The 57,671-nt window shown below is 40.0% G+C and carries 61 protein-coding genes and 1 pseudogene (2 of these 62 only partly in view); 3 read left to right on the forward strand and 59 right to left on the reverse strand.

Annotation, left to right across the window (positions count from 1 at the left end; translation table 11 throughout):
• From V6C17_RS05090 to V6C17_RS05310, 45 genes and pseudogenes are all read right to left on the reverse strand, one after another.
• Positions 1-660, reverse strand: partial view of a YitT family protein gene (locus V6C17_RS05090; RefSeq protein ID WP_333521465.1) — the 5' portion only. It extends 180 nt beyond the left edge of the window; the window shows 660 of its 840 coding nt (coding positions 1-660); its start codon is at positions 658-660; the stop codon falls past the left edge of the window.
• Between the two features lie 29 nt (positions 661-689).
• Positions 690-1,541 carry a YitT family protein gene (locus tag V6C17_RS05095; protein ID WP_333521466.1) on the reverse strand — a complete coding sequence of 284 codons (852 nt, stop codon included), beginning with the start codon at positions 1,539-1,541 and terminating at the stop codon, positions 690-692.
• Positions 1,542-1,545: 4 nt separating this feature from the next.
• Positions 1,546-2,652 carry a polysaccharide pyruvyl transferase CsaB gene (csaB, locus tag V6C17_RS05100; RefSeq protein WP_333521467.1) on the reverse strand — a complete coding sequence of 369 codons (1,107 nt, stop codon included), beginning with the start codon at positions 2,650-2,652 and terminating at the stop codon, positions 1,546-1,548.
• Positions 2,645-4,699 carry a DUF5693 family protein gene (locus V6C17_RS05105; protein WP_333521468.1) on the reverse strand — a complete coding sequence of 685 codons (2,055 nt, stop codon included), beginning with the start codon at positions 4,697-4,699 and terminating at the stop codon, positions 2,645-2,647. The genes csaB and V6C17_RS05105 overlap by 8 nt, the downstream gene beginning before the upstream one ends.
• 323 nt (positions 4,700-5,022) lie before the next feature.
• Complete coding sequence (locus V6C17_RS05110) at positions 5,023-5,712, reverse strand: LmeA family phospholipid-binding protein (RefSeq protein WP_333521469.1); 690 nt, start codon at positions 5,710-5,712, stop codon at positions 5,023-5,025.
• Between the two features lie 31 nt (positions 5,713-5,743).
• A protein-coding gene (gene prfB, locus V6C17_RS05115; RefSeq protein ID WP_333521470.1) for a peptide chain release factor 2 occupies positions 5,744-6,845 on the reverse strand; the annotation gives its coding sequence in 2 pieces (ribosomal slippage) (positions 5,744-6,772 and positions 6,774-6,845; 1,101 coding nt in all).
• Positions 6,846-7,011: 166 nt separating this feature from the next.
• On the reverse strand, positions 7,012-9,522 hold the full coding sequence (secA, locus tag V6C17_RS05120; protein ID WP_333521471.1) for a preprotein translocase subunit SecA: 2,511 nt from the start codon (positions 9,520-9,522) through the stop codon (positions 7,012-7,014).
• 324 nt (positions 9,523-9,846) lie between these two features.
• On the reverse strand, positions 9,847-10,548 hold the full coding sequence (locus V6C17_RS05125; RefSeq protein WP_333521472.1) for a cytochrome b/b6 domain-containing protein: 702 nt from the start codon (positions 10,546-10,548) through the stop codon (positions 9,847-9,849).
• A 33-nt stretch (positions 10,549-10,581) separates the two neighbouring features.
• The gene (locus V6C17_RS05130) at positions 10,582-10,893 is read right to left on the reverse strand and encodes an iron hydrogenase small subunit (RefSeq protein WP_333521473.1); all 312 of its coding nucleotides are present in this window, start codon (positions 10,891-10,893) and stop codon (positions 10,582-10,584) included.
• A gap of 13 nt (positions 10,894-10,906) precedes the next feature.
• Positions 10,907-12,166, reverse strand: a complete 1,260-nt coding sequence (locus V6C17_RS05135; RefSeq protein WP_333521474.1) for a [FeFe] hydrogenase, group A — start codon at positions 12,164-12,166, stop codon at positions 10,907-10,909.
• Positions 12,167-12,475: 309 nt separating this feature from the next.
• Positions 12,476-12,727 (reverse strand): annotated as a pseudogene (gene hpf, locus V6C17_RS05140) (ribosome hibernation-promoting factor, HPF/YfiA family); the annotation flags it as partial.
• Positions 12,728-12,958: 231 nt separating this feature from the next.
• The gene (locus tag V6C17_RS05145; protein ID WP_333521475.1) at positions 12,959-13,156 is read right to left on the reverse strand and encodes a cold shock domain-containing protein; all 198 of its coding nucleotides are present in this window, start codon (positions 13,154-13,156) and stop codon (positions 12,959-12,961) included.
• Positions 13,157-13,254: 98 nt separating this feature from the next.
• On the reverse strand, positions 13,255-13,974 hold the full coding sequence (locus V6C17_RS05150) for an amino acid ABC transporter ATP-binding protein (RefSeq protein WP_333521963.1): 720 nt from the start codon (positions 13,972-13,974) through the stop codon (positions 13,255-13,257).
• Positions 13,961-14,626, reverse strand: coding sequence for an amino acid ABC transporter permease (locus V6C17_RS05155; protein ID WP_333521476.1), 666 nt, complete (start codon positions 14,624-14,626; stop codon positions 13,961-13,963). Before V6C17_RS05155 ends, V6C17_RS05150 begins: the two co-directional genes overlap by 14 nt.
• Positions 14,627-15,121: 495 nt before the next feature.
• Entirely contained in the window at positions 15,122-15,895 is a 774-nt protein-coding gene (locus tag V6C17_RS05160) for a basic amino acid ABC transporter substrate-binding protein (RefSeq protein WP_333521477.1), read from the reverse strand.
• A 350-nt stretch (positions 15,896-16,245) separates the two neighbouring features.
• Positions 16,246-17,025, reverse strand: coding sequence for a basic amino acid ABC transporter substrate-binding protein (locus V6C17_RS05165; protein ID WP_333521478.1), 780 nt, complete (start codon positions 17,023-17,025; stop codon positions 16,246-16,248).
• Between the two features lie 296 nt (positions 17,026-17,321).
• Positions 17,322-17,609 (reverse strand): zinc-ribbon domain containing protein, encoded by a 288-nt coding sequence (locus V6C17_RS05170; protein WP_333521479.1) that lies wholly within the window; start codon positions 17,607-17,609, stop codon positions 17,322-17,324.
• A gap of 332 nt (positions 17,610-17,941) precedes the next feature.
• Positions 17,942-18,292 carry a hypothetical protein gene (locus V6C17_RS05175; protein ID WP_333521480.1) on the reverse strand — a complete coding sequence of 117 codons (351 nt, stop codon included), beginning with the start codon at positions 18,290-18,292 and terminating at the stop codon, positions 17,942-17,944.
• 406 nt (positions 18,293-18,698) lie between these two features.
• On the reverse strand, positions 18,699-18,830 hold the full coding sequence (locus tag V6C17_RS05180; RefSeq protein WP_333521481.1) for a hypothetical protein: 132 nt from the start codon (positions 18,828-18,830) through the stop codon (positions 18,699-18,701).
• A 246-nt stretch (positions 18,831-19,076) separates the two neighbouring features.
• Positions 19,077-22,031: a flagellin N-terminal helical domain-containing protein gene (locus V6C17_RS05185; protein WP_333521482.1), complete on the reverse strand. Its 2,955-nt coding sequence runs from the start codon at positions 22,029-22,031 to the stop codon at positions 19,077-19,079.
• A 172-nt stretch (positions 22,032-22,203) separates the two neighbouring features.
• The gene (locus V6C17_RS05190) at positions 22,204-23,856 is read right to left on the reverse strand and encodes a flagellinolysin (protein ID WP_333521483.1); all 1,653 of its coding nucleotides are present in this window, start codon (positions 23,854-23,856) and stop codon (positions 22,204-22,206) included.
• 30 nt (positions 23,857-23,886) lie between these two features.
• Entirely contained in the window at positions 23,887-24,936 is a 1,050-nt protein-coding gene (gene pseI / locus V6C17_RS05195) for a pseudaminic acid synthase (protein WP_333521484.1), read from the reverse strand.
• The gene (pseH, locus tag V6C17_RS05200) at positions 24,929-25,498 is read right to left on the reverse strand and encodes a UDP-4-amino-4,6-dideoxy-N-acetyl-beta-L-altrosamine N-acetyltransferase (RefSeq protein WP_333521485.1); all 570 of its coding nucleotides are present in this window, start codon (positions 25,496-25,498) and stop codon (positions 24,929-24,931) included. Before pseH ends, pseI begins: the two co-directional genes overlap by 8 nt.
• 3 nt (positions 25,499-25,501) lie before the next feature.
• Entirely contained in the window at positions 25,502-26,569 is a 1,068-nt protein-coding gene (pseG, locus tag V6C17_RS05205; RefSeq protein ID WP_333521486.1) for a UDP-2,4-diacetamido-2,4,6-trideoxy-beta-L-altropyranose hydrolase, read from the reverse strand.
• The gene (locus tag V6C17_RS05210) at positions 26,566-27,573 is read right to left on the reverse strand and encodes a class I SAM-dependent methyltransferase (protein ID WP_333521487.1); all 1,008 of its coding nucleotides are present in this window, start codon (positions 27,571-27,573) and stop codon (positions 26,566-26,568) included. The genes pseG and V6C17_RS05210 overlap by 4 nt, the downstream gene beginning before the upstream one ends.
• 20 nt (positions 27,574-27,593) lie before the next feature.
• Positions 27,594-28,775, reverse strand: coding sequence for an N-acetyl sugar amidotransferase (locus tag V6C17_RS05215; RefSeq protein ID WP_333521488.1), 1,182 nt, complete (start codon positions 28,773-28,775; stop codon positions 27,594-27,596).
• A gap of 25 nt (positions 28,776-28,800) precedes the next feature.
• Complete coding sequence (gene hisF, locus V6C17_RS05220) at positions 28,801-29,592, reverse strand: imidazole glycerol phosphate synthase subunit HisF (protein ID WP_333521489.1); 792 nt, start codon at positions 29,590-29,592, stop codon at positions 28,801-28,803.
• Between the two features lie 10 nt (positions 29,593-29,602).
• Positions 29,603-30,226, reverse strand: a complete 624-nt coding sequence (gene hisH, locus V6C17_RS05225) for an imidazole glycerol phosphate synthase subunit HisH (protein WP_333521490.1) — start codon at positions 30,224-30,226, stop codon at positions 29,603-29,605.
• 60 nt (positions 30,227-30,286) lie between these two features.
• The gene (locus V6C17_RS05230; RefSeq protein ID WP_333521491.1) at positions 30,287-31,024 is read right to left on the reverse strand and encodes a glycosyltransferase family protein; all 738 of its coding nucleotides are present in this window, start codon (positions 31,022-31,024) and stop codon (positions 30,287-30,289) included.
• On the reverse strand, positions 31,021-32,184 hold the full coding sequence (gene pseC, locus V6C17_RS05235; RefSeq protein WP_333521492.1) for a UDP-4-amino-4,6-dideoxy-N-acetyl-beta-L-altrosamine transaminase: 1,164 nt from the start codon (positions 32,182-32,184) through the stop codon (positions 31,021-31,023). Before pseC ends, V6C17_RS05230 begins: the two co-directional genes overlap by 4 nt.
• Before the next feature lies 1 nt (position 32,185).
• The gene (pseB, locus tag V6C17_RS05240) at positions 32,186-33,169 is read right to left on the reverse strand and encodes a UDP-N-acetylglucosamine 4,6-dehydratase (inverting) (protein WP_333521493.1); all 984 of its coding nucleotides are present in this window, start codon (positions 33,167-33,169) and stop codon (positions 32,186-32,188) included.
• Between the two features lie 3 nt (positions 33,170-33,172).
• Positions 33,173-35,002 carry a motility associated factor glycosyltransferase family protein gene (locus V6C17_RS05245; protein WP_333521494.1) on the reverse strand — a complete coding sequence of 610 codons (1,830 nt, stop codon included), beginning with the start codon at positions 35,000-35,002 and terminating at the stop codon, positions 33,173-33,175.
• A 115-nt stretch (positions 35,003-35,117) separates the two neighbouring features.
• A complete protein-coding gene (locus V6C17_RS05250; protein WP_333521495.1) occupies positions 35,118-36,278 on the reverse strand; it encodes a flagellin N-terminal helical domain-containing protein in 1,161 nt (386 codons plus the stop codon).
• 181 nt (positions 36,279-36,459) lie between these two features.
• Positions 36,460-36,795: a hypothetical protein gene (locus tag V6C17_RS05255; RefSeq protein ID WP_333521496.1), complete on the reverse strand. Its 336-nt coding sequence runs from the start codon at positions 36,793-36,795 to the stop codon at positions 36,460-36,462.
• A gap of 1 nt (position 36,796) precedes the next feature.
• Positions 36,797-37,189, reverse strand: a complete 393-nt coding sequence (gene fliS, locus V6C17_RS05260) for a flagellar export chaperone FliS (RefSeq protein ID WP_333521497.1) — start codon at positions 37,187-37,189, stop codon at positions 36,797-36,799.
• 36 nt (positions 37,190-37,225) lie between these two features.
• Positions 37,226-38,767 carry a flagellar filament capping protein FliD gene (gene fliD / locus V6C17_RS05265; RefSeq protein WP_333521498.1) on the reverse strand — a complete coding sequence of 514 codons (1,542 nt, stop codon included), beginning with the start codon at positions 38,765-38,767 and terminating at the stop codon, positions 37,226-37,228.
• Positions 38,768-38,794: 27 nt separating this feature from the next.
• A complete protein-coding gene (locus V6C17_RS05270) occupies positions 38,795-39,157 on the reverse strand; it encodes a flagellar protein FlaG (protein WP_333521499.1) in 363 nt (120 codons plus the stop codon).
• A 107-nt stretch (positions 39,158-39,264) separates the two neighbouring features.
• Positions 39,265-39,495 (reverse strand): carbon storage regulator CsrA, encoded by a 231-nt coding sequence (gene csrA, locus V6C17_RS05275; RefSeq protein ID WP_333521500.1) that lies wholly within the window; start codon positions 39,493-39,495, stop codon positions 39,265-39,267.
• 1 nt (position 39,496) lies between these two features.
• On the reverse strand, positions 39,497-39,955 hold the full coding sequence (gene fliW, locus V6C17_RS05280) for a flagellar assembly protein FliW (protein ID WP_333521502.1): 459 nt from the start codon (positions 39,953-39,955) through the stop codon (positions 39,497-39,499).
• A gap of 16 nt (positions 39,956-39,971) precedes the next feature.
• Entirely contained in the window at positions 39,972-40,532 is a 561-nt protein-coding gene (locus tag V6C17_RS05285) for a DUF6470 family protein (protein WP_333521503.1), read from the reverse strand.
• Between the two features lie 26 nt (positions 40,533-40,558).
• Positions 40,559-41,470: a flagellar hook-associated protein FlgL gene (gene flgL, locus V6C17_RS05290; RefSeq protein WP_333521504.1), complete on the reverse strand. Its 912-nt coding sequence runs from the start codon at positions 41,468-41,470 to the stop codon at positions 40,559-40,561.
• Between the two features lie 9 nt (positions 41,471-41,479).
• Entirely contained in the window at positions 41,480-43,276 is a 1,797-nt protein-coding gene (flgK, locus tag V6C17_RS05295; protein WP_333521505.1) for a flagellar hook-associated protein FlgK, read from the reverse strand.
• A 25-nt stretch (positions 43,277-43,301) separates the two neighbouring features.
• Complete coding sequence (locus tag V6C17_RS05300; protein WP_333521506.1) at positions 43,302-43,790, reverse strand: flagellar protein FlgN; 489 nt, start codon at positions 43,788-43,790, stop codon at positions 43,302-43,304.
• A 15-nt stretch (positions 43,791-43,805) separates the two neighbouring features.
• Positions 43,806-44,102, reverse strand: coding sequence for a flagellar biosynthesis anti-sigma factor FlgM (gene flgM, locus V6C17_RS05305; RefSeq protein WP_333521507.1), 297 nt, complete (start codon positions 44,100-44,102; stop codon positions 43,806-43,808).
• Between the two features lie 159 nt (positions 44,103-44,261).
• Positions 44,262-44,645 (reverse strand): flagellar protein, encoded by a 384-nt coding sequence (locus V6C17_RS05310; protein ID WP_333521508.1) that lies wholly within the window; start codon positions 44,643-44,645, stop codon positions 44,262-44,264.
• Between the two features lie 202 nt (positions 44,646-44,847).
• Between V6C17_RS05310 and V6C17_RS05315 the strand changes: the two genes are divergently transcribed.
• Positions 44,848-45,450 (forward strand): HD-GYP domain-containing protein, encoded by a 603-nt coding sequence (locus V6C17_RS05315; RefSeq protein ID WP_442891453.1) that lies wholly within the window; start codon positions 44,848-44,850, stop codon positions 45,448-45,450.
• A gap of 164 nt (positions 45,451-45,614) precedes the next feature.
• Here the strand turns inward: V6C17_RS05315 and V6C17_RS05320 are convergent, their stop codons facing one another.
• From V6C17_RS05320 to recD2, 3 genes are all read right to left on the reverse strand, one after another.
• On the reverse strand, positions 45,615-45,995 hold the full coding sequence (locus V6C17_RS05320) for a DUF2730 family protein (protein WP_333521510.1): 381 nt from the start codon (positions 45,993-45,995) through the stop codon (positions 45,615-45,617).
• 77 nt (positions 45,996-46,072) lie between these two features.
• Positions 46,073-46,738, reverse strand: coding sequence for a ComF family protein (locus V6C17_RS05325; protein WP_333521511.1), 666 nt, complete (start codon positions 46,736-46,738; stop codon positions 46,073-46,075).
• Positions 46,739-46,757: 19 nt separating this feature from the next.
• The gene (gene recD2 / locus V6C17_RS05330) at positions 46,758-48,914 is read right to left on the reverse strand and encodes an SF1B family DNA helicase RecD2 (RefSeq protein ID WP_333521512.1); all 2,157 of its coding nucleotides are present in this window, start codon (positions 48,912-48,914) and stop codon (positions 46,758-46,760) included.
• Positions 48,915-49,157: 243 nt separating this feature from the next.
• On the opposite strand from recD2, the gene V6C17_RS05335 reads away from it, so the two are divergent.
• Positions 49,158-49,400 carry a TIGR03905 family TSCPD domain-containing protein gene (locus V6C17_RS05335; protein WP_333521513.1) on the forward strand — a complete coding sequence of 81 codons (243 nt, stop codon included), beginning with the start codon at positions 49,158-49,160 and terminating at the stop codon, positions 49,398-49,400.
• 177 nt (positions 49,401-49,577) lie between these two features.
• On the opposite strand, the gene V6C17_RS05340 is transcribed toward V6C17_RS05335, so the two are convergent.
• The 8 genes from V6C17_RS05340 to V6C17_RS05375 all read right to left on the reverse strand — a co-directional run bounded on the left by V6C17_RS05340 (position 49,578) and on the right by V6C17_RS05375 (position 54,786).
• The gene (locus V6C17_RS05340; RefSeq protein ID WP_333521514.1) at positions 49,578-49,721 is read right to left on the reverse strand and encodes a YvrJ family protein; all 144 of its coding nucleotides are present in this window, start codon (positions 49,719-49,721) and stop codon (positions 49,578-49,580) included.
• 19 nt (positions 49,722-49,740) lie between these two features.
• Positions 49,741-49,953 carry a DUF2922 domain-containing protein gene (locus V6C17_RS05345; protein WP_333521515.1) on the reverse strand — a complete coding sequence of 71 codons (213 nt, stop codon included), beginning with the start codon at positions 49,951-49,953 and terminating at the stop codon, positions 49,741-49,743.
• A gap of 25 nt (positions 49,954-49,978) precedes the next feature.
• Positions 49,979-50,203: a DUF1659 domain-containing protein gene (locus V6C17_RS05350; protein ID WP_333521516.1), complete on the reverse strand. Its 225-nt coding sequence runs from the start codon at positions 50,201-50,203 to the stop codon at positions 49,979-49,981.
• A gap of 20 nt (positions 50,204-50,223) precedes the next feature.
• Complete coding sequence (locus V6C17_RS05355) at positions 50,224-50,793, reverse strand: RNA polymerase sigma factor (RefSeq protein WP_333521517.1); 570 nt, start codon at positions 50,791-50,793, stop codon at positions 50,224-50,226.
• A gap of 276 nt (positions 50,794-51,069) precedes the next feature.
• Positions 51,070-52,947, reverse strand: a complete 1,878-nt coding sequence (locus V6C17_RS05360; protein WP_333521518.1) for an ABC-F family ATP-binding cassette domain-containing protein — start codon at positions 52,945-52,947, stop codon at positions 51,070-51,072.
• Positions 52,948-53,005: 58 nt separating this feature from the next.
• Positions 53,006-53,416, reverse strand: coding sequence for a GxxExxY protein (locus tag V6C17_RS05365; RefSeq protein ID WP_333521519.1), 411 nt, complete (start codon positions 53,414-53,416; stop codon positions 53,006-53,008).
• Between the two features lie 134 nt (positions 53,417-53,550).
• Positions 53,551-54,387: a family 1 encapsulin nanocompartment shell protein gene (locus V6C17_RS05370; RefSeq protein WP_333521520.1), complete on the reverse strand. Its 837-nt coding sequence runs from the start codon at positions 54,385-54,387 to the stop codon at positions 53,551-53,553.
• Positions 54,388-54,438: 51 nt separating this feature from the next.
• On the reverse strand, positions 54,439-54,786 hold the full coding sequence (locus tag V6C17_RS05375) for a ferritin family protein (RefSeq protein WP_333521521.1): 348 nt from the start codon (positions 54,784-54,786) through the stop codon (positions 54,439-54,441).
• A 212-nt stretch (positions 54,787-54,998) separates the two neighbouring features.
• Here V6C17_RS05375 and V6C17_RS05380 point away from each other — a divergent pair, with 212 nt between their 5' ends.
• Positions 54,999-55,571, forward strand: coding sequence for a hypothetical protein (locus tag V6C17_RS05380; protein ID WP_333521522.1), 573 nt, complete (start codon positions 54,999-55,001; stop codon positions 55,569-55,571).
• Here V6C17_RS05380 and V6C17_RS05385 read toward each other — a convergent pair.
• The 3 genes from V6C17_RS05385 to V6C17_RS05395 form a co-directional block, all read right to left on the reverse strand.
• Positions 55,568-56,044, reverse strand: coding sequence for a hypothetical protein (locus tag V6C17_RS05385; protein WP_333521523.1), 477 nt, complete (start codon positions 56,042-56,044; stop codon positions 55,568-55,570). The two genes, V6C17_RS05380 and V6C17_RS05385, sit on opposite strands and share 4 nt — an antisense overlap.
• 67 nt (positions 56,045-56,111) lie before the next feature.
• Positions 56,112-56,780, reverse strand: a complete 669-nt coding sequence (locus V6C17_RS05390; protein ID WP_333521524.1) for a response regulator transcription factor — start codon at positions 56,778-56,780, stop codon at positions 56,112-56,114.
• A gap of 18 nt (positions 56,781-56,798) precedes the next feature.
• Positions 56,799-57,671 carry the 3' portion of a secretin N-terminal domain-containing protein gene (locus V6C17_RS05395; protein ID WP_333521525.1) on the reverse strand. It continues 441 nt past the right edge of the window, so 873 of the gene's 1,314 nt are visible here — the last part of the coding sequence; the start codon falls outside the window, past its right edge — the gene reads right to left on this strand; the stop codon is at positions 56,799-56,801.

The raw sequence follows: 57,671 nt of genomic DNA on the forward strand, positions 1-57,671 counted from the left end.
GGCACCTCGCTCCATTTCTTTTAGAATGGCTTGAGCAACATTGTCCGGGGAATTTGTCATAATAATAAAAGCTTTAGCTGAACTAGGACCCTCTTGAATAAGATCAATAATATGAGTAGTTACAAATAGTGATATCAGAGCGTAAAGCGACAGCTCAGCACTTTCAAACAAAATACCGGCAAGTGCAATTACAAAAAAATCTACCATTAATAAAGATTGACCAATACTTATACCAAAAATTTTGTTAATAATAGCTGCAGCTAAATCAGTGCCAGCCGTTGTTCCCCTAAATCTAAAAACCAACCCCAAACCTATTCCGCATAGTACTCCACCATATAGCGAACTGAGCAATAAATCCTTAGTAAGAACAGGTGTAAATGGCGCAGTACTGTCGATAGCTATAGATAAAATAGCTGCACCATAAAGGGTATTAATACCAAACCTTGTCCCTAGCACCTTTAAACTTAGTAAAAATAGCGGAATGTTTAGAGCAAGCATGGTTAATCCGACAGGTGATCCAAAAACGTAGTGAAGGACAGTAGCCAGACCGCTTACTCCGCCTGCAGCTACCTTGTTAGGGATTAGGAACATATTAAGACCGACTGCAGTAACAACCGAACCCAGGGTTATTCCTAAATACTGGCGCAGCCATTTTGGCATGCTTCCACCTCCGCGCTAAGTTCTAAACTCTAACGCTGTGAAGATTTCACCGGTGTAAATCCTTCCCCTAGAACTTCATGGGCATCTGCCACAATAACAAAAGCTTTTTGATCTTTTTGATATATTAATTCTTTAAGCTGAGTTACTTCACTCGTACTAACAACACATAGCAGCAATTCACGATCCTGTCCAGTATAACCGCCTTTACCTTGCAGAAAGGTAACGCCGCGGTCGATTTCATAGAGAATACCATCAGCTACTTGCTGGGGTTTATCCGTCATAATTAAGAATGCCTTAGACGTACTTGGTCCTTCCTGAACCAAGTCGATAATCTGCGCTGTTACAAAAATAGAAATTGTTGCATACAAGGCGAGCTCTGGGCTTTTAAAAACAACCCCGGCGAAGGCAACAACTAGAAAATCTGCAGCTAACAGTGCCTGCCCTACACTAATACCATATAGTTTGTTTAAAATAGCAGCAGCCATGGCTGTTCCGGCAGTGTTGCCTTTGAATCGAAAAACCAACCCCATCCCAATACCACTTAAAACGCCGCCGTATAAAGAACTAAGCAGCAAATCGTGGGTTAATACGGGAGTATATGGTGCAAGTAAATCAATACTGATCGATAAGGCAGCTGCTCCATATAATGTGTTTAAGCCATAGCGAGTTCCTAATATCTTTATACCTACAAAGAACAGAGGTATGTTAAAAGCCAGCATTATTAAACCAACAGACCAGCCTGATAAATAATGCAGTACCGTTGCTAGGCCGCTGACACCGCCGGCAGCAATTTTATTAGGAATTAAAAACATATTTAAAGCAGCAGCAGTTAGTACTATGCCAACGGTCATACCCGCATATTGGCGCAGCCATTTGTTCATCCAATCACCTCCGCGCTTTGCTGGCAGCGATAAGTTCTATTGCCAGTTCGGCATTACGGAAGGCTTTATCCCGTAATGAATTTATTCTATCATCCTGAGGCCTGTTATCTGCGTTGATTTGCGGCCATATTTGTCGTACCTTATTAAGCAATCCATCAACTGTTACACTTTTCAGTGTACCAACATGCTTATCACCGATAGATTCGAGAAATCTGTCAATTTTGGGGTCATATGAAATACCAATTGCCGGAACATGCATAACACCAGCAAAAATCAGCGCATGCAATCTTATGCTGATAAGCATATCTAAATTACCCACAAGTGATAATAATTCACTGGTAGTATATTCATCGTTAAGCAACACAGAAGGATATTTAGCCCTGCCAGCTATTTTTTGTGCTACTTCGACATCCTCAGGAAACTGCATGGGCAGATAAACAATTTTGGCACCAAATTCTTCAACAATTTTGTCAGCTGTTTGTGCTAATACGTTCTTATAATGTCCCCAGTCTTTCCATTCACGAACAGCTATACCTACTAAGGGACTTGCGCCTCCCACGCCGTATTTACGCAGAATAGCACGACCAATCTGCTTGTCGACCTGATGAATAGCGAGTACCGGGTCTGCCGTAACGTAAACATTGGGCTTTGTCACTTTCAGCCGTTTAAGCTCGTCGCGTGAACCTTCGTCACGCACAGTTATTAAGTCTACCATATTGCCGATATAGCTCATAGCTCCCCGAGCAAGTGAGCCACACACCGGACCAATTCCTTGGGCATACAACATAACTGGCTTTCCAAGCTTTTTGGCCAGCATCATAATACTTAGATAATAGTACAAGCTGCGATCACTTGTGACATCCTGCAATAGACTTCCGCCGCCGCTTATTAGCAAATCACTTTTAGCTAGAGCGCGAACAATCTCAGGATAATTAAGTCTATATACAGCGGCAACACCATGACGCTTTCTGGTATCTTCAGGATTTCCTGATATAACAGTAATTTTAACATTTGGGTCCAAATCGGTTAAAACTTCAATCATTGCAGCCAGCATTGCTTCATCGCCGGCATTAGCAAAACCATAATAACCGGAAACTACTATTTCACTCATGCTTAGCCGGTCCCCTTCCTAAAGCGAAGGATATATAATATAGAATATGCGCACCAATCGCTGCTATTATTCCGACAATTATCCCCATAGCCAAACCATCTAAAGCGCGTATAAACGACATAAAGACAGGTGTTCTCAGGTGGGCAAAAGTCTCGACAAGTGAGCCTTGTGCAATCGTCGCAACTACCACTAGTACGTAAAATAATGCTATTGGCCACTTGCGATATACAGCCATTACTGCTAAAAAGAATGCAGGATGGCCAATCATAAATTCTTTTCCTCTCGGCCTTGCATACATTACCTGTTCAAAGAAGGCTCTCATTTTAAGTTCGAATGCTGGAACAGGTACACCAGCTGTATGACCTGACCGACCTATAAATACCCAAGCAGCAACAGCAGTTACTGCCAAAATCAGCAAGCTTTTGAGCTGAACAGGGTAATTTAATATTTTGACAGCCTGATCCCATATGCTATGAGATCCACCGTCCTCACTCTTGAACATATCATAACGTACCAAAAAGGTAAGCGTAATTAAAATAAGTGGTCCAACAAAGGTAAGCTTTACACCACGGAAAATTTCCATCTCCAAGAAATAACGGACATCCCCTAGCGTTGCAGCTACATAAAAACCGCCAACAAGTGATAAAAATACGGCAATAGTCAAACTAGTTATAGCTGCACCGATAATCCTCATCAGTGATACACTTTTATATGGAACAATTGAGCGCCAACGATCCAGCATCCAGGTCATAGTCAAGACCGGGAAGATAATAGCACTAACTAATGCAACCGCCTGCCGTACAAGCATACCGCTGCCTTTTAGCAAAGGAACTGCTAGTAAAACAGATATTACAGCAACGATTATATACTGATATTTTGCGCTAAACGGTTTTAAAAGAGTCAAATACAGCACACCAGCTGCCGTTGCACCAATGCAAATTATTGCTAAAAGTAATGGGCTTGGGAAATATGGCTGATATGTTCCCGCTCTTCCTATGGTAAATCCTTTAGCAATTAACTCGTTATTTACACTAGATATATAATCGATATTAGTCTCGATTAGGGTTTTACCAGGCTCAGGCTTATCGTATTTGCGCATAAGATTCATGCGAATATTACGTTCCTGGTCGGTAAGTACCCAACGCTGCACAGCCTCGTCAGTTTTCAGCTTTGGCTGCTCATCTTTTGGTATCACGTAAACCCTTGCTGCTTGATAATTGATCGCCGCAGCTAATTGTGTTAAACCTTCTTGTTTTAGAAACTGAAGCTGGAGCGGATGTTCAATCATTGCCAATGTAAGCTTTTGCTGCTTAAACTTTTCTGCAGTAATCGCTAAGTTGTCAGGATAACCTAATACTTCTTCCCCAACAAACATAACAGATGATACGTTTTCTGTAACAGCTAAGCGATCAAATACTGCTTGTACGTCTTGTGCCGTTACTTTTGTATAGTTAGTTGGCCGTGCAACTATGTAGAAACCATTTGCGGCTACTTCCTTCATCTCGTCTGTTGGTAAACCCAGGTTCCATTTAACAACCTTTTCGAAATTAGCCTTAATATCGAGCACTTGACGGCCGCCGATATTTAAGACGCTGACACGGTCAGCTGAAAGCCGGCGCTCAAGATCATTTTTAACTTCACTGAACACGCTGGCGTCTTGACCGGTTATATAAATATCTTCAGATTTAATACTCCCTGCTTCAGCTAAAGCGCGCCATGACGGATCAGATAACGTTCCAGTTCGATACTGATGCAGGATTTGCGCTCCCTGAACAGAAGTAATTTTACCGCTTTTATTTAATTTTTCTAAGGTAGTTTCATAGACAGCCAGCGAGGTAATTCCTGCTGATTTCAATTGAGCAAGTACACTTTGTACTGGCACACCTTCGATCTGCGCTAATTCAACCGCATCCTCATAGTCCATTATTAACTCAACTGTTGTATTATTCTCTTCAACCTTATGTCTTTGCCAGCCAATAGTAAGAGCTGCCATCAAGCCAAGAATTATCAAGGCTACTAAAACCCGGTTATATTTGAAGTGCGTCAACAATCTCTCCACCTTATGTAAAAAATCACAAACTCCCACTATTATCTTATCTAGTTTTACCTATTAAGCTAATCCTTTATGCAAAATTAACTTATTCTGCCACAGAATGGCAATATCCTGCCCTGAAGCAAAAAGTTTTAACGAAAAAAAACGGTTTAAACCGCAGAGTACGCGGAGTACGCGGAGTGGTTACAGAGAGAAAAAAGCGCGATAAGTATCGCACAAAAACACACCCTTTGCGGTCCCTCTGCGCCCTCCGCGTACTCTGCGGTTCAATAAGGAAGCCTCTATAGTTGTGCTATAGAGGCAGTTACTAATATATGTTACGGTCTGTTATCCGTATAAATAACTACTCTTCCCTGTTCGAGGACTATATTGCGGACTTTTACATCAAACGGAAGCTTTTTTAAGTCAAAGATCGGGACTTCAGTCAGCATGTTGCCGCCGATACTGCCGACCAAGTTGTTATTGAGCAGAATTCTGTCTGTAACAAATTTAATCTTTTGTCCGTCGCCCACAATCTTACCTTCGAGCGTAATTGCGACAGTGGCAAAACCGCCTATTGAAAAGTTGCTGCCTACTTGGATCTTATCTGGAGTAATTGCAACAGTGGCATTTTTAATACCTTTAACAGACTGATTCAAAAACCGGGCCAGTTCCTCCTGTGAAAAAGCAACTTTTAGATCGACCTCACCAACGGATTGAATAGCAACCAACCTGCGGCTGATAAGAGTACCCATATCAAGCTGAACATCTTTGAGTACAGCATTAAGTTCACTGAAGGTGATCCTATCAGTTTTAGCATTTTGCGCATTTAAGGTAATCTTATCGAACTTCCCGCCCAGCATAAGAAGTGCGGGACGTTTTTCTACGTCAGCTTTCACATTCTCACTGCCAGTAAGACTTACCATACCTTGAGACATGATGTCTGATATGGCAATAGGCAGCAGCAGCTGGCTGCCAAGCAGCAATACACAGATTATACCAAGCCCAATAATTAATCTTCTTGTCACAGGCCCTCGCCTCCATGAGAGATGTGGTATCCTATTGCATCCCGCTTTTTAAGTAAGCCTCTACGAATAAATCAATATCGCCGTCCATAACAGCTTGGGTGTTTCCAGTTTCCGCACTGGTCCGATGATCTTTAACCATGTGATATGGATGGAATACATATGAACGAATCTGACTACCCCATTCAATAGCTTGATATTCCCCAGCTATTTCGGCTTTAGCCTCAGCCTGTTTTTGACGTTCCAATTCAAACAGTTTAGCCCTTAATAATTTCATACATTGTTCACGATTCTGAATCTGAGAACGCTCACTTTGACACTGAACAACCACTCCGGTTGGTATATGAGTCATCCGAACAGCTGAATCGGTTTTGTTAATATGCTGTCCGCCAGCACCACCTGCTCGGAAAGTATCAACTCTTAGATCAACTGGATTTATATTAATATCAACATTATCATCGATTTCTGGCATTACATCAACTGCAGCAAATGATGTGTGTCTACGACCGCTGGCATCGAATGGAGAAATTCTTACAAGACGATGAACACCTTTCTCCGATTTTAAATAGCCATAGGCGTTGCGACCGGAGATAAGAATTGTGGCACTTTTTACACCAGCTTCATCACCAGCCAAAAAGTCCATTGTTTCTACTTTGAAATCATTTTTTTCAGCCCATCGCACATACATTCGAAGCAGCATCTGAGCCCAGTCTTGAGCTTCTGTACCGCCAGCACCTGCGTGCAGCGTCAGTATTGCATTATTAGCGTCATATTCACCGGAAAGCATCAGCATTAGCTCGAGATGCTCAATATCTTTGGCAATTGACTTGATTGCATAAGTTACATCAGGATAGACACTCTCATCCTTTTCATCCATTCCCAGCTGCCAAAGAATTGCCATATCAGCGTGACGTTCATACAAATTATTGTATTGTGCGACAGCGTCTTTTATGCCTGTCAGTTCCTGCATAACCTTTTGAGCCTGTTCAGGCTGATCCCAAAAACCCGGCTCACTAATCTTATATTCTAACTCAGCAATTTTCTCCTCTTTGCCAGCTACGTCAAAGAGAAACCCTCATTTCGCCAAGCTTCTTTTCCATATCAACAATTTGCACCCGCAAATCTTCTAAAAGCATTGTCTCAACTCCCTTAAAAAGCCGTAAAATTTAACCGCAGAGTACGCAGAGATCGCAGAGGGCTACTATGCGATAATTATCGCACAGTAAATTTATATAGCTCTGCGTTCCCTCTGCGTACTCCGCGTACTCTGCGGTTCATCGTCATTCTTTATCCTTAAAAAACTTATTTCGTAGCGCAGCAGTGTTTATATTTTTTGCCGGAACCGCATGGACAAGTGTCATTGCGGCCGATTTGTTCTTTATTTACATGGGGCTGTTTTGGTTTTTCTGTTTCTTCGTCTTCCCCATGGCTAGCTTTAGCCTGTTGAAGATGATCTTCAGGCTGGGTAACAATATTAACCCTAAAGATATATTTGACTATATCTTCTTGGATATTTTCTATCATCTGCTGGAACATATCATATGCTTCAATTTTATATTCAATAAGCGGATCACGCTGACCGTACGCTCTGAGGCCGATACCTTCACGCAGCATATCCATATGGTCCAGATGTTCCATCCACTTGCCGTCTACTACCTTGAGCATTACGACCTTTTCAAGCTCCCGCATATTGTCTTCCCCAAATAAGAGTTCGCGAGAGTCATAGGCCTCGTTAGCAACCTTCATTAATTCTTCTTGCAGTTCCTCACGGCTTAATTTCTCAAGATCGCTTTGTACTAGTCGTCCTTCAGGTGCAAAGAAGCCGTTGCAGTATTCAATAAGACCGCTGTAATCCCAATCTTCAGGGAACAGTTTTTCATTAGCGTATATTTCCATAGCCTTATCAACAATCTTGGAAATCATATGGAAAATATTCTCACGCATGTTTTCGCCCATAAGGATTTTACGGCGCTGACCATAAATAACCTCACGCTGCTGGTTCATAACATCATCATATTCAAGGACGTGTTTACGAATATCGAAGTTACGTGCTTCAACTTTCTTTTGAGCTGTCTCAATTGAACGAGTAATCAGGGTGTGTTCAATTGGTTCATCTTCTTCCATGCCAAGTTTATCCATAATGTTGGCGATATTATCTGAGCCAAACAATCTCATCAGTTCATCTTCTAAGGATAAATAAAAACGTGATGACCCCGGATCGCCCTGACGTCCAGCACGACCGCGAAGCTGGTTGTCGATCCGGCGGCTCTCATGCCGTTCGGTACCAATAATATGCAGTCCGCCTACTTCAGAAACACCTTCGCCTAAAACAATGTCCGTACCACGTCCAGCCATATTTGTAGCAATAGTTATTGCCCCAGGCTGACCAGCACCGGCGATTATTTGTGCTTCCATCTCATGGTACTTAGCATTAAGTACATTATGAGGGATATTGCGCTTTTTAAGCATTTCGCTCAAGTCTTCAGACTGAGCAATTGAAGTGGTGCCGACAAGCACAGGCTGACCTTTGGCAAAACGCTCAACAAGCTCGTTAATAACCGCTTTATATTTAGCTTTTTTAGTTTTATAGATAACATCTGGAAGATCCTGACGCTGAACTGCTTTATTAGTCGGGATTACAATAACATCTAAGTTATAAATTTTGCGGAATTCAGGCTCCTCGGTTTTAGCAGTTCCTGTCATGCCGGAAAGCTTTTTATACATCCGAAAATAGTTCTGGAAGGTAATCGCAGCCAAAGTTTGGCTTTCGCGTTCAATCTTAACGCCTTCCTTAGCTTCGATGGCCTGATGCAAACCATCTGAGTAACGGCGGCCAAACATAAGACGACCGGTGAATTCATCAACAATAACAACTTCGCCTTCGCGTACTACATAATCGCGATCACGTTTCATTATAGCCTTAGCGCGAAGTGCCTGATTGAAGTGATGGGACATTTCAATATTTGAATTATCATATAGATTGGTAATACCCAGGATTTTTTCTATTTTTGCAATACCGCCCTCAGTTGGCAGCACAGCTTTAGCCTTTTCGTCAACAGTATAGTCTTCGTTTTCCTTAAGCTTGACAACAGCTTTTGATAAAACATAATACAAATCGGTTGATTTTTCGCCAGGGCCGGAAATAATGAGCGGAGTTCTGGCTTCATCAACTAAAATACTATCAACCTCATCAATAATTGCATAGTTGAGCTCTCGTTGAACCATCTGCTCTGGATAGATTACCATGTTATCACGAAGATAATCAAAACCGTATTCATTATTTGTACCAAAGGTAATGTCACAAGCATAGGCAGCTTTCCGATCAGGGAAATCTAAGCCGTGTCTAATCAGACCAACAGATAATCCAAGATAGCGGTAAACACGCCCCATCCACTCACTGTCACGCTTAGCCAAATAATCATTAACAGTAATTACATGAACGCCTTTACCTGTAAGAGCATTTAAATATGTAGGAAGCGTACCAACTAATGTTTTACCTTCACCAGTTCGCATTTCAGCAATACGTCCTTCATGAAGAGCAATACCCCCCAGCATCTGAACATCAAAGTGACGCATGCCCAGAACACGGCGGGAAGCTTCCCTAACAACAGCATAAGCTTCCGGCAGCAGATCATCCAGAGTTTCGCCAGTTTCCAAACGGCGTTTAAATTCGCCTGTCTTGCCGGCTAATGACCCGTCGCTCATTTTTTGCAGCTCTGGCTCATACTCATTAATTTTCTCAACATATTTCATCATTCGCTTTATTTCTTTTTCATTATCATCGCCAAATAGTTTCTTAATAAAACTAAACAACAAGATCACTCCCTGAAGTTGGCACATTTTTGACAATATGCATTATTATCCCTATTTTAGAATTTTAACAGACAAAGACCAATAAGTCAAAAAACTCCGTTAGCTATGTACATGAATTTAGTATATGCGCAGTTAACGAATAATATATTAACCGCAGAGTACGCAGAGTACGCAGAGAAAAAAATGAATTTAAATTGAAATTATGCGCGATACTATCGCGCCGCTTCCCTTGGTAACCACTCTGCGCCCTCCGCGTACTCTGTGGTTAAACAAATCGTCCCCCACAACAAAAAACCAGCCCTAAAGGGCTGGTCATATACTGCACTAACTGCCGTGGCTGACGACATTTGTCTTATCAGCAGTTTCATTTTTAACTGGTTCAATTTTCTTTTCAACCCAGACCGGATTGTGGTGCTGGGCCTCAGAAAGTGGCTGAGTGCCGTCACCGAACATTGCCTTGAATTCACCCCAGTTATAAATACCTAGGAAGATATGGACAAACATAAACAGTCCTAAGAAAATACCAAATACCAAGTGAATCTTATCGGCCCAGTAAATAAATACTTTTGGAGCTACCGGAATAAAGGCATATAACAGCCAACCTGTAACGATTAGTAATATTCCACCAAGCAGAAGACATATACCAAAGATTTTCTGTCCTGAATTCATCTTATCCATTGGCGGAACAGTAATTTCTTTACCTAGCAGCATTTTTTGCGGATATCCACCGCCAACAAGCATCCAGCCGACATCACGATCATCCCAATTAAAAATAAGTCTTATGAAAGCAATAATACGATCAAGCGAGAAAAAAGTATAAAGCAAAGCGGATATAGTTAAGATAACGGCCCCAACAATATGGATTTTCATTGATATATTAACGAAATCTTCGCTGCCTGTCTTTAACCATAAGATAAACCCAGTAATAGCGGCAGGCATAAAGCCAAGGATTAATCCCCAATGAAACAGCCGTGATCTATGTGGATGTTTAAGCACGCGCGGTCCTTGTGCATCATGATGACCCATACTAACAATCACCTCCTAGACAGATAATCTCTATTAACCTAATTTTGTTCTATCGATATAACGGGTATGAAATAATTCCTCAGACAAATGACTGAGAGGCTTACCGGCAAACTTACTGTACATTTGCTGTAGTCCAGGATTATTATGACTTTGCCTTACTTTAGCCTTAACATCATCTTTGTAGATACCCTGAGCTCTCATCTTTATATACTTGCTGCGGTCCTGCACAAGATCTGTTGCTGCATACGCACCAGTCCACAGTACAGCGCCAGCTACGCCCATTATTCCTAAAAATTCGCGACGCGATACCGTAACTGCTTTTTCTACATAATCATAACGTGCCATAAGTCATCCCTCCTTACGACCATGGTAATATGGCTTTCCAGTTGCCAAGCCAGGAAGTTCCCATTGGGTTTATTGGCTGTCCGCCGCCGTTTACACAGCCGCCAGGACAATTCATTACTTCAATAAAATGATAAGGTGATGTGCCAGCTAAAACCGCTTCTACGACAGGCTTAAGATTTTCTTTTGCCCCATGAACAACTGCCACTTTGAGCGTGATATCTTTTCCCGTTTTAGCATCCTTCATAGTAACGCTCGCTTCTTTCAGACCCTTCAAACCACGCACCGGTGTATATTCCAATACCTCAAGCTCTTTACCGGTAATTACATAGTATGCAGTTCTAAGCGCAGCTTCCATAACACCGCCAGTGTTACCGAAAATAGTACCTGCTCCACTATACTGTGCTAATGGATTATCAGCGTCAGTGAAAGGCTCTACATTATTAAAGTCGATATTAAGCTTTTTAAATAATCGAGCCAAGTCGCGTGTAGTCAGAACAGTATCAACGTCAGGGTAGTGTCCAGTACGGCCATGATGTTTCCAATACTCAGAGGCACTCGCAAACTCAGGACGCGAAGCTTCGAATTTTTTGCCTGTACATGGCATTACAGCAACTACATACATATCTTCTGGGTTAACATGCCAAATCTCTTTAGCCCCATAAGTCTTCGCAAGAGGTCCCGCCATCATCATAGGTGACTTGGCAGAAGACAAATTAGGCAGAATACCTGGATAGTATAGCTCGGCGTAGCGAACCCAGCCTGGACAGCAGGATGTAAACTGTGGAAGCGCACCAAGATGGTGTTCCGTAGGTTCACCTAAGATGTAGTGTCTTATCTTTGCAATTAATTCACTGCCCTCTTCCATAATTGTATGGTCAGCTGCGAAATTAGTATCAAGGATTTTAAAACCAACTTTTTTTAGCGCCCCGTATAACTTTTCGGTAACCAACGTCCCAGGTTCCATACCGAATTCTTCACCTATAGCAACCCTTACTGCCGGAGCAATTGTAGCCACAACGGTCATTTGCTTATTTTTTAACTTTTCAATAACTGTATCTACGGTATCTACAGTATCTTTAATTGCACCGAATGGACAGTTAACTAAACATTGGCCGCAAAAGATACATTTTTCGCTATCAACTCTATGCACCGCCCCATATTTGCCGCTAATAGCATCAGTTGGACAGAATGCTTTACAAGAATCGCAGCCCTTACATTTTTTTCGATCAATTTCTATGATATTATTTAGTTCTTGTGCTTGAAATCCCTTCATAACAACCCTCCTTACCTCCTCAAATTTGAAAATAACTCAATAGCTTATTGTTTACACATAAAGCTAATTAGAGCAATTAGGAAGTGTTTTAAATAACAAAAGTATTTTTAGGGGAGACAAAAGTATTGTACTCTAAAATTGCAATTGTACATCTTACTTTAATGTAACAAAGCCGTACTTGTCAATACAGATGGCCTTTATCGTAATTTTCAGTAAATACTTGCGATAATTTAGCAGAATTTTGCAAATGCTATTCTATTAATATTAGTGATGTATTTTTATTATTCATATTGGATATAATTTCTAATATTTTTCTAATTTTTCAATAACAAGATCAATGGACGTATACATGTCGCTCGTTGATTCTTCGCCACGAAGCAGCATACCGTTAAGTGGTACTGTCACCTCAACAATATGACGTCCTTTTTCTACAATCAGGATTACAGAAATTTCACCAACGGTGTCAAAGAACCTTGTAACTTTGCCCACCCGTTTTTCTACATACTCTTTTAATGCTGGTGTAATTTCAATGTTCTTCCCTCTTACTGTGAATGTTGCCATGGTAATCCAACCCCTTTCCTGTATCCTATAATACTATTATTCTCCATAAATAAAAAAAATCCTATCTAAAGTTTACAAATATTTAGACAAATTTGTGGAATTGACGATTTTACCGCAAAGGCGCGAAGTACGCAAAGGAATTTTAGCGCCTTTGCGGTTCAGCAACGGCCATTCCCCATAAAATAAAAACCCGACTTATAAATAAGTCGGGTTGATTATTGTTTTATTTAATTAAGCTTTTGCAACGTTTGCAGCTTGAGGACCGCGAGCGCCTTCAACAATGTCAAACTCTACGCTTTGACCTTCAGTCAAAGTTTTGAAACCTTGATCTTGGATAGCGGAGAAATGTACGAATACATCGCCACCGTCTTCTCTTTCAATAAAACCATAACCTTTTTCTGCGCTAAACCATTTAACTTTACCAATCATTCTGAAACTCCTCCTAGAAAAAATAAACTGGCGCACCAACTACTGGGCCACAAATAAGAGTATAGCAGTTGTGGTTATAATTGTCAATGAATACCAGCTTATAATATTTTAGAGAGGAATGACTTGGTGCGCTCTTCCTGAGCATGGGCAAATATAACATCAGGCGTGCCTTCTTCAACAATTCGCCCTTCATCCATGAAGATAACACGATCGCCAACTTCACGGGCAAAGCCCATTTCATGGGTTACTACGACCATTGTCATACCTTCACGGGCTAGTGTCTTCATTACTTCAAGCACTTCGTTTACCATTTCAGGATCAAGCGCAGAAGTTGGCTCATCAAATAACATAATTTTAGGTCGCATCGCGAGCGCTCGTGCGATAGCAACCCTCTGCTGCTGACCACCCGATAACTGGTCAGGATAAGCATGTGTTTTATCAGCTAGTCCGACCTTTATAAGGAGGTCTTTAGCAATCTTCTCGGCCTCATTCTTAGGCATCTTACGCACCTTGATGGGGGCCAAAGTTATGTTTTCAATGACAGACATATGCGGGAATAAGTTGAACCTTTGGAATACCATTCCTACTTCTTCGCGAACTTTGTTTATATTTGATTGATTTGTAAGAGGAATTCCATCAACTACTATTTCACCATCAGTCGGCTCTTCTAGGTAGTTTATACAGCGAAGCAGTGTACTTTTACCTGAACCGCTTGGTCCTATTACAACTACCACTTCTTTTTCCTTTACAGACGCATCGATCCCCTTTAGAACATGGAGATTGCCGAACTTTTTATGGATATTCTTAATGCTTATCATCAATCTTGTACCTCCGCTCCAGGTAATCAACTAAGCGGGAAATTGTAAGTGTCATTACCAAATAAATGAATGCAACAGTAAGCCAAATTTCAAACGAACCATACGTACGGGCAATAATTAATTGACCGCGGCGGGTTAGTTCTTCAAAACCGATAACCGAAACAAGTGATGAATCCTTTAGCATTGCAATGAATTCATTACCTAGTGGCGGAATGACGCGCTTAAAGGCCTGGGGTAAAATTATATAACGCATAGTTTGCGCCCAAGTCATACCGAGTGAGCGTCCTGCTTCCATCTGCCCTTTATCAATTGACTGGATACCTGCACGGAAGATTTCTGCAACGTATGCACCGCTGTTAACACTGCAGGCAGTAATTGCTGCGATAAATGGGTCAATTCGCGTACCTAATATCATTGGCAAAGCAAAGTATATAATGAATATCTGAACCAATAGCGGGGTTCCCCGGATAAAATCTACATAAATACCCGCAAGAAACTTAACAGGCCAAATCTTAGATAAGCGAGCAATACCAACAAACATACCGATTAGCAGACCAAAGCTCACACTAAGTGCGGTGATCTGAACCGTTACGCCTGCTCCTGCTAAGAGAAGCGGAAAGGAACGGATAACTAAATCAAAATCAAAATTCATTCACTTTCACCCTTAATTAATAATTAATAACTTTTGTTGAATATTAATGCACATAATGATTATATGCACATGATATGGACATGTCAACCCTTTATTCACGCCAGTTGTACTATCACCAACCCACTAACTTGCCTGTTAAGGCACAAAAATAAGAAGCTCATTACATGCCGTACCACGCTAAGCTTCTTTGCCTAAATTAATATATATATAAAATTATATACTATGTTTTCACATATTAACATCCATATATTTGTCAAAATTTATAAATATACTGTATTCTTTATGCAAGCGACGAATTAATATTAACCGCAGAGGGCGCAGAGTACACAAAGGGTTACGAAGAGTGGTTGATATTTTTAATTTGATGCGAAATTATTATTGCGCTCGCTTATCATTAACCACTCTGCGACCTCTGCGACCTCTGCGTACTCTGCGGTTAATAAATGTCACCCTAAAACAAAACGAGCGCAATCGTACTCGCGCTCGTTAAATATATTACTCAGGCTTTTTACCGAACCATTTAATGTAGATTTTTTCGTACTCACCGTTTTTCTTAAGTTCGTCTAAAGCTTTATTAACTTTTTCGTTAAGCTCAGTGTTTTTCTTAGCAGTAGCTAAACCGTAGTATTCAGAATTTGCAACTTCACTTACAAGCTTAGCATCCTTGTCACCGCTTTTGGTCAGATAGTACGCATTCACAGGTAAGTCATTTACTACAGCATCTACACCGTTGTTTTTAAGCTCGATATAAGCTTCAGAGCTGCTGTTGAACTCTCGAACTTGTGCGTTTTTAATCTTATGAGCAGCTTCAGCCCCAGTTGTACCAATTTGGACAGCTATGCGCTTTCCTTCAAGATCCTTAAAACCATTAATTACAGCATTGCTGCTCTTAACTACAATCGATAATCCGGATTTGTAGTAAGGCTGAGAAAAGTTAACTTTCTTAGCTCGTTCATCGGTAATTGTCATAGCTGAAGCAGCCATGTCAATAGTACCTGCATCAAGAGCAGGAATTAAGCCGTCAAAGCCGATGTTTTGAATTTGAACTTCGTACCCCATTTGCTTACCAATAGCTCTAGCCAAGTCCATATCAAAACCAGTATATTCCTTGCTTGTTTCATCCTGAAATTCAAACGGTGGAAACGTGGTCTCAGCACCAACTCGTAATACTTTCGCTGTAGAAGAGTTTGTTTGCTTACCGCAGCCAACCAATCCCAATGACAAGATAAACACTGCCAACAATAAATACGTCGCAATTTTCTTAGACACTATATGTACCCCCTAAATGTATCTCTTTATTAAGTATACTATTTTTTTAATACATATCAAACGCAACCCCGTCACGTATAAGCCTGTGAAGCTAGATTAATCGAATTGGCAGCCTATTTCCTCTCATTACCTGCTAAATGCGATTAAATAGTAGTGATGGGATACGATTTAACCGCAGAGTACGCAGAGGTCGCAGAGGGAACGATAGAGGGATTGATTTTATAATCATGCGCAATAATATTGCGCTGTATTTCCCTCCGTCACCCTCTGCGTACTCTGCTTACTCCGCGGTTAAAAAACGTCCACAAAAACAAAAACTGGCGCGATATTCTCGCGCCAGCTAGTTTCCATTATTGAGGTTTTTTGCCGAACCATTTAACGTAGATTTTTTCATACTCGCCGTTTTTCTTGAGTTCGTCAATAGCTTTATTGATTTTTTCATTCAACTCAGCATTTTTCTTGGAAGTTGCTATACCATAGTCTTCGGAAGTTAGACGGTCGCCAACTGTTTTAGCGTCCTTGTTGCCGCCTTGAGCTAGGTAGTACTCGTTAACAGGCATATCGTTGATTACTGCATCTACGCCGCCAGCTTTAAGTTCCATGATTGCTTCTGGAGCAGTATTAAACTCACGGACCTTAGCATTTTTAATTTTCTTAGCTTCATCAGCACCAGTTGTGCCAATCTGAACAGCAATATTTTTGCCTTCAAGATCCTTAAAGGACTTAATAGTATCATTGCTGTTTTTAACAACCATAGTTAAGCCGGATTTATAGTAAGGGCTGGAGAAGTTAACCTTTTGTTTACGCTCATCAGTAATTGTCATTGCAGAAATAACTGCATCAATATTGCCAGCTTCTAAGGCAGGGATAAGTCCATCAAAGTTTAAGCTTTGAATTTGTACTTCGTAACCCATCTGCTTACCAATTGCTTTGATTAAATCCATGTCAAAGCCAACATATTCCTTTGATTTTTCATCTTGGAACTCAAACGGAGCAAAAGCTGTATCAGAACCCACTCTTAAAACTTTAGCTTGCGCAGCTGGCTGCTTTGTTTGTCCGCCACAACCTGCTAAACCAAGAGCTAGCACGAACATGCCTAATACAATCAGAGCTATTACCTTTTTAGACACTATAAGAACCCCCTCAAATTATGTATTACAACTACATACATAATTATACACAAATCATGTATTAATAATCAAGACTTTTTTACGTTAAAGTACTAAGAAAATAAACATTAGAGTGTAACTCTGTAACTTTAACATTAGTTCACTTAATTTAATATTACAATAAAAAATACGTCTTGCACCGAGCCTTAATAGACGGTGCAAGACGATACTCACTTTTATGTATGTAAGAACGTTTATACTTTTATAGAATAATAAAAGCCCGGATATTCCGGGCGTTATTAGATACTTTATTATGCTTATCTATTTGAGCTAAAGCAATCGCGGCAATAGATAGGACGATCGTTGCGAGGCTTGAATGGTACTTGAGTAGTAACGCCGCATTGCGCACATACAACTTGATGCATTTCGCGCTGTGGACGAGCATCACCGCCATCACGACTGCGTTTTCTTGAATCGCGGCATACACGGCAACGTGCTGGTTCGTTTTCAAAGCCTTTTTCTACGTAAAACTCTTGCTCACCTGCTGTGAAAACGAAATCTGATCCACAGTCCTTGCATTTAAGAGTTCTGTCCTGGAAAGCCATTAAAGATATCCCCTCACCTTATGATTTTTAAGGACCACTGCTTAGCCGACCTGGTCTTTGACCCCACACCCGCCTGCTGGAAGTTTCGCTACTAGGAACTATCCCCTCACTACTTCTACTCTCGGGTAATTATTTTATGTACAAGATTCCCGGCAGGTCTTACCTCTAAGCCGCACCATGATCAGAGCCGCTTTTGGACTCCTTACGTGGATCGTTTCGCCTGCGACTGGCATCGACTTTCAACCACAGACCTAAGCAATAGGTTCTTAAAGTAAATTATAATTTTTATGGCAATAAATTGCAAGGGAAAATTAAGGAAGATATTTCGGTGGCTAGACGAGCAAGTTCATCAACCAGCCGATGTTATGCTCCCTGGATTTATTTACAGTAGTAACGATTGCGTCTACAGGAATTTTGATAATAGCCTTACCTGAGTCTTGATCAGTTATATATATTTGCGACAACCCTCGATCGTCCAACTCAGAGGATATTTTAACGTTTTTATTTGCAAAAAGTTTATCTAGATATTCCAATGCATCTTTCTTAGCTTCTTCAGAAACGCCTTTATCAGCTTCAATTTGCAAATTGTTATTAATCATCACCTTCGACTCGGCCGGCAAAGGTTTTACCGAAACGTCCAATGAAACCTGACTATTAGTAAGCGGAGCCAAAGATAATACCATAAAAAACACTCCCCGTAAATAATCCATATATTAGTAAATTTATCCAATATATATACCTTATTTTACAAATAATTTGATACTAGTCAAGTCTTTTTTATGGAGACTAGCGCAACACTATATTCCCTCAAGTAATTCATATTTAATTATTCTTCTATGGTAGGTATGATCTAATAAAACCGATACGGAGGGAAAGATATGTCCACTTAAGTAGGCGACATGAAAATAGGTCAAAATACGTAATTTAATAGATATCGCCTGAACATCCCAAAAGAAATTTGGATATTCAGGCGATAAGTGCAATATTTTAAAATTCCAACCTGACACAACTCCGCTTTCTAGTTAACGATATCTACAAAGCCTCCTATTTCATAATAAGGGCTATACTTCCCCTTGCATGTATAAGTACCTATTTGACTGTTAAACCATAACCCTTTGCTAATCCGCACCGATAGTTTGGCGGATTTACACAACTGTACCTGCTGTTGTCGACAAAACCAGACATATGAGGGTGACGATTGGTCGCCGCAATAACGCTCATGCTTTAACCTCTGTGCATTGGCAATAATCCTAATTGCATTAACCCGTTTGTTATTTATAGAGAAATAATCCAAGTAACCAATAATGTTACCACTGTACTTAGAAATAATCATAGTCTACCCGCATATAACATAATTTTTATATTATATGAGGGTATTAATAATTTATTCCTTAAATGGATAGATATTGCGCAATTTCTTATGCTGCATTTATAGGATTATTAGACTATTTCAGTTGTATATTTTCATTATCTCAACAGTTGAAGAATATTTTCTGGCCGTTGCTTAGCGTAAGCCAACATGGCATTAGCCGCCTGAAGAAGAATATTTGTTTTTACATATTCCATCATTTCCTGTGCGACATTAGAATCCCGTATCCGTGATTCAGCGTTTGTAGTGTTTTCCTCCATAACAGTAACATTTCTATAGAGCGTTTCTAGCGCATTTCTTTGGGCACCTACAGTAGCACGCGTGCCACTAACCATACTCATTGCATTGTCAACCGCACTAATAGCCTGTGATGCTCCAGCTCTAGTAGCCATGTTTACACCGTCTAAACCAATAATCTCATTATTCATTAGTATTTGGACGCCTGCGTTAAAGGATACTCCACTATTACTACCTACCTGAAAATTTAGAACTTCGCCGCCTGAGTATTTTATATCATATGGCCCTGGATAAAAGACTGTGTAAGCGGCGCTGCCACCAACTCCATCTATAGCAAATGAGCCGTTAATGCCAGGAGAGTATGTTAGATTTAACATAGGTCTTAACCCCTGCGGAGTATTAACATCCTTTATTGCCGCCTTAACTAAGTGGTTGCCAGTACTTAGTTTATCATTCAACATGGTTATAAACGACTCAGCTGAATATACGCCTTCAGCTAAAGTAACAGATTTTCGATCAATGGTACCTAAGTCATAGTTGTGTAGGTCAAATTCTAACACATCATTTATGCCAGAACTAATTACAATTTCATCCTGCAAGCTCATTCTTCCATCTATATAAGTATCTGTAGAATTTGGCGCGCTATAAGTAGTCGTATATATCGTGGTTGTGACATTGCGGAATAAATCATTAACTGCCGAGCCTGTTACGGAATTTAATTGAATTGCTGTTCCGGGTGTTTTTGATTCCACTCTGAGACGAGTTCCTGATGGTACAGCTTGAATATCTGCACCAATCCCCTCAGTATTCATAAGATCATTTAAATGAGTTATCAATTGGGCTAAAGTATAAGTTCCTGAACTGAGGGTAATATTATGATCCGCCCCGTTGACCCTTATTGTAAGTCCATCGTTAACTCCTGATGCTATTGTTATGTTTGAAATTGAATTTTGGCCGTATATATAGCTGGCATATGGGGCACTTCCATAGGATAAACCGGTTGAAATTAATGTGCCCATTAACGTGTTTAATGCACTGCCGCCGAAATTATGTAATGAATAAGGAAAGAGTGGATGCCCGCCGCCGGCAAGATCATGAGTGAATACCAAACGTTCATATGAATCATAGCTTGCCGTCACGTTTTTTCCCGCTAGCTTGGAATTAATCTCAGTTAAAAGGCTGGCCTTGCTGTACCACCCAGCTGACAACGTAATGGAGTCGCTTACCCCATCTTTGTTAAAAGTTAATACATCATTATAGCCAGTAACAATTTGAGCACCATTTGCTAGATTAGTCTGGCCGGTGACTTTTGCATGAGATCCAGCCTGTGGTGTAGAATTGCCCTCAATCATTACAAAAGTACCGGGAGTTACAGTTGGTGTATAGCCGGATAAGCCGAATAAGGTATAGGCAGCCGCTCCTGATACTGTCCCCACTGTATGTGATCCTGGGGAATTATGTTTGAATTGAAGGTTGTTTGAACCGTTATACTGAGCTGTTACATTAATTGAGTTAGCCGTAAATATATTATTTAGATGTGTAGCGAGCGCAGCTTGATTGTACGTCCCTGCATTCAAAGTAATACTATAATTAGTTCCGTCCACACTAAACCTTAGAGTATCGTTTTTTCCACTTTCAATAACTACGGAAGTTATAGCATTATAACCACTAAATGCAGCGGTACTACCGTTGGAGCCACTAATTACATATTCATTCACAGTTGTTGAAACAACCCTATCTAAAATCGCTGCCTTGGCAGTTCCTCCAAGATTAGATAGAGTATAATCTGCCCCACAAATATCGTGCCTTATAGTAAGTGCATTATAAGCATCGGTGGTGGCAGTAACTGATATATTGTTAGAATCAAAATAACTATTTAATGTATCTAGTAAATCCTGCTTGGTGTATGTCTGCTCGGCTAATGTTATATTGACATCAGTAAAAACACCATTATTACCAACTCTGAATGTAAGAGTTTTATTGCTGGAATTAATAGTGACATCGCTTGAAAGATCTTGTTTGCCAACATAGGCAGCTCCATATATATATCCATGTTTACTGTTATCATAGATAACTGAGGTGTATGCTGAAGGTGAGTTAATCTCAATCATCGAGCCGCCGAAACTGTCAAAACGTTTAGTTGGTGAGTGATATACCAGGCTTTCGCCCACAAAGGCAACAGATACATCTGTACCTGCGTCCGCAAATTGCGTGTTGAGCGCTTGTACTAATTGGTCGGCATTATAATAACCAGCATTTAAAATTATCTGTTTTTGTTGGTCGTCCAATCTAAAAGTCAAAACATCATTTTTGCCAGCTACGACTTGTAATCCATACTCTTTAATCAGAGTATCTCCCGATAACATCCCTGGAATAGCGTTCTTTGCCTTTTTAATATCCTGCACAAAAATATTTTTGGTATTAAAGTGGTCATTTCGGAAAACTCGCGCTATTTCAGCCTTTATTTGGTTAACCTCTTCCTGGATCATCTTGCGATCAATATCAGTTGATGTATCATTTGCCGCTTGAATAGCTAGTTCACGCATACGCTGCAAAGGCGGATCCTGAATACTAGCGAGCGCGCCATCGGCAACATCTAGTAAACTAATTCCGTCCTGAATATTTCTTGCCGCTTGGGAAAAGCCTCTAATTTGCGCTCTCATCCGTTCACTTATGGCTAGACCTGCCGCGTCATCAGCGGCTTCTTTAATCCTTAGGCCAGAAAAAATCTTTTCGCTTTTACTTGAAATTATTTTTTGCTTTTTTGTTAGATTGTTTAATATTCGCTTAGCCTCGACATTTTGGGAAATTATCAAAATTCGCACTCCTTGTGAAACCAGCTTTTAATTATAAAGCTTTTAAACTCGCTCGCACATTATGTAATGTACTTATTGTAGCAGACTATATTTGAAATATTTGTCGAACAAAATAAAAAAATATACAGCAGGGATTCCCCTAATGTATATTTTTTGAACTAATATTTATTTTTTAGCCCGCTCTCAATAGTTGTAATATCCCTTGTGGCTGCTGGTTTGCTTGAGCTAGCATTGACGTTGCCGCTTGAGTAAGAATGTTTTCTTTGCTAAATAACATAATTTCTTTAGCCATATTTACATCACGAATTCGCGACTCACTGGCAGTGATATTTTCTTCAGTATTTAAGGTAACGGACATAGTATGTTCCAGTCTATTTTGCATTGCTCCGATTCGAGAACGTTCACTTGAAACGTAGCCAATTGCCGAATCAAATTGAGTAATTGCATCCGATGCTTGATTCACCAAATCTACATTTGTAAGAGCCATAGCTGCAGTTGTTACATTTGTTAAGGCAATATTCATGTTACCACCGCTATTTGCACCAACTTGAATTTTTAGCGGATCAGCTCCAGAAGTAATTGTTGGCCATAGCTCCGCGAAATTCGTAAGTGGATTATCGGTAAGGGCATGAGTTGTATCATCGACAACAGTGGTCGCACTACCGCCACCAATAGCACCCGTGTCAGCATCTGCCAAGTTCAGGGTTTGTATGAAGGCCGAACCATTGCTTGCGCCTGCACCGTTAAAATCAGCAATAAAAGCAGCAATGTTAGCATACGTACCTTCAGCAGCTAGTGCCTGATCTAGCGTATCTGTAGAATTGGTTTTTAAATATGTCATTAAACCTAATATACCGCCGGTAAGGGTTGCATCAAGATATTTTACAGCGGCATAGCCTGCAGAATAATGCAAACTATCATTAACCCAAGTACCATCAGTACCATCACCAATTGCATTCTCGACAGCCATAGCACCAGCAGCACCGCCACCGTTCAGAGCTATATCACCAGCTAAGCGTTCATCAGCGCCATGAATAAATTCAGCTGTTCCCTCTTTAAACCACTTGGGCAAACTGCCAAAATTCATTGTACGGCCCATTATAGCATGGACCATTTCGTGAGCAATAATTCGATCGTCATACATTGGAGCAGTTCCACCATTTGGCAATGTTGCAGGTAGAAAATCACTCATGTCTATATGCAGCTGTTGATTTATTGCTTTACCATCTACGTCTAAATTATAAGACACAGCAGCCAAATAAGCTTGTGGAGCTTGATCTAGCACAATTTCCAAACTAGCTCCATCTGCACTAAGACCATATTGAGCTTGTATCAATTGCTCACTATTCTGCAACCAGACGGTTTTAAGGGCCGTAAGCACCTGCTGCATATCAGTACTGCTGCCCTGGGATACATTTAGTAAGTTAATTGAATTAAATTGAGTCGTATTTGCAATACGATCCACTTCAGATAGTATTTGTTTAACTTCATCCTGAATACTTTGCCTGTCATTTGTTGTCAAAGTACCATTTGCCGCTTGCACGGAAAGTTCCCTACCTCTTTGCAATATAGCATGTACCTCATTAAGCCCGCCTTCAGCAGTCTGAAGCATAGATATTCCATCCTGAATATTGCGGCTCGCTTGGCCTAATCCTCGAATTTGCCCTCGCATTTTCTCGGAAATGGATAACCCTGCTGCATCATCGCCAGCTTTATTAATACGAAGACCTGACGACAACTTTTCCAGTGATTTACTGGCAGAACTATTATTCATATTATACATTCTGTGTGAATTCAGTGCCGCAATGTTTGTATTAATTCTCATTATTTCACCTCCTCCCGCATATGAGCAAAACTAAAGCAAATCCCAACTTAATGGAGTGCCACGTTCGGCATCTTTACGTATAGTCTTCCCAAGGAAAATATTAAGGTATTTCGGAGAAAGACCTAATCCTGGTCTAATAGCTCTAACATTGTCAGGAGTGATAAGCTCACCAGCCTTCATATCCTTCACAACGTATAGCGACCTCCGAAACATTAACGATTTTTGTTCCTTATCTGTTGGACCATAACTTATTTTTCCGATTGACTGCCAAGCTCGTGCGCTTTCATCAACTAAATTTCTCATTTCTGAAGGTTCTAGTGAAAATGCAGCATCTACTCCTCCGTCATCTCTGCACAAAGTGAAATGTTTTTCAACTACCGTTGCTCCCAGTGCTACACTCGCTAAAGCGGCACCTATACCAAGAGTATGGTCTGATAAGCCAACCTGACAATCAAATAATTCTCTCATGTGCGGGATACTACTAATATTAGAGTTGTCTGGAGTCGCCGGATACGTACTAGTACATTTAAGAATGATAATATCACGGCACCCATTATCACGCACAATACGCAGACTTTCATCAATTTCAGCTGCAGTAGCCATACCTGTAGACATTATAATTGGCTTCCCAGTACGTGCAATTTTTCTTAGAAGAACTAAATCAGTCATTTCAAATGAGGCGATTTTGTAACAAGGTGTATCAAGCGACTCTAAAAAATCCACGGCGGTTTCATCAAAAGGTGTACTAAATCCTATAATACCAAGTTCGCGGCAACGTTTAAAAATTGCCTCATGCCATTCCCATGGTGTATAAGCTTGTTGATACAATTCGTATAATGATTTTCCGTGCCATAGACTCTGCTGATCATTAATCACAAATTCACGATTTTTTAAATCCAATGTCATTGTGTCAGCGGTATAGGTTTGAATTTTCAGGGCATGAACACCAGATGCAGCTGCAGTATTTACAATTTCCAAAGCTCTTTCAATAGACTGATTATGATTTCCCGACATTTCTGCAATAATAAACGGTGGGTAACCTGTACCTATTCTTTTTCCACCGATTACGATATCATGCATTTTGTTCACCGCCTTCAAAACACTGCTGAATAATTAGTTTTCGAGTAGTACGCCAAGTATCTCGAAAGTGAGCAAAGCAGACAATATCTTCAAACTTTGCCTGCCTAAAGAAATGGTCTTTAAAATAACCCTCGACATTAAATCCAAGTTTTAGATGATAATTTATACTGGCTTTATTAAATGCAAAAGCTTCGCTGCATAGCTTATGCATGTCTAAGCTTTTAAAAACAAAGTCCAAAGCCAAAATGCCCATCGCCAGACCACTACCTTTAGGTGCATCTATTTCCCCAATATAAAAACCCCAATAACACTTATTATTCTTATAGTCTATTTTCGTTAAATTAACTGTCCCTAAAGGGCGCCCGTCATACTCAAAAATTAGATGTTTATTCGTTGATGAATTTTGTTCAGATAAAAACCAATTTGTATGTTCTTGCATCGTAATAATATTGTCGTTGTACATATTTGTACGCACTCGTTCTGAATTACGCCAATTTAACAGAATGTTCAAATCTGACTCTAATATTGGCCTTAGAACGCTTAAATTGCTTTGTAGCGCCATTTATCATCCATCCTTTAGCAGCCTAATAATCTCCCTTAAACCAAAACCATTATTTTCTCCCATTAATTCAAGCGACTTCTGGCTTAGTTGTATAAGGGTAGATGGTTTCTGCAAAGCCTTCTCTATTGCAAGGCTAATATCACCAACAGAAACATTATGGCTACTTCCTAGACTCCAGATAGCTCCGACAGCATCAACAGCTTTTGTCACTTCTTCCTGGTTAGGCGCTACTATTATTGTAATAGTAGGCAAACCTAAAAAACATCTTTCCCAAGTAGAAGTTCCTCCTGCACCTATTGCCAAATCAGCTTGCAAAATTAACTCAGCCATATTTGCTACCTGAAAATGAAGCTTAATATTCTTGTGCCCACTACACATATCTTTAACTTTATTTGTATTTTGATTAGCAGCACCAACTACCACATCAACGACAATGTTCGAAAGCCTCATGTTCATTACGGCTAATAAAGCCTTCTCGGTCTCATTAGTCGGATCACTGCCACCAAAAAAGATAAGTATCCTACTTACCTTTCCATCACGAATTCGTAGTCTGGCCCTTTTATCTCTAAATTCCTGACGAAGCAATGCGTATTTAGGTCCGAGTAACATTTTACAGTCAGTTGGTACTAGTCCTTCGTAGCGAGTTTCAAGATTGTGATAAAGATTCTGGTCAAGAAGAATTTTACAGTCATGAATCCTATTGGCAAGATCATCAATTACCATTATGTTTCGAACATAATGCTGTACTTTTCTCTCCCATCTCGCGTCCAATTCATAATGGTCGACAATAAGCCAATCAACAGCTTCCTTAAGTTGAAGTATTTGATTAGTTTGACATGCATCCTGATTTATGAAGGTTTCACTCCATCCGAGTTCACTATCTGTCCCAGCAATTCTGTTAACCTCAAACCCTTGGCTTTCTAAATATCCGCATAAATTACCCCGCATTTCGCTACAAATAAAAGAACTATGAATATTACTATGTCGTAATTCTGTAGCTAAAGTAATGCATCTCATTATATGCCCTATTCCAATAGCTGTAGAAGCATCTGTGCGGAATACAACATTCATATGTTTGTCCCCTTTGCTTTACGCGCAACAACCCACATATGTGAAGAAAGATTATTCGTAGCTAAAAAATCTTGAAATACTCTTCCTAAATCATCCCATCTCTCAACTAGAACCTGATATAGAAAGGGTTGATCCGCGATATCAAATTCACCTTGTAACACCCTGTTTCGCACCAATTCTGCATCAAGACTACCCGGTGTTGCTATTTCTACTATGTCAAAACCACATCTCTCGAGTAGTCTGCTTATTGATTTTGGATGGAAATAATTTAAATGTTCAGGAGCAAAAGTGGACGATAATTCCCGCAAAACATTTGCTTCAAATCCCTTAACATTAGGACATGTCAGTATTAGTAAACCATCATCAGCTAATGCATACTGGCATTTATGCAAAAACTGACTTGGGGAATATAAGTGCTCTATCAGTTCAAATGCTACTAAAACGTTTATTTGGCCTTTCTTTAAAGGGATATCTTCGATCATTTCCTCGATAACTTGAAGCCCTTTATTCCGGCAAGTATGTGCAAATGCAGCGATTGGTTCAATAACTGATACTTCCTTAAAGATCTGCTTATGTAACATTTCTTCTGCAAAACTTCCAAAGCCCGCTCCAACTTCAACTAAAGAGTTCAACCCAACGTTATACTTATGACATAATTCAATCACCTTTGCTACTCTTGGTAGATAAATATTCTGTTTTCTTACTTTTTCAGTCGCCGGGAATACATATTTATTCCAGTAAGCATATCGATCTGAATTAACATAGTATTGCTTCAGCAGATCCGATGTTGGCCGGGGGTCTATATATAAAGTCTCACACTCTACACACTCAAAATAGCAGAATTGTTCCTTTTGGAAAGACATTGTTTTCATGTGGCTATCACAGCAAGGACAGCCTTTAGAAACAAAATGCTGCTGAAAACTTAATAGTCGCTTATTTTCATCCTCAAGCATCTTTACCTGATTTTTTATTAGTTCATGGGGTCTGAGTTCACTCTCTAACAAAAGAATGCTCCCCTTATAAATTATTTTTTTACTTTTCCATAAGAAGAAGGGCTTCCCCAAATATTGTCTTTAACCCATTGTCCGTTTTCTTCTCGCCAAACTCTGCTGTCCCGGAAAGTATCACAGATGCGATCAAATTCATCCTCGCTCATATCAACATATTTAAGCCATCGCTCCAGATCCCGCCGAGGTTTAACATGATCATATTTGCGCACCATTTCTATTCCTTCATCACGAGACATTATCCCTGCTCTTACATCCTTGCATGTGTGATCAGTCGCTCTGCCATATCCCAATTTAATGAATTTAAGGTAATCATGAATACCATTTTCATGCATGTCGTCCAAATTAGAAAAGGTACGATAAGTTCTTTCAAAAGGCTGTTCTGCCTCACGCCAGCCATAAAGTTTTTTAACCAAATCTATGTGTTCATTTGCTTCCCATGGTACGAAGTTACTCAAGTAAATACCTCTCACACCGACCTCATCAATTTCTTCGTCAGTCGGGTATTGCGCCCACAATAAATCTTTCGCAGTTAGACCTTCTTTTAAGTCTGAACGTCCAAGTTTTTCTAACCCTTCATCTGTAAAATCATACCAATCATAACCACGCTGTGCGTGCTCTAATCTGAACTTAGCTGTAAATTCAACAAAATCATTATACGAATACATGCCTCCGAGATCCATAAATCCGTGCTCTCCCCAAAGCATTAGAGGGACTTTATAACGAACTGCTACCTGAATAGGAACAGTAAATATCCCGCAGTGATTTTGCCAGTTCATATCACCCTGTAATTTAAAACCGAGGCGATTCATTTTTATGAGAACATCAGTACTTGGCTTAACTATAATGTGGTCGCAATCAAAAACTTCGCGCATTCGATTAAGATTATATTCTCCCTCAGGCATATAATTATTGCCATGATAGGTTACTAAGAGCGGTTTTAACCCTAATTCTTTAACTGCTACATGTGTTTGAAAATAACTGTCTTTGCCACCACTCACCGGTATAACAATATCATAATTGCTATCAGTTCTGTACTCGTTTACTAATTCTTTTAGCCATTCCCAGCGTTTCTCCCAGTCGACTGAATTTTTCTGTGCAGACACGCGACATCCAGAACAAACTCCATTTTCATCAAAAGTAGCTGGTGTTGCAGTAACCGCTGGATAAAGACACTTTGAACAATATTTTACAGTCATTTATAATTCAACTCCTAGTAATTAGTTAAACTACCCTTACATCAATACCTGCCTTAACCATTGCTCTTTTACCATTACGATCAGATAGTTCTTTGAAATGCCAAATGTTTGCTGCGGCAACAGCAGATGCCCCAGCTTCGATTCCCTGTGCATAGTGCCGATAATCTCCTACTCCACTACAAGCTATAATAGGTATTTTAACAGCAGCTGCTATGCTTCGAATCAGTTCCAAATCATAACCACAGCCTACTCCATCTCGATCAATACTTTGGATGAGAATTTCCCCAGCGCCATATGACTCTGCTTGCTTGGCCCAATGTTCAGATGTAAGACCAGTCGGAGTCTTACCTCCATCAATATAAACTTCATTAGTGCCATCATCTTTTCGTAGGACATCTATACTAACGACAATTGCCTGACTTCCGAAGGTTCTTGCACTTTCAACTATTAATCGAGGATTTCTAACAGCCTCCGAGTTAATAGTTACTTTGTCAGCGCCCCTTAGGAATCTCTGCCTCATATCTTCAAGATTTTTTATTTTTCCGCCCCATGTCAATGGCATAAAGCAATTTTTGCTAACTTCCTCTAGTATATCTAAAGGGTTTTTTAATTCTTTCACTTTTGTATCGGCACGACGTAAATCGTAATTATCATCTTTTGTAATATCTAAATAAATAAGCTCGTCTACATTCCATTGATTAAACCTTTCAACCTCATGTATAGGATTTCCAATTATCTGATGAATGGAAAAGGTTTCACTTCTGACTAGTAATCCGTTTTGAAGTAAAAGAACTGGAATAAGCCTTTTTTTCAACATAAATTATATCTCACCCCGCATTATATAGAACAAAATTTTCTAATACAGCTAAGCCAGCATGCTGACTCTTCTCGGGATGATACTGTGTCCCAAAAATATTATCTTTCTCGATGCTAGCAACAAAGTCCGTATAGTAGTCGCAAACCCCACTAACAACGGATACATCTTGCGGTATGAATGCATAGCTATGAACAAAATAGAAATCTTTAGCTTGTTTAAAGCCTCGGTAAAGTTGTGAACCTTCGCTTGGTGATACGCTGTTCCACCCAATATGAGGAAGGCGAAATTCAATGGCTTCAGATGTAATCTTCTCGACATTTCCACCAATTAAATTTAAGCCTTCAGTATTCCCATGCTCCGTACCTGTTGTTGCTAACAATTGCATTCCCAGACAAATACCAAGAAAAGGTTTACCTTTTATCAGTACTTGCTCATAAATAGCTTCATCCCAGCCGTTTCTTCGCAAATTTGCCATACCTTCACCAAAGGCACCCACCCCAGGTAAAATAATTCTATCCGCAAAATTAAGCTGAGATGGTTGACTGCATATTTGGGCATCCACATTAATTGCCGCGAACGCATTTGCAACCGACCGTAAGTTACCCATACCATAATCTATAATCATTACAACCATACTTCTACCACCATCATTAGAATTTTAAAATATAAATGCTATTTATTAGCCAATAAGCTACTAGTTACCATATTGTTTTTGTTCTATTGCGGCGTTTATATTTTCCCACTCGGGATTTTTGTTTAGCAATTCTATACAATCTTCCAGCGTGAAACATTCCTTGGCAGGATATATAGATTTGATTATTCTGGATACCAATTCAAAATCTTCAGGCGTATCCACCGTCCAACGATGGCGACTCTGATCTTCTTTGTATAAATAGTTAATCGTTTTATATCGCCCAGGCCGATTATAGATAAAGGAGGTAACATGTTCTCGTTCAGGCTTGACATTAGCCTCAATAAAAGCTTCTGCTAAAGCTGTATAAGAAAATACCTCCGTATCCATCCCCCTTGGAAAGCTTCTTGTCAAAACATTTGAAGCATAATGATAATCTGGATAGCTTTTCTTATAAAGTTGAATTACATTATCTACTAGCTGAGGATCCAGCAGCGGGCAGTCCGAAGTTAAGCGTACTACAGCCTCTGCACCATAAGTGGTTGCGGCGTGATAGTATCTTCCTAATACATCTTCTTCTGAACCTCTAAAAATAGAAACCCCCAGTTTATTGCATAGGTTCACAATGGGTTGGTCTGTGCTGTTAGTTGTTGTCGCTATAACTAGTTCCTCTGCTGATTTTACCCTTTTTAGTCTTTCAATTTGGTATTGAAGCAGGGGCTTGTCTAAAACTTCCTTCAATACCTTTCCTGGTAATCTAGTAGATGTCATTCTTGCCTGGACAATAATAACCGTCCTCATCCTAAGACCTCTCTAATTTTAGCTACAATATAGTCTTGTTCCTCGTCTTGCAAATCAAAATATATCGGTAGACTAATTGCTTCCTGATAATACTTTTCAGCCTCTGTAAACATACCCTTCTTAAAGCCAAGCTTACTATAATATGGCTGCATATGAATAGGTATGTAATGTAGATTTACACCAATACCAGCTTCCCTTAAAAATTCAAAAACTCGGCTATGAGACGCGCTTATTTCATCTAGTTTTATTCTAATAACATAAAGATGCCATGCCGAATCTGCATACCCGTCCTGCCACGGAGTAATTACCGGCAAATCCTTAAGCAAGGCATTATAACGATCTGCAATTTCACGGCGTCGAGCAATAAAACTGTCAATACGCGACAACTGGCTATGTCCTAGCGCGGCCTGAATATCAGTTATTCTGTAGTTGTATCCCAACTCAATTTGTTGATAATACCAAAGGCCATGTGACTTTTCGGTCATTAGTTCGGTATTACGGGTAATTCCATGACTTCGTAAAAGTACAAGCTTATCATAAAGATCTTTGTTATTTGTTAATACCATTCCGCCTTCTCCAGTTGTTACAATTTTAACCGGATGAAAGCTAAAAACGGTCATATCAGAATACTGGCAGCATCCAATTTTACTATCAAGATAACTGCCGCCAATAGCATGAGATGCATCCTCAACTATTGTAAACTGATATTTTTTTGCCAAGTTTGCTATTGCTGCCATGTCACAAGATTGCCCTGAAAAGTGTACAGGAACAACCACCTTGGGTAGCGTATGTGTCTTCGCTGCTGATTCAAGTTTACGCGATAACATTTCTACTGACATATTGTAAGTTCTAGCATCTATATCTACAAAGTCTACTTCAGCTCCGCAGTATAAACCACAGTTTGCAGATGCTACAAAAGAATTTGGCGATGTCCATAATCTATCTTGCGGCTCGAGACCTGCCGCTAGACACGCCAGATGCAGGGCAGCAGTAGCACTATTTACAGCTACTGCATATTTTGCTCCAGCGTATTCAGCTACTGCTTTTTCAAAACGTTCAATCATAGGCCCTTGCGTAAGCCAATCTGATTTTAAGATTTTAACAACTGAATCAATATCTTCTTTATTTATGTTCTGACGACCATATGGAATCTGTTTCATATTACAACATCTCCCGTAAATGCTCCACAGTCAAAAAGTCAGGGTTTGTTCCTGAGTTGTACTCAAAACCCTGTTCTACTGCTTGTCCTTTTTCACCTAAGGAATTCACAGAATAGTCTACTGGTTCGAAAAAGGAAATTGTAGGCTGAATAACATAATGATCAGGAAACTCTATAGTTAAGTGTGAATCATCTGTCGGACACATAATTTCATGCAGTTTTTCACCTGGTCTGATACCGATGATTTTATGGGGTATACCAGGAGCTATCGCTTCAGCTAGATCAACTATTCGGCTTGATGGAATCTTTGGCACAAATATTTCGCCACCATGCATACGCGCAAATGAGTGTAATACTAGATCGACACCTTTTCGTAAAGTTATCCAAAAGCGAGTCATTCGTATATCAGTTATAGGCAGCTCTTTTGCTCCTTGCTTCACTAAATTTTGAAAGAACGGAACTACCGACCCCCTTGAACCCACCACATTACCATATCTTACTACAGCAAACCTCGTTCTATTTGTTCCGGTCATATTATTAGCTGCTACAAAGAGTTTATCAGACGCTAGTTTAGTTGCACCATATAGGTTTATGGGATTGGCAGCCTTATCAGTTGACAGTGCGATGACTTTTTCAACACCATTTTCTATAGCGGCCTTAATGACATTTTCAGCACCATAAATATTAGTCTTAATGCACTCCATTGGATTATATTCAGCCGCTGGGACTTGTTTTAGAGCCGCTGCGTGTATCACGTAATCCACACCACGCATTGCTTGACGCAACCGTTCTGCATCCCTGACATCACCCAGAAAATATCTCATTGCCTTATCATTAAAATGCTGAGACATTTCGAATTGCTTTAGTTCGTCACGTGAATAGACAATAATTTTCTGCGGTTGGTAGCGTTCTAATAAAATACGAACACATTCTTTTCCAAACGAGCCTGTACCACCAGTTATTAAGATTGATTTCTTATTGAACATCGGTTAATCTCCATCTCCATTCTCATTAGATTCCCAAGGGAAATTTTCCTGTATTACCTGCTCGATTAACCAGACCGTATTATTAAACATTTCGAGGAATTCAATTTGTACTATTAAGTTACTCTTAATGCTTTCTAAGCTTCCATCTTCCGGAATCAAATGAAATTTTTGTAAAAGAATCACCATTGGCCCCTGAAGGTTGTGATAAAGTAATTCATCATGAGGAATCGCTTGGAAGTACTCCTCTGTCTTATTCAGTTGCTTAAAAATATATTCTATACCCTTTTTATGAACGTAAAAGTCCCATTTATCCCGGATATCTTCTAGTTTTCTTAATTGTTTTAGAGATCTATTATTATAATTATCTAAATTTTTAACATAAGCCTTCATCTGTTCCACTATATTTGGCCAGTCAACTGTTGTATGGGGTATTCCCCTAATAACACTAGAAACATCCAGTTCTCGTACACAATATTCATCTACAACTTCTCGAAGGGGTTTCTGTTCCGTCCCGTGTATTCGAGCTCCGCCTTCGGTCGAATTAATAACTCTTACATCTAAATCTTTAATTCTATCTTCAAATATTAGTCTGAAGTCATTCCAAATAGGTTGGGTTTTTACTTCCTTATCATAATAACCAACTACTGATAATATTTCTTCCGGTTCCTCTTCTGGTCTTATATCATACTCTGTTCCAGCAGCATGAGTTTTAGAAATATCATCACCATATGCCAAATCTTGTCCGACTATCACCAGTGGAGATGCCCCGATATGAGAGGCAAAACCAAGTGCTACATGAGCGCAAGATGCTCCCATCCAAATCATATGATCAAGCGAAAGCCCCAGCAAGCCAGTTAGCCATTTATATTCACGTACCGACTGACGCATGGGCAAAATTGCTCGCCCATTGAAGGCATCTATTGCTTCGGGCTGTAAAACAGGCGGTGCAACTAAATAGCTATTATCATAATACATAGGCTTATTTTGAAAAAAATATTCCCATACGTTTATTCGTTCAACACTAGCAATAAAATGAGGCTTGATACCATTATTAACTAGTTTTTCGGCAATTGTATCAACTGCAATTATTATCCCTTTGTTTTCTATATTCTTAAGATACTCTATATTCTTATCCAATGAAGGTCCAGCTGATACGACAAAAGCAGGGTATCCGGTAAAACATCCTTTAAGTGCCGCCACATCTGTAGTCATGGGAATTTTTTTCAAGTTTTTCATATTATGAGCTAATCCAATTAGGGAATCATCTATAGCATTACCAAGTCTAAAAAATTTGTGTTTAATTGAATTACGTATCTCAACAATATATTTCTTTACTATTTGTAAATCATTTTTTCGATAAAACGAATTAATATAAAATACAGGATTTTTCAATAGCAATAGAGCGCGGGTTGCGGTTATAGCTTTCATAAGATTAGGCACATCTTCCGGACCGATACCCGCCAAAATATAATTAATAGACTCTAGCTTGCGAAAGTCATCTTGATTCAATGCGTGCTGCAAAAATGATAAATTTGGCTCTATTATTACAAACAGAGTATTCCTATGTGCATGTTCTGAGACTTTAATAATTTCTTCAAATGATGCAATACCGAAAAAAAAGATTACTTGGTATAAATTTTTATCAGGCAGTCTTGATGTATCTAATTCACTATCTATTGAAACTGGTCTTTCCTTCTGATCCCAAAACCATTTCAGACCTTCAGCGTCTGTACCAACATAGGTTAGTACTATTTCACTAAGCTGCTCGTTTAATGTCAAAAAATGCCTTCCCTTTTTATTAAGTGCTTCTATATTACTGTCAAAAAAGTCCATTATGCACTCCTATAATCTATTATTGGTAATTTATTCAAGGAACTAAATAATGATAGAACAAATGCCCTCTCTAGAGAGGGCATTTGAATGGTATTAATTATACGTAACCAGAGGATTAACGTAAAAGTTGAAGAACGCCTTGTGGCTGTTGGTTAGCTTGAGCCAGCATCGCTTGAGCAGCTTGAGAAAGAATGTTGTTCTTTTGGAAGTTCATCATTTCTTTCGCCATGTCTACGTCACGAACACGGGACTCTGCAGCAGTCAAGTTTTCACTTGAAGTACCAAGGTTGTTGATTGTGTGCTCAAGACGGTTTTGAACAGCACCTAGCTTGGATCTTTCAGCTGATACAAGTTCAATAGCATTGTTGATGCTAGTTACAGCAGCAGTTGCTTTTTTGTAGTCAGTTACATCAAGAGCTGCGCTACCGTTACGAACGCCGATATCAGCAGCTTTCATGCTGTTAACACCGATAAGGATATTTTGACCGCTGTTAGCGCCAATTTGCATGGATAATGCAGCACTAGCATCTGTTTTAGCTGCTTCGTATTTTTTAACGCTGATTGTAATGCTATCACCAACTGCCATGTTAGCCATGTTAGTCAAGTTAACATCAAATCCGCCTGCAAAATCGATAGCAGATGCAGCTGTACCAATTGTAGCAGTTAAGCCATTAGGATCACCAATGGTAAAGTCAGTACCAGCATTATCAGATGTTTTATTTGTACGAGTAATTACGATTGTACCAGTAGCTGTGATAGCACTAGTTTCTGCAGCTGCAGTCATAGTAGCAGTAACGCTAGCAGAAGTGTTCAATTGAGCAGTAACGGTACCTTTAATAACATCGCGAAGACCTACTTTAGTACCATCAAGAAGCTTTTGTGTATTGAACTCAGTAGTGTTAGCAATACGATCGATTTCATCAGTTAACTGATTAATCTCTTTTTGAATCTCGCCACGGTCAGTTCCAGTGTTAGTATCATTGGAAGATTGAACAGCAAGTTCACGCATACGTTGAAGAATGCTATGAGTTTCGTTCAATGCACCTTCAGCAGTTTGAATTAAAGAGATGGAATCTTGAGCGTTACGACCAGCTTGGTCTAAACCGCGGATCTGTCCACGCATTTTTTCGGAAATTGCAAGACCTGCAGCATCGTCGCCAGCGCGATTAATGCGAAGACCTGAAGACAATTTTTCCAAAGATTTGCTGGAATTAGTGTTGTTTGTGCTTAATTGGCGATATGTGTTAAGAGACGCCATATTGTGGTTAATAATCATTGTAAATTCCTCCTTGATTTTAAATCCGGGCATCCATGCCCAGATATTTAATTAGTGTCTTAAATTCCCGTCGGCCGTACGTGAATCTTAGTCACTTTTATTAGTTGCTCATATATATTATCGTATTTTTTTGGAAAACCTTAATAGCTTTTTTCAACATTTTTAAACTTTTTTTTCTAAATTACGACTGCCTATCCATTCTTTTACCAACAAAAGAACTAGCCAATCCTTCATATGCATTAGAAATTTGATTTTGTCGTTTTGATAGGTTTATAAAACATGCTAGTTTTGTTTTAATTGATTGTTCTAGTAAAAATATAGCTTTATAACATTGCTTACCACTCGTGGATTGAGAAAAGCCATCGTTTGGCGCTTGCTCTATTTGCATTTGCAAGCTTTCGCGTTGACTCATAATCTCTAGAAATAATTCTACTTCCTGCCGATCTAGGAATTTAGACATTTCCTGAGTAAGAAAAAGGTAGTTTCTCCATAAATGCTCGCTGTTGTGTTTATTCATACTACTTTGCAACTGCCTTTTGCGTACGAGCCTGCTTCATAGCTTGAAACCAAGTATCACGAAATTCTTGAATCATATTTTTTGCCTCATCCAATTTGTCTTTATCCTTTTTGAGATTACCTTGTATTAAGCAATACTCAATATATTCGTAGAGTTTAAACCAATCTTGCGAAAGTTCAAACTCCATATCTAAAGTAGCCATAAATTCACGGACAATTTCCTGGGCACGCATATTAGCCTTATGAGATTTCTCATAGTTTTTTTGGTCTAGAGCCTGTATGCTTTCCGTGATGAAACGAAGCGCTCCGTTATAGAGCATAAGTGTTAGCTCCTCAGGCGAAGCTGTCATAACCTGCTGCGTTTTATAGGCATTTGCTGTATTTGCGTAATTCATACTATCCCTCACTATCTATAGTTTACAAGTCATTTATTAGCTTGAAAACTGCTGTGCCAACCAAGTGCTTTGCTGTGACAATTTTTGAAGCGCTGTTTCCATTGCATCAAACTGCTTGTAATAGCGGTCCTCCATCATCGCCAGACGATCATTAAGGTCATACATCCGCTCATCATAATCTTTAATCAACTTAGCTAAGTTGCTTTTGGTATCAGTAGCGGTTGCAGCAGTAATACCTGCCTCAGTTACTATCTTGTCCGAAGAGGCTTTTAGCGTATCATACAATCTTGTCGCTATACCGCTAGTGCTACTATTATCACCCTTTGAACCAAATATTTTATTAAGAACTTCAGGATCTGCTTCTAATGCCGCCTTGAGTTTTGTCTCATCAAGGTATATTTTACCACCTTCAGTATAACTACCTGTAGTAATACCAATACTGGAAGCACTCGTGTACTTTCCAGTCAGTCCTGAAATTGGGTTGGCGAGATCGTTCCTCATTTTAGAAACTAAATCTTGCAAAATTGGATTACGTCTGAGCAAACCACTCTTAGCTTTATCTTCCCAGACCTTTATATCTGCTTCTTTCATTTCCTTTTTTTGCTCAGTCGTTAAAGGTAAAAAATCCTTATAATATGTTTCATTTATCTCGCCATTTATTTTGCTTAATGTGCTGTTATAAGCCTCAATAAACGATTTTACCGCAGCTACAGCCTTATCATTATCTGATGAAACGGTAACACTCGAAGTACCTAATTGCTTTAACGTATAAGTGACACCGGAAATAGTAAACGAGTTGTTACTCTGAGTAATTGTCGCTCCGTCAATTTTTGCAACGGCATCCTTACCAGAAGTAAAATTATTCGGAGCAACTTCTGGTGCAACCGGTGGAGTTTTAGTAGTTAATGATTCCGCATCGCCAAGCTTAAGGTTTTCCATTAATAACCGTCCGCCAGTATCGTCTGCATCAGCCGTCGAAACTGTAATTTGGTTACTTTCCCCTGATTTAGTACTATAGAGAAAAAAGCGATCAAGCGTATTATCATAGCTTGCTTTAACATTCAATCCAAGATTGTTTATTTCGCTTACTAGGTCATAGACACTCTTTCCGGTCGTATCATAGTTGCTTAGGCTCTTGGTTGTTGTTCCATCATTAAAGGTTAAGTTGATAGTACCAGAAACACCGATATGATCCTGTAAATTAGTCTTACCAGGTGAGCCAGCTTTTGATATTGATGCGTTACTGCTCATACTAGCACTCTGTGCAATTGATGTTACCTCAATTGAGTGAGTGAAATTTACCGCATCAGCATTTGCAGTGGCCGAAGCAACTTGTTCATTGCTTGATAATGTCTTTTTGGGCATTAAAGTCCCTTGCATTTTATAGTTAAATACTGTGTTATTTCGAAAATCATTTATTGTTGTATACATAGAATTATAGTCAGCTTTTTTCCATTCAAGCTGAGTTTTCTTTTGTACCATTGTATCGTATCTAGTACGCTGAGCCTTCATCAAATCTTTAACCATTTGATCGACATCCATACCGGAACCACTCAAACCATAAGTCCTTATTGCCATGTTTGTCCCTCCTAAAAACCGAAACATTTAAACTTTTTTATCTAATAATATCCCGACATACTCACTAATCTTAGCCATTGTATCTAGAAGCTCATGGGGCGGGAATTCCTTTAGCACTTTTCCGTCTCTTTGGTCGACTACTTTTACTATTAGTCGATTAGTTTTTTCATGAACTTCAAATTGAATATCGCTATTGATAAGTTCCATAAATTTATTCATTTCATCGGTAATTTTCACTACTTCTTCATTATTAAGGTTTTTGGATTGCTTATCAGTCTTATATTCGAGATTCCCAACGACATCTGTAAGTTGAAAATTCTCAGTTTTACTGCTATTTTTATTATTCGGTAAAGCGGCTGGTGTTAGAGTAAGATTTGTGTTGATAGCCATTCCCTATTTCACCCCTGACTTTTGTCTTTACCTACTTTATCGTATAAAAAGTGAAAAATCTTTAGCAAAAAAACAAAAAAACGGCAAATTTCGCCGTGTTTTTTTGTTTACTTCTTAGTAAACCCTTTTATTATATTAAAACCATTTAAGTTATTTGCCTTTGCAGCGTTTTTGTTCTCAGTAACTATAGAATCATAAATTTCGCCCCGATATATTTTTATATTTTTAGGAGCGTCAATCGCCAGTCTGATATTATCACCTTTTATATCTACAATAGTAACCGTTATATTATCTCCAATTACTATTCGCTCACCTATTTTTCGGGTTAAAGCCAGCATATTAAGCGCCTCCCTTTGTTTCCGTTTCAGGTAAACCCTCTGGAAACAAGCGATGCTTTGTTGAAAATGAAACTTTTTCCAAGACTATTTGCTGTGCCAGCCGCTCATTAGGATTTATTATAACTGGAGCTAAGAGGTTTGCCGTCATTTCCTCAGCCTTTTCCGGGACGGTAACAATATTTAATACTCGTGGTGGATTATCTCCCGATAACTTTAACGATTCAACAACCTGATCGTCTAAGGAAAACTCGTAATCTTTAAAAAACTGGAAGGGCTCAACTACAATGAAAGTCAAATTAGGTTCTGAAATCGACTGCAAAAAGGCAAAAGGACTCTCTATATCTGAATGAATTAAAATAAACTCTTTTTCATTCGGAAAACCGGGTATTCCACTAGGAAAACTAATAATTTGTTCTTTATTTACTTCCAATTGCCCCAAACGAGTAGATTCTATAATCATGCATACACCTCTTCTACTAAGCCCATAAATCTAAGTTGCTTTGACTAGTCCAAAATCGAACGTTTTGATACTGTGTAATACGTCCCTTAACTTCGCCTCGCTGCAATTCAAGGTCAACTGTTCCTCTTTCAAGATCAAGGTTAAGTTTACCATATATCGGATTAAACTCAACCTTCCCTGGCTCATAATGAAGATTCGGGGATGCAATTCTTGCCCAGGTAATTTCGTAAGGCTCCTTAATAGTTGTCTCTGAAGCTATATTAACAATGGCATCTTCTTTACTTTCAACCCTAGCTAAGCGATCTCCCTCAGCAGCAATTCGCCCGACTCCCTCTAGAGCTGCCTGTCGTCCCTCCTGGGCAGCATCATGTAGTAAATCGAAGCTATTCTTAAAGCCAATCGAATAACGACAAGGATACTGATCAATTTCTAATTTTCCATCTGTTCGATTTATTTCGACAACTGCTGGTTCGGTTGTCATTAATATTTTCGGTGGGGTTGTTTTAATATTGAGCTTTGGATCGGAAATATTTAATTCTAATTTCGCGGGCTGCTGTGAAATATTTAGTTGTATCATAATTCAGCCCCCTTACATAAATTTATTTACCGTAGGAAATCCACCAATGATGGTGGCATTATCCTAGCCCCAACGGACAAGGCAGTCTTATATATATTCTCACTGTTTTTAAAATCTATAATAGCTTTAGGAATATCTAAGTCTTCATTGGCCGCAACATCACCTGTAATAACAACATTTTGTTTTTCCATCATGTTTAACGCCATTTCGTAAGCTGACATACGCGTTCCTAGTTCCGTTTGGGACTGAAGTACGCTAGCATGATCAGTATCTAGATAATCAAGTCCTGTAGTTGCTAACCAGTTTTGATCGGTAATTGCACCTGCATCTAAGTGTTGTTTAATTTCTAATAGATGGTTCAAAATAGTATTTCCACCTGCTCCAAACACATCAGCACCCGTCAAATTTACACTATCTTGAGTAGGTGTTGCGGAACCAGGTTGTATTGGCATCGATATCTTACTTGTATCTCCATGGTATGTTATTGTATCACCTACACGCGTGAACGGCTGAGTTTTGTCCATCTGACCAGAAAAAACATAACGATCACCTATTTTGGTGTTACCAAGAGTTACTATCTGGTTAATTAAATTGTCTACAGATTTACCAATAGTCTGCACTGCATCCTGCGGGTTTGTTCCATTGCTAGCCTGAACAACCAATTCCTTGATATTTATCATTATTGAACTTAAATCTGACATCGCATTGTCAGTTGTTTCCATCCAAGACTTAGCATCCTTCAAGTTTTGCGTAAACTGTTCATTCTGAACTAAATTTGAATTAAACCGCAGACTACGTATAGTTTTAACCGGATCATCAGAGGGACGATGAAGCATTTTTCCATCAGACAGCTGCTCCTGAATCTTATTTTGCCGCTCTAATGACTTATTCAAACTTGTTAAAAAATTATAGGTAATTGTATTGTTAGTTATACGCATTAATCACACCTACCTTCCCGTTACCCCGGTACCATTGATAAGTTTATCTAGCATCTCATCCATAGTAGTTATTATTCTGGCAGCGGCGTTATATCCCTGTTGAAAGCGAATCATGTTTGTCATTTCCTCATCCATGTTTACGCCAGCCGTAGATTCGCGCCAATTCATTATCGTGTTAACTAATACTTGCTGATTGTCGGCTAAACGACTTGCATTCTGTTTTTGAACACCTAATGCACCCGTCATTGATGAATAGTATGTATCAAGTGAAGCTCCGCCTAAACTAAGGCTGGTATCAACTTTCAATCTATTACTTAATAGCACGGCATTGTCTCCACTTGCATTATTACCGCTCGAAAGTGAAAACTGATATGTATCCCCATTTACATTTGCAGCCGCTGTATTAATCTGCATATTTACAGTTAGGCCTTTTATATTAATTGAATAAGTAGACGGATACGGGGCCGCACCAGCTATCGCAGCACTCCAAGTAGTACCACCATCTGTAGAGTACTGAATACTAGAAACATTCTGGGAGGCATCAGTTGATATTCTTACACTAACGTTAGTCGGGGTAGAACCACCAGTATAAGATCCAGTTGTACTTACACTCGCGGTTCCGCCACTAGCATTGCTCTGAACAACAGCTAGACTATTTTGAGATGTTTTGGCTGCAATTTTAGCTAGCCCATTTGTGGTATTAAACAGATCTGGATTAACTTTAAGCACTTTAATCCAATCCCCATCCGTGAAACCAGCAGAAAATGCTGAATTATAGTCAGGATCAGTTGCACCGCCATCACCAAAGAAGTTATTATTTGTACTATTATCAGTACCATAACCACCACGATGAACCTCATTGAACTCTTGCAGTAAAAACTTACTCATTGTAGAAAGCTTGTCCAGATAGCCTTTTGCCCCAAACTCAGATGAGTCACGAGCATCCAGTAATCCTTTCATTTCGCCATTAGTAAAGGTAACAGGCTGCGTCGAACCCGCTATTACGACGTTTTTCACTTCATAACCATAGTCAGTATCCATTGTCTTAGTTGTAGCTAGTTTCTGATAGCCATTGCCATCAACTAGCATTACGCCATTAACTTGTACATTATAATTGCCGTATTTATCTTCCGTTACATTTGCACTTGTAATTTTGGTTAACTCATCTATTAGTACATCCCGTCTATCTCGGAGATCATTAGCATGATTAAGACCACCTGATTCTATATTACTAATTTGTTTGTTCAGGCTATATAGTTCAGATGAAATTTGATTTATGTTATTTACTCTAATATCTAAGACAGCATTTATATCCGCAACCATATCAGTCAATTGCTGGGCTGAGTGTTGGATTGCATCTACAACCTCTACACCTCTTTCCCGAACTGCCGTTCTAGCTCCACTATCCGAAGCATTTACTGCAAGTGTTTGCCAAGCACTCCAAAACTTATTTAGAACAGTTTGAATGCCAGTATCAGTTGGCTCCGCAAATACACCTTCAATCTTACCTAAGATATCTTCCATTGTCTGCCCATATCCTAATGAAGAAGACTCTTTCCAATATTGACGGTCAACAAAAGTGTCTCTCGCCCTAAGTATTGATGATACATTTACGCCTGTTCCCACTTCATAGCTTGCATATCCACCAAACACCGTTTGGGGCTTAGTAGTAGATAAGTTAACCATCTGGCGCGAGTAACCTTGAGTACCAGCGTTAGAAATATTGTGTCCGACGGTATCTAATGATACCTGGTTAGCGTAAAGTCCACGTGTTAATGTATTTAATCCTGCAAAAGTAGATCTCATATTACCACTCCATGTTACTTATTACTTATATTTTTTGATCAAAAACCGCCCTGTTTGTTGCATTCTGAGGCTGTTGCCCTTTTGCAGCATATGTAGGACCTGTCGAAGCCTGGGTTAATAAATTAACATTATAGTTTATATACGAAAGTGCTTGCTCAATAAGCCGAGTATTTAGCTCATTTAAACGAACCAATTCAACTGTGACTTTATCAAATTCCTGCCACAAGTCCTTAATACGTTTACCCATAACCTCGTCTGTGCACTCAGCCAGTCGTGATACATTAATGTTTTCATCAGTTATTTTATTCGCTGTAAGAATTTCCTGCAGCACTTGTTCTCTATTTGTCTCGAGTTTACCTATCTGTATTATGAGCAGTTCTTCCTGCTTTGTGATTGCTTCCAATTCTTGCGCCTTAGCAGCAACTAGAATTTCGTGTTTTTGCTTGCTAATAGTTAGCAGCGCCTGATACAACTTTAGCATGTTAGTTAAAACGGTAACCAGTTGCTCCCACATATTTTAACGTCCTTCCTAACGCAATTTATCGGCCATTAGACGGCCAATCATTTTTTCAGCAACATCTTTCGCATCGATATTATAGTTTCCTGAATTAATCCGTTCAGTTAGTTCTTTTACCTTATCTTCTCGAACATCCGATGAATTTTTTATGTTTTGCAGAATCTGTCCAAATTCCTGTGCTTGTGAGGATAGTATTACTTCGTCCTTTTTATAAGCAGGACTCGTTTTTTCAGTTTTGGTGCCCTTTTCTATTTTACTATCTCCGTACGCCTTAAGAATATTTTGAATTTGCTTCCCTGATATAATCACGTTAAACACCCACCTTTGGGATTTTCCTATAATTAATATCGACGAAAAAGGCGGGGATATTAATCCCCACCAAGTACCAAATTAGGTCATTTTTAGCCAACAAGCTAATTTATCATCATTTTACTAATGTTTACATCTTTTCTGATATGTTTTCATTTTTTATTTAAAGTCTTTAGTATACATACGCGTACCAGATCTTTCTTCCTCAGTTTTTTTGGTTTCGCTATGCTTTACTTGCTCAAGAATATTTTTGCTGCACTTTCCGCATAAACGCCCTTCGCTGATTTGTACTCCGCACGTCTCGCAAGGGCGAGTAATCTCGAAATCACCCTTAAAGCGGCCGCGTTTCATCATGCGTAATACAGTCTTTTCTTTTACTCCGGTAGCATTACAGATTTCCTCAATAGAAGCCTTGCCTTTTTCTCTCAAGAAATCGACAATTTTTAGTTCTTCGAACTCTTCTATCTCATAACAAGAAGGACATAAACCACTTGCGTTTTGAACAAACAGCTTACCACATTCAGGACAGTTAGCCAGGCCCATAATCCTACCCCCAAAAACGTAGTTATAATATTCACCAAGTAAAATAGCTTGTCTTTATTATAACTACGTTTTTGGAATTTTGGAACATTTTTTTGTTTTTTGCCTAAAATATCACATTTTTTTCATTTGCCAGCAGGATTATGTCGGTTTATGGCTAAATTAAATATACCGCATTATATGACGAAAGGCGTTTTTCGTGTTTATGCTAACACTTATGCAAGATCCCGAAACTTATGCTGGCGGCACTGGCGAGATGAACGAAATTATCGCTAACCTACTACAATTGATAGAGTTAAAGAGTGCAAAGCTTTATTTACACAGTCAGCAAGTGGCTAATTATGCCGTTAGTGTAGCGGCAAAGATGCGCTTGCCCCGCGAAGAAATAGAGCGAATTCGCACTGCTGCCTTGTTACATGATTTAGGTCATGTGACTGTTCCTAATGCCATTCTATTAAAATTACCTTATCTGACTACTCGTGAATTGAGCGTTTTTAAAAACCACTGCAATGCCGGCAGCTACATGCTTGAAAATATGGCTCCTTGCCAGGAGCTCATTCCATATATTCGTTATCATCATGAACGTTGGGACGGTACTGGCTATCCCAAAAGACTAAAAGGGGTAAATATTCCGCTTGGCGCAAGAATAATTGCTGTTGTAAATCATTATGACCGCTTTATTAATCCCTGCACCCAAAACTGGGAGAAAACAAAGGCCGAAGCCATTAGGGAAATGTTCAGTCTTTCAGGTACGGCATTCGATCCGGACGTCGTTAGGGCGTTCATTGAGGCTTTAGGGGAAGAGTAGTTATTGAACCTCAAAGGCGCAAAGGTCGCTAATAAAAAAATAAATACGGCTCTATAATTAAACCCACGGCTGTTGTAGCAGAAGCCGTGGGTTTTTGGTTTTGGCGTTTATTTCGGCTTCTGTTTTATTGAGCGCTTGCAAAGTATTTCCAAGACGCCTTCGTGTTATTCTGCTTTTTCATCTATTTTGCTGTTTATATGGTTAAGCATAGCTAGTACATCGTTTTGTTCCTGCTGTGCTAAATTGTCAAGTTTAATATCTATTACATTTACTTTTTCTTCTAGAATATCAAATCTATGTTCAAGCCTATCTACTTTTGATTCTAAATTGTCAAATCTGTGCTCAAGCCTATCCACTTTTATTTCTAAATTATCAAATCTGTACTCGAGCCTATCTACTTTTATTTCTAAATTGTCAAATCTGCGTTCTATTGCATCAACCTTTGCATCAACTCGTGCTAAATCATTTTTCACTGCGGCTACATCATCTTTTGTTGCCATATTGTCAAGCTTGGACAATATTAATTTAAAAATATCCTCATTCATGTTTGAGAGCCTCCTTTCAACAAAATTCTGCTAAAAATATTGTAGCACAAGTCACTAAATCAAACAAGTGTTCGTTTTTAATTATCCGTACCACTCGCAATTGCCAGACCTCTAACACTTTTTGCACCGGATATTTTAAGTACTTTAGCACATTCGTCCATAGTTATCCCAGTGGTAAAAATATCATCAACTATCAGTATGTTTTTGCCTTTAATAGAGTCCGGATGGGAAACGGCAAAGGCTCCACGAATGTTTTTTCGGCGCTCACTTAGCTGAAGTTCCCACTGGGGCTTAGTGGGACGCATGCGAACTAAAACATAATCCTGCCAATTAAACCCTCGTTTAATTACCCAGTGTTTGAATATCTTTTCAGTTTGGTTAAAGCCGCGCTCAGTTATACGGCCTGCATGGAGCGGTACAGCAGTCACAATATCAATATTGATAAACAGACTATTCCTTACAAAGCTTTCCAGCATCCATTCGAGATTTAGAGCAGTCTTAAAATTAGCACGAAATTTAATATCGTGTATCATTTTTTTGGCACCGCCCGTATAGTCACAAAGTACCAAACAGCTATCAAGATATCTTAATTTATGTGCGGTCATATTTATGTTTCGGATTGATAGTATTTTACTTAAACATACTCGACATAGTGCGCCATGCTCTTCGATCACTGCACGGCAGATTGGACATTTAGGAGGATAGATAATATCGAGCAGCGCTGCCCACCACATCTTTAACATCCTCCAAAACCTCCTCACATTAAGTATTTAAACTATCTCCTCGCAGCCTCTCTGCAAGCAGCGAATACCGTTTTTTTGTGCGATCATTTGAGACTGCGGTATTTAGCGCAGCCTTAGTTCCAAGCAGTACTACTTTTTCCTTAGCTCTAGTTACAGCAGTATAAAGCAAGTTACGCTGGAGCATTACATGATGACCAGGAATGAGCGGCATTACTACAACTGGATACTCACTGCCTTGGCTTTTATGCACACTCATTGCATAAGCCAGATGCAGCTCTTCAAGCTCACTTCGTTCATACCATACCTCGTTATCCGGATAGCGAACCTTTATCTTGTTATGTTCGATCTCAATAATAAAGCCAATATCACCATTAAAGACATTTTTATTGTAATTATTCCGCATTTGCATAACCTTGTCGCCAATTCTGAACGCATTACTTGTACCATCTGGACTCTCTTGTTGCTCTGGATTTAGTGCCTGCTGCAGAAGCTTGTTTAGATTTTCTACACCACAATCTAAACGGTGCATTGGTGAAAGAACTTGAACATCCCGCCAGACATCGTAACCTTCCTGGGATAGTTTATCTCTGCACATTTCAACAATAGCTTGCGCTGTTGCCACACTAGAGCTAATTTCGATAAACTGAAATTCTAAACTGCTGCTATAGTCTGGCAGCATTCCGCGATTTATGCGGTGGGCATTTTGGACAATCATGCTTTCACCAGCCTGCCGGAACACTTCTGTTAGTCGAACCATAGGTATTGTTACTGACCGAATAATATCTTTAAGCACCGATCCTGGTCCAACCGCAGGAAGCTGGTCAACGTCACCGACTAGTATTACTCTGCAGCCGTCTGGTACGGCACGAAGAAAATAATACATAAGTGAAATATCCATCATGGAAACTTCATCAATAATAATTACATCGGCTTCTAGTGGCTCGTCTTCATTGCGAACAAATTTTGGTGCACTATCGCCGCCACCGGTTGATTCAAGCATGCGATGAATTGTTGCTGCCTCACGCCCAGTCGCTTCACTCAAGCGTTTTGCCGCCCGCCCAGTAGGTGCGCCTAAAAGTATCTGAAAGCCCTGCTTTTCAAGAACAGCTAACATACCTTTAACAACCGTTGTTTTACCGGTACCTGGACCTCCTGTCAGCACTAATACACCATGAGCCAGTGCTGAAACCACCGCTTCACGCTGACTTTCAGCTAAAACCAGTTTAGCAGATGTTTCCCATTCTTTTACTAGTGAATCAAAATCACTTTCTAATACCGGCTTAGCCTTATCCTTGAGTCGCAGAAGCCTATAAGCAGTATTCTTCTCTGCGTAATACAAATGACGCGGATATATTAGTGTAACGCCATGCAAATCTTCGACACACAGTCGTTCTTCTTTTAGCAGTGTTTTAATCCTTAAGGCCACTTCGAGTTTATCTGTCATCAAAAGCTTTGCCGTTTCTTGAACTAGCGCTTCTTCCGGAACACAGCAGTGACCAGCCTGAGCAATTTGAAGCAATGCGAAATTGACACCGGCTGCAATCCGGTCAACATGATTTCGTTCCATCCCTAAAGACATTGCAATTTGATCTGCTGTACGAAACCCAATCCCAGATACTTCCTCTGCTAATCTATAGGGGTTCTCCTGCAGTACGGATATAGAAAAGGACCCATACTGAGCAAAAATCTTTCCTGCATAACCACCCGACACACCGTTCATTTCAAGAAAAAGCATAAGTTCACGAATTTCAGACTGTTCGATATATGCTTGATGGATCGTCTCCGCCTTTTTACTGCCAATGCCTTCGACTTCAACCAAACGATGAGATTTATATTCAATAACATCCAGCGTCTGGATACCAAAATGTTTTACAAGTCTGGCAGCCATTGCCGGACCAATTCCTTTGATAGCACCTGATGCTAGAAAACGTTCTATACCCTTTACGCTGGTAGGGGCGATTCGCTTACACCTTGAAGCTTTGAACTGCTGCCCAAATTTGCTGTGTTCAACCCACTCACCAGTTAACTCAAGCTGTTCGCCTAATAGCGGAGCAGGCATACTTCCGACTACTGTTACGGCACTTCGGTCTTCATTTGGTTTTATTTTAAAAACAGCAAAACTGCCGTCATCACTCTGAAAAACTATGCTTTCTACAATCCCAGCTAACTGCTCCAAAACATTTACTCCTTTTAACGCCCTGTATCTTTAAATGCTCTAATTCGCAAACCAGCCTATAATTCCTCTTTTATTACTCTCAAGTATTTACATTTACCGATAAATGATAATAGAATATAAGCAAACACGGCTTACTCCGAGCCCTAGCGACAGCGGAAGCCGATACTCACCCCTTATGCATGTAGGAAAGTTTTATAATTGCCTATCGTACAATATAAACTTTAAAAATCAAAGGAGCCAATTATGAATCATTACAGCCCTGAAAATGTCTGTTCTAAGGGAATTAGTTTTGAGGTAGAGAACGGTATTGTAAAAAGTGTTAAATTCGAACGAGGCTGTCCCGGCAGCCTAGAAGCAATATGCAAGCTAGTCGAAGGTATGCCTGTTGAAGAAGTAATCAAACGCCTCAAAGGCATCTCATGCAGCGGCAAACCTACCTCCTGCCCGGATCAACTCGCCCGCGCTTTGGAAGAGTTGAAACGATAATTCCCTTTACCGCAGAGTACGCAGAGTACGCAGAGTGAATACCAGGGAATTGTCACGATAACTATGATTAAGCATTCACTTCGTGTCCCTCTGCGACCTCTGCGTACTCTGTGGTTAAAAACCGTATCCAATAATTGCTTAACCCCCAGAGTGCCTATTGGCTCCCTGGGGGTCATTTTATAGCTTTCCTGCTATGACTTTGGATAATTCATTGATACTGACAGTGAGCTGCTCCAGCTTGCCTTCGATGCGTACAAGCAGGTAGACTGATATCACCATGGCAAAGCCGTAGTTCGCTGTATAGCTCAAGATTTGCTCCATGTTAGCTTACCTCCTTAAGTTAGGCAAGCGCCACAGCATCGCGAGTGCGAATACGTGCTTCGACCGTTTGCGTCAGTTCGCCAGCTTTGGTGATAAAGATGTTTCTGCTGACGATTTGCTGCATGACTGTGTCGACTTCGGCTTTAGTAAGATCTTCCTTGGGATCAGCTAAGCTTAAAGTGACTTCCTTGCCTTCGGCATTGCGGAATACCATTTCAAGTGTCTTTGTCATCGGCTATTTCCTCCTTCTTTTGATTTTACTCGTCTACCAATTGGGCATCATCAATTCGGCTGACTCCTTCTACTGGATGCAGCTGCAAGCTGGACAAAGCCAATCCAACAGCATGTACATCACTGTCAACAGCTCCAGGTTTTAAGTTATTAAAGGAACGCTGACGGTACACTGGATTGCCTGCGGTATTGACTCCAGTTTGCACTTTGATAATTAAACGAGAACTTTGCGGTACTTTTACTATCGCCATATCTCTCACCCCCTCTCACTTTAATACATTCCAGCGCAAAGTATTTTTAAACGAGCTAAACCACGCTGCCGCAAATTATATACAGCCTGAGGAGATGACTCCATATAAGTGGCTGCTTCACTGACGCCTTTCCCTAAAACTACAGTTAAAAATATCGCCTGCTGCTGACGTTTTGGTAATTCAGCAATTTCATTTACGGCCATACTTGCCAAAAGCTTCATTTCAACCTCTGACTCAATATTTGAAGCATCAGCCAAAATGTCTAAAAGCGAATTGCTTTCATCTTCATCACTTACCTGCAGCGGAAGCTCATTTTGCCAGCGACGCCGCTCTCTTTTAAACAAATTCCACATAGCAAATTTCACTTTTGATTCTGCATAGCCAGCAAAATTCGTACCATGCTGAGCGTCATAAGTCGATACAGCCTGCACCAACGCCAGCCACGCTTCCGCAACAGCTTCCTCATATAATGGTCGCAAATGCGACTGATAAGCGTACTTTTTTACTAACCCTTCAAACAATTGGCAAACCTGCTCAAAAGCCTCATCATCTCCAGCCTGAGCCTGATAAACTAAAGTATTTAAATCCATTTTTCTCACCTTTAGGTGAGAAACCGGTTCCTCAAGTATTAGCGCTGACTACAATCTACTACTTATCCCCCAAACATAGCAAAAGCCGACCCAGCGCACCTAAATGCACCAGTCGGCTTAAGTAGTATTGATTACTGATATTTTTTTAACCGCAGAGTACGCGGAGTACGCAGAGTGGATACGAGGAAAATTGTCGCGATATCTATCGCGATTAAGCACTCATCCCCACATTCACTCTGCGACCTCTGCGTACTCTGCGGTTTCGTTAATCCGTTCTTACTGCACTTCGACCCATTCTTCATACTTTGCCTCTAGTTCAGCCTGCAGGCGGGAGTGTTCGTTTGCTAATGCTTGGCTGGCAGCGGGGTCAGAGTGGCTGGAGGGATCGTTTAGCTGCAGTTCTACTGCTTTTAACTCGGCCTCCAACATAGCAATTTCGCCTTCAATTTTTTTCGCCAGTTTTTCTTTATCTTGAGGGCGCTGCTGACGCGGTTTGCCCTTCTTGGCAGTATCGACTTCCTTATCAGCCGGCTTTTCGACTTGATGATTCTTCTGATCAACCAGCTTTTTTTCCCGGTAGTAGCTGTAGTTACCGGTGTATTCCACCAGCTTGCCATCTGCTAATTCCACTACGCAGTTGGCTACTTTGTCTAAGAAATAGCGGTCATGAGAAACTGTAATAAAAGTTCCTGGAAAGCTCATAATGGCTTCTTCCACGGCTTCCTTTGCTGGTATATCCAAGTGATTAGTCGGCTCGTCCAATACCAGAAAGTTCGCACCTGTCAGCATCAGCTTTAAGAAAGCCAACCGTGATTTTTCACCGCCGCTTAAGTCTTTTATAATTTTAAAAACATCATCACCACTAAATAAAAATGCCCCGAGGTAATGCCTGGCCCTATCTTCACTTAACCCATAGTCGTGCATTATTTCGTCTATCAGTCTATTGTCACTGTTAAGCCCTTCATGCTGCTGTGAAAAATATCCGATCTTTACCCGGCTGCCAAGTTTAATTCTTCCTGCAGTAGGTGCTAAATCACCTGTCAGCAGTTTTAGCATGGTAGTCTTGCCAGCACCATTCGGACCGACTAAAGCTACACCGTCACCTCTTCTAACAAGCAGAGATAGCCTTTCAAAAACATCTTTTGCCCCATAGCCTGCTGAAACTTCTTCATACTCGGCCACACGCTCAGCACACTCACTGGGCGGGTTAAAAGCAAAGAAATTAAATCTAGCACTTTCCGGCGGCAGCACTATTCTTTCCAATCTATGGAGCTGTTTCTCCCGTCCTCGTGCCTGCTTTGATTTAATACCTGCTTTATAACGCCGAATATATTCCTCAGTCTTTACTATATGAGACTGCTGCTTTTCGTACGCACTTTCCAAGGCCGCCATCCGTTCAGCTTTAACTTGCAAAAACGTCGTATAGTTTCCGCTATAGGCTGTTATAGTGCCGCTCTCTAATTCAATTATTCTACTAGCGACTCTATCCAAAAAGAACCTGTCATGCGAGATGATAAGTACTCCGCCAGGATAAGAGACAAGGAACTCCTCCAACCACTCCACCATTCCAATATCGAGATGGTTAGTTGGCTCGTCCAAAAACAAAAAATCCGGCTGCCTTATCAATGCTTTAGCCAAACAAATCCTTGTCTTTTGCCCACCAGAAAAAGCATTAACACTACGCTGCATATCAGTATCTGCAAACCCTAATCCGAATGCAACACGTCTAATAGTACTCTCATAGTCGTATCCGCCAGCGCGCTCAAACTTTTCGACTATGCTTGAATACTGCTTCATCAGACTATCCAGCTTTGTTTCATCCTGCTCAGCAGCAATAGCCCGCTCAAGTTCGCCCATGTCAGCCTGCCAACCTAATACATCCCTAAAAGCTGCGCAAAACTCATCGTAGAGAGTCCCCTCACCAAGAGCAGCCTCCTGCTCCACATACCCAATAGTCTCACCCATCGGCAGACTGACATGACCCTCATCAGCCTGCTGAAAGCCCATTAATATCTTCATCAAAGTCGACTTGCCGGTGCCGTTAGCCCCAATAAGTCCCACCTTATCGCCACGCCTCACCTCGAAACTAACCTTAGAAAAAAGAGTCTCTATCCCAAAAGCCTTCCCCAGGCCTTCAACTTTCAATATTCCCATCATTCACCTCATAAAAATACGTGTTTTGAACCGCAGAGTACGCAGAGTTCGCAGAGGGTTACGGAGTAGCTTGATAATTTGAAGATTTAATTACACGCTTTATCCCACTTTTAAGACTAACTACATTGAAATTAATTACAATTCCCAAATATAAACCTGTTGTCTTTAGATATGATAATACTTGCGCAGTATGAATAGGAGAAATTTGTTCCACTGCCTTAAGCTCAACAATCAAAATATCATCCACTAAGAAATCCAGTCTGCTTTCCCCCACCTTATGTCCCTTATAGCTAAGATTTATAGTCTTTTGTCTTTCGTATGGAATATCTCTTATCTCAAATTCCTGAGCTAAAGATTCCTCATACACACTTTCTAGATATCCTGGCCCAAGTATGCTATGAACTTCCATCGCTGCACCAAGCACACGGCTCGTTAGTTTCTTTAATTCATCCTCTCTGTCGATAAGCATTTCCCCCTCCTTAGCGATAACATTGCGAAAATCCACTCTGCGCCCTCTGCGTACTCTGCGGTAAAACGTTCGCTCTCCGGTTCAATTATACAATAAAAAAAGCGCGATATCTATCGCGCTTGGGTTTGATTAGTTTATTCGATTGTGCAGATGGCATCTGGTCTGCGTACTAATAGTGCTATTGTTTCTAGTACACGGAAGACGTGGTTCATGTTGGTTGGGCCCATGTAGGCTGTAACCATGTCTTGCCCTACTGCTAGGTTTAGGTTTTGGGAACCAGTTGCGATTACTACCGCTTTTGAACCGCTGATTACGTTAGAGTAGTGTACACCACCCGAAATTAGGGCTTTGACTTGGTCAAGTTCGAGCATACCGGTGTTGCCAAATACTCTTACCATGCGGCCAAAGAGAATCGGACTTACAACCATTGCATAAGGACCATAATGCCCTGCTTGGCTTAGTTTTCCAACTGCTTTAACAACATCAGCAAGGGCCGATCCTGGTTCATCCCAGTTACAAATATCAACTGTCTGACGGCCTTTTACAGTAAATAAACCGTCATGACCTAATTCTTCGTTACCGTTAAAGATAAGATTATCTTCCTGTACCGCTACAAAATTTCCTGCTACAGCGGCAGTGCTTACATCGATTGGCAGTCCTAAATGGCGATCCGCTTCAACATCACGCCACATAATTTTGAAATCTTTATATAATATTGGCAGGTTTATAGTTGCACGCCGACTGGCTTCAACTACGAAATCTTCGTTTTCACCTACCATATCTATACCTGTTGGCGACTTACCGCTGAACACCGAATAAGGGATGCTGTATACACCTGAGCCCAGTGGACCAAGCACGTCAATAACACGACGAGCTACCAGTGTACGGCGGGCAGTACTTATTACAGCTTCATCGATGCGACCCCATTCAGCTTCAGTCAAAGGTGCAGCGTTACGATCTAAGAAATCCACAATAATCCCTCCTCAAAAGTTACCAATAAAATAACAGCTAATAGGAATTAATTATTTTTGCCCAAACATACTTCCCACAGTAGGAATTCGATCAGTTTCAGCTTCGCTAACAACGCGTTCGCCAGCTTCAACCGTATGATCGTTCATAAATTTCTCACGCTGAATTGCATCAATGCGGGAAATTAGATGCGTAATCTCAGCGACGTGTTCTTTTTCGTCATCGCGGATATGAGCTAAAAGGTCTTTAATTTCAGCATCATCAATATTGTCGATGTGCGCTTGATACTGATTAATTGCCTGCAGTTCGCCCATTAAATCTTCACGAAGCCATATTAAAAGTTGTTCAAGTTGAGTTGCCTTAACACTACCTGATTCAGGTTTTCCGTATGCCACAAGCATTCCTCCTTTAACGATACACCATTTTACAAATATTCCTAAACATAGGATATTATTACCTTATTCGTTATTAATATTTATTTTCCTTCCGTTAAACCAACTTGCTATTTTAATTTTTGCAATCTTTAATTAATTGATGGTATTGCTATAATCGGTAATATTTGCTAATATTGAATTATTAAATCGAACATATGTTCTTGAGAGGAGTATTCATAATGTCAAATTTTCTTCCGCCTTTTGAACAAATCGCGGCTATTGTGCCACAATATTCAACGCAAGGCCACGGCACAACAATAATTTCAACTACAGGCTTATCCTCAAATACTCAAAGCAGTGTTAAAACAATAATAAAGCGGCTGGCGCGCAGCCGCTCAACTGACCTTACCGCATTGAAAGCCCGTTCCTCTGGTGCTACTCAACGGGCGATACTACAGCCTCTTCCACTAGCCCCCGGACTGGTGCTGGTACCGCTCAAAATACGAAAGCCGATTGTCCGAGGTGATATAAGTACCGGATATGTTAATATTCATGCGGTGAAGGCGGTATCAATAAATCAAAAACGTCCTTTTCGTTCAACTTTATCCTTGTCAGGCGGCACTGAATTGCCGGTAATGTGGACCGCTTCCACTGTAAAAAAACAATTGCAGTGTGCCCGTTTAGTCATGACGCAAACGCCTTCCAACCATACACTTCAAGAAACGCCAGCAAGTTATGCTGCTATCTCGAATATTGCCGCCAAACTGATTGAGGTTATCTATGATATTCTAACTCTCAAGAGTAAATCTTAATCCCTCTGTCTAATCGCTACTTCATTACAGCTCTGGCGCATTAAGCTGCATACTGCTACCATAAACTCATCACAATTTAACCGATTAACAACATCTAAGACATGAATAACAGTTCCCCGACAATAAGGTACAGCCTCTGCTATCGGTCTGTTATAACCAGTTGCTTTATGGATTGTCAATCCAGGCAAATCGTGGGCTAACCTTACTAAAATTGCAGGTGTCAAATCATCTGAATTGCAATCTACCACTACAGCATCGCATTCTACATCTGAGCTCTCGATTTCCCGCATCAAATAGCGCATCATCTCTTCAATATCTTGCTCAATATCCTTTACCATTATTAAGAAGGTAACACTTGGCAGTCGAACCAATTGCGGCTGCAAGAGCCAAGTCCATAGATCTTTGATGAAGCACCATATTCCAAACATCGCAAGGGATACTAAAATTACGCTTGCAGTATACGAAAAAAACATAATATCCTACCCCCTCTGCCTGGGATAGGATATTATATGCTAATACAAGTTTATTGGATACTTACTGCTAATCTAAAATAACAATTTTATTTTTGAGAGCGTAAAGCACGGCTTGAGTACGATCTGTTACATTAATCTTGCGGAAGATATTTGTTAAATGATTTTTTACCGTCTTTTCACTCAAATATAGCTTTTGCGCGATTTCCTGGTTGCTCATACCCTGACATATCAGTTCAAGAACTTCTATTTCGCGATATGTCAGACGCTCCTCTTTACGCCGCTCATGCATGTTAACAGCATGTTTACGCTCCTCACGGCGATTGATCTCACCGAATAGCTTTTTAGCCAACGTAGGATAAATAAATGACTCACCTTCAAAAACAGTATGGATAGCTTTTATAAGCATGCTTGGTTCAACGTCTTTTAGCAGATAACCTGAAGCACCGGATTTAATGACCTCAATAACGTAGTTTTCATCGTCATGCATCGTTAGAACGATTACTTTTATGTTAGGGTTTTCAACCTTTATCCTTTTGGTTACTTCCAGGCCTGTTAAACGCGGCATATTGATATCAAGCAGCATTATATCGGGTTTCAACTCTAGAGCTTTGTTTACTGCTTCCTCACCGTCAGCAGCTTCATCTATAACGGCCAAGTCGCTTTCAAGTTCGAGGACATTTCTTATACCTTTTCTAAGCAGCATATGATCATCAGCAATTAAAATATTTATAGGCATGACCGTTACCCCTCTTTCTTATTTCACTATATGCGCCGTTAGGAAAATGACTACTTCAGACTCATTCTTAGTATTGTTATTATTGCGGAACAGTGACCCAAGAATCGGTAAATCACCTAAAAATGGAACTTTGCTCATGGATTTCAATTCATCCTTACCAATAAGTCCGCCAATTACCATTGTTTCCCCATCCTTCAAACGGACTTCGGTATCTGCCGAACGTTTATTAAACCGATAAGCTTTTAACTCCGGAACCAAAACTGGGGAGCTTACTTCGGTATGTACTTTTGCTATTATATGACCATCCGCATTAATTCGCGGCGTATATTTAAGGATAATACCAGCCTCTTTGTATTCAATCGAAGTAGTCGTTGTATTATTAGAAGTTGTAGTTACAGGAATTGGTACTTCACCGCCGATATTTATGATCGCTTCTTTACCATTGATAGTCATGATCTTAGGCTTTGCTAAAACATTTGCCTTACCGTTAGTAACTAAAGCATTTATTTTAAACTGATAGTACATCTCATAAGAGTAGCCCTCAGGAGTACGTCCGAATGAAATTATCCCCGGCACACTGCTATTATCCCCACCGTCTAAGGTCTTACGAGTAACTGTCTTTTTCCCTTTATCGTCAATTTCATATTCAGGGTAATTGGGCCCTTTGGACCATTCCCATTCTACACCCAAGTTTTTTGCGTCATCATTATTAATAGCAAGAACCTGTGCTTCAAGAGATACCTGCTGATAAGGTATATCCACTTCAGTAAGTATCTTTCTTATTTGTGCTACTTCGCTAGGCGTACCGGAGAATACTAGCGAATTCGTCGCAACATCTACTTTTATACGACTGGAAGAACTTACTGATATATTCCCTTGGGATTCCGAACT

Source organism: Dendrosporobacter sp. 1207_IL3150, from assembly GCF_036763085.1.
In the GTDB taxonomy this organism is placed as follows: Bacteria; Bacillota; Negativicutes; order DSM-1736; family Dendrosporobacteraceae; genus JBAIYU01.

What these genes read in the sequence shown, in the direction of transcription:
- csrA (WP_333521500.1), bottom strand. Translation starts at nt 39,495, where the DNA reads ATGCTGGCTTTAACCCGAAAAATAGGTGAGCGAATAGTAATTGGAGAT.
- V6C17_RS05095 (WP_333521466.1), bottom strand. Translation starts at nt 1,541, where the DNA reads ATGAACAAATGGCTGCGCCAATATGCGGGTATGACCGTTGGCATAGTA.
- pseC (WP_333521492.1), bottom strand. Translation starts at nt 32,184, where the DNA reads ATGAAACAGATTCCATATGGTCGTCAGAACATAAATAAAGAAGATATT.
- pseG (WP_333521486.1), bottom strand. Translation starts at nt 26,569, where the DNA reads ATGAATGTTGTATTCCGCACAGATGCTTCTACAGCTATTGGAATAGGG.
- hisF (WP_333521489.1), bottom strand. Translation starts at nt 29,592, where the DNA reads ATGTTGAAAAAAAGGCTTATTCCAGTTCTTTTACTTCAAAACGGATTA.
- csaB (WP_333521467.1), bottom strand. Translation starts at nt 2,652, where the DNA reads ATGAGTGAAATAGTAGTTTCCGGTTATTATGGTTTTGCTAATGCCGGC.
- V6C17_RS05170 (WP_333521479.1), bottom strand. Translation starts at nt 17,609, where the DNA reads ATGGCTTTCCAGGACAGAACTCTTAAATGCAAGGACTGTGGATCAGAT.
- V6C17_RS05340 (WP_333521514.1), bottom strand. Translation starts at nt 49,721, where the DNA reads ATGGAGCAAATCTTGAGCTATACAGCGAACTACGGCTTTGCCATGGTG.
- V6C17_RS05345 (WP_333521515.1), bottom strand. Translation starts at nt 49,953, where the DNA reads ATGACAAAGACACTTGAAATGGTATTCCGCAATGCCGAAGGCAAGGAA.
- V6C17_RS05270 (WP_333521499.1), bottom strand. Translation starts at nt 39,157, where the DNA reads ATGGCTATCAACACAAATCTTACTCTAACACCAGCCGCTTTACCGAAT.
- V6C17_RS05245 (WP_333521494.1), bottom strand. Translation starts at nt 35,002, where the DNA reads ATGGACTTTTTTGACAGTAATATAGAAGCACTTAATAAAAAGGGAAGG.
- pseI (WP_333521484.1), bottom strand. Translation starts at nt 24,936, where the DNA reads ATGCATGATATCGTAATCGGTGGAAAAAGAATAGGTACAGGTTACCCA.
- V6C17_RS05130 (WP_333521473.1), bottom strand. Translation starts at nt 10,893, where the DNA reads ATGGCACGTTATGATTATGTAGAAAAAGCAGTTACGGTATCGCGTCGC.
- V6C17_RS05310 (WP_333521508.1), bottom strand. Translation starts at nt 44,645, where the DNA reads ATGGGCCTGGCTAACTGTCCTGAATGTGGTAAGCTGTTTGTTCAAAAC.
- V6C17_RS05155 (WP_333521476.1), bottom strand. Translation starts at nt 14,626, where the DNA reads ATGAATTTTGATTTTGATTTAGTTATCCGTTCCTTTCCGCTTCTCTTA.
- V6C17_RS05375 (WP_333521521.1), bottom strand. Translation starts at nt 54,786, where the DNA reads ATGCTTGTGGCATACGGAAAACCTGAATCAGGTAGTGTTAAGGCAACT.
- V6C17_RS05175 (WP_333521480.1), bottom strand. Translation starts at nt 18,292, where the DNA reads ATGGTATTATCTTTGGCTCCGCTTACTAATAGTCAGGTTTCATTGGAC.
- fliD (WP_333521498.1), bottom strand. Translation starts at nt 38,767, where the DNA reads ATGGCAATAAGGACTTATGGTTTGAGTGGTTCCGGTATGGATGTCGAT.
- V6C17_RS05355 (WP_333521517.1), bottom strand. Translation starts at nt 50,793, where the DNA reads ATGGATTTAAATACTTTAGTTTATCAGGCTCAGGCTGGAGATGATGAG.
- V6C17_RS05145 (WP_333521475.1), bottom strand. Translation starts at nt 13,156, where the DNA reads ATGATTGGTAAAGTTAAATGGTTTAGCGCAGAAAAAGGTTATGGTTTT.
- V6C17_RS05230 (WP_333521491.1), bottom strand. Translation starts at nt 31,024, where the DNA reads ATGAGGACGGTTATTATTGTCCAGGCAAGAATGACATCTACTAGATTA.
- V6C17_RS05360 (WP_333521518.1), bottom strand. Translation starts at nt 52,947, where the DNA reads ATGGGAATATTGAAAGTTGAAGGCCTGGGGAAGGCTTTTGGGATAGAG.
- V6C17_RS05190 (WP_333521483.1), bottom strand. Translation starts at nt 23,856, where the DNA reads ATGAGAATTAATACAAACATTGCGGCACTGAATTCACACAGAATGTAT.
- pseH (WP_333521485.1), bottom strand. Translation starts at nt 25,498, where the DNA reads ATGGCGCTACAAAGCAATTTAAGCGTTCTAAGGCCAATATTAGAGTCA.
- V6C17_RS05335 (WP_333521513.1), top strand. Translation starts at nt 49,158, where the DNA reads ATGAATCATTACAGCCCTGAAAATGTCTGTTCTAAGGGAATTAGTTTT.
- V6C17_RS05180 (WP_333521481.1), bottom strand. Translation starts at nt 18,830, where the DNA reads ATGAGCGTTATTGCGGCGACCAATCGTCACCCTCATATGTCTGGTTTT.
- V6C17_RS05365 (WP_333521519.1), bottom strand. Translation starts at nt 53,416, where the DNA reads ATGCTTATCGACAGAGAGGATGAATTAAAGAAACTAACGAGCCGTGTG.
- V6C17_RS05385 (WP_333521523.1), bottom strand. Translation starts at nt 56,044, where the DNA reads ATGTTTTTTTCGTATACTGCAAGCGTAATTTTAGTATCCCTTGCGATG.
- V6C17_RS05390 (WP_333521524.1), bottom strand. Translation starts at nt 56,780, where the DNA reads ATGCCTATAAATATTTTAATTGCTGATGATCATATGCTGCTTAGAAAA.
- V6C17_RS05315 (WP_442891453.1), top strand. Translation starts at nt 44,848, where the DNA reads ATGCTAACACTTATGCAAGATCCCGAAACTTATGCTGGCGGCACTGGC.
- V6C17_RS05215 (WP_333521488.1), bottom strand. Translation starts at nt 28,775, where the DNA reads ATGACTGTAAAATATTGTTCAAAGTGTCTTTATCCAGCGGTTACTGCA.
- V6C17_RS05350 (WP_333521516.1), bottom strand. Translation starts at nt 50,203, where the DNA reads ATGGCGATAGTAAAAGTACCGCAAAGTTCTCGTTTAATTATCAAAGTG.
- fliS (WP_333521497.1), bottom strand. Translation starts at nt 37,189, where the DNA reads ATGAATTACGCAAATACAGCAAATGCCTATAAAACGCAGCAGGTTATG.
- V6C17_RS05250 (WP_333521495.1), bottom strand. Translation starts at nt 36,278, where the DNA reads ATGATTATTAACCACAATATGGCGTCTCTTAACACATATCGCCAATTA.
- V6C17_RS05320 (WP_333521510.1), bottom strand. Translation starts at nt 45,995, where the DNA reads ATGAATGAGGATATTTTTAAATTAATATTGTCCAAGCTTGACAATATG.
- V6C17_RS05300 (WP_333521506.1), bottom strand. Translation starts at nt 43,790, where the DNA reads ATGTGGGAGCAACTGGTTACCGTTTTAACTAACATGCTAAAGTTGTAT.
- flgK (WP_333521505.1), bottom strand. Translation starts at nt 43,276, where the DNA reads ATGAGATCTACTTTTGCAGGATTAAATACATTAACACGTGGACTTTAC.
- V6C17_RS05380 (WP_333521522.1), top strand. Translation starts at nt 54,999, where the DNA reads ATGTCAAATTTTCTTCCGCCTTTTGAACAAATCGCGGCTATTGTGCCA.
- V6C17_RS05255 (WP_333521496.1), bottom strand. Translation starts at nt 36,795, where the DNA reads ATGAATAAACACAACAGCGAGCATTTATGGAGAAACTACCTTTTTCTT.
- flgL (WP_333521504.1), bottom strand. Translation starts at nt 41,470, where the DNA reads ATGCGTATAACTAACAATACAATTACCTATAATTTTTTAACAAGTTTG.
- hisH (WP_333521490.1), bottom strand. Translation starts at nt 30,226, where the DNA reads ATGGTTGTAATGATTATAGATTATGGTATGGGTAACTTACGGTCGGTT.
- fliW (WP_333521502.1), bottom strand. Translation starts at nt 39,955, where the DNA reads ATGATTATAGAATCTACTCGTTTGGGGCAATTGGAAGTAAATAAAGAA.
- V6C17_RS05150 (WP_333521963.1), bottom strand. Translation starts at nt 13,974, where the DNA reads ATGATAAGCATTAAGAATATCCATAAAAAGTTCGGCAATCTCCATGTT.
- V6C17_RS05125 (WP_333521472.1), bottom strand. Translation starts at nt 10,548, where the DNA reads ATGGGTCATCATGATGCACAAGGACCGCGCGTGCTTAAACATCCACAT.
- V6C17_RS05285 (WP_333521503.1), bottom strand. Translation starts at nt 40,532, where the DNA reads ATGATACAACTAAATATTTCACAGCAGCCCGCGAAATTAGAATTAAAT.
- pseB (WP_333521493.1), bottom strand. Translation starts at nt 33,169, where the DNA reads ATGTTCAATAAGAAATCAATCTTAATAACTGGTGGTACAGGCTCGTTT.
- V6C17_RS05135 (WP_333521474.1), bottom strand. Translation starts at nt 12,166, where the DNA reads ATGAAGGGATTTCAAGCACAAGAACTAAATAATATCATAGAAATTGAT.
- V6C17_RS05325 (WP_333521511.1), bottom strand. Translation starts at nt 46,738, where the DNA reads ATGTTAAAGATGTGGTGGGCAGCGCTGCTCGATATTATCTATCCTCCT.